38 protein-coding genes and 2 tRNA genes (1 of these 40 only partly in view) are annotated in these 52,214 nt (G+C 48.7%); 20 read left to right on the forward strand and 20 right to left on the reverse strand.

The features are described from left to right. On the reverse strand, window positions 1-556 hold the start of the coding sequence (locus tag ACKWCC_RS11900) for a glycoside hydrolase family 3 N-terminal domain-containing protein (protein WP_413996164.1). It extends 1,595 nt beyond the left edge of the window; 556 of the gene's 2,151 nt are visible here — the first part of the coding sequence; it begins with the start codon at window positions 554-556; the stop codon falls past the left edge of the window. Window positions 557-643: 87 nt separating this feature from the next. Between ACKWCC_RS11900 and ACKWCC_RS11905 the strand changes: the two genes are divergently transcribed. Next, entirely contained in the window at window positions 644-841 is a 198-nt protein-coding gene (locus ACKWCC_RS11905; protein ID WP_413996165.1) for a hypothetical protein, read from the forward strand. Between the two features lie 232 nt (window positions 842-1,073). On the opposite strand, the gene ACKWCC_RS11910 is transcribed toward ACKWCC_RS11905, so the two are convergent. From ACKWCC_RS11910 to ACKWCC_RS11930, 5 genes are all read right to left on the reverse strand, one after another. Continuing rightward, complete coding sequence (locus ACKWCC_RS11910) at window positions 1,074-2,645, reverse strand: RagB/SusD family nutrient uptake outer membrane protein (RefSeq protein WP_413996166.1); 1,572 nt, start codon at window positions 2,643-2,645, stop codon at window positions 1,074-1,076. Between the two features lie 15 nt (window positions 2,646-2,660). Next, on the reverse strand, window positions 2,661-5,708 hold the full coding sequence (locus ACKWCC_RS11915) for a SusC/RagA family TonB-linked outer membrane protein (protein WP_413996167.1): 3,048 nt from the start codon (window positions 5,706-5,708) through the stop codon (window positions 2,661-2,663). A gap of 411 nt (window positions 5,709-6,119) precedes the next feature. Continuing rightward, the gene (locus ACKWCC_RS11920) at window positions 6,120-7,634 is read right to left on the reverse strand and encodes a sulfatase (RefSeq protein ID WP_413996168.1); all 1,515 of its coding nucleotides are present in this window, start codon (window positions 7,632-7,634) and stop codon (window positions 6,120-6,122) included. Window positions 7,635-7,644: 10 nt separating this feature from the next. Beyond that, window positions 7,645-8,982, reverse strand: a complete 1,338-nt coding sequence (locus ACKWCC_RS11925; RefSeq protein WP_413996169.1) for a sulfatase-like hydrolase/transferase — start codon at window positions 8,980-8,982, stop codon at window positions 7,645-7,647. Between the two features lie 206 nt (window positions 8,983-9,188). Then, a complete protein-coding gene (locus ACKWCC_RS11930; protein ID WP_413996170.1) occupies window positions 9,189-11,957 on the reverse strand; it encodes an alpha-L-rhamnosidase in 2,769 nt (922 codons plus the stop codon). A gap of 414 nt (window positions 11,958-12,371) precedes the next feature. Between ACKWCC_RS11930 and ACKWCC_RS11935 the strand changes: the two genes are divergently transcribed. Both ACKWCC_RS11935 and ACKWCC_RS11940 read left to right on the forward strand, forming a co-directional pair. After that, window positions 12,372-13,754: a DUF1800 domain-containing protein gene (locus ACKWCC_RS11935; protein WP_413996171.1), complete on the forward strand. Its 1,383-nt coding sequence runs from the start codon at window positions 12,372-12,374 to the stop codon at window positions 13,752-13,754. 10 nt (window positions 13,755-13,764) lie between these two features. Continuing rightward, window positions 13,765-14,955 (forward strand): DUF1501 domain-containing protein, encoded by a 1,191-nt coding sequence (locus ACKWCC_RS11940; RefSeq protein WP_413996172.1) that lies wholly within the window; start codon window positions 13,765-13,767, stop codon window positions 14,953-14,955. A 54-nt stretch (window positions 14,956-15,009) separates the two neighbouring features. Here ACKWCC_RS11940 and ACKWCC_RS11945 read toward each other — a convergent pair whose 3' ends face one another. From ACKWCC_RS11945 to thrA, 8 genes are all read right to left on the reverse strand, one after another. Then, the gene (locus ACKWCC_RS11945; protein ID WP_413996173.1) at window positions 15,010-15,720 is read right to left on the reverse strand and encodes a YebC/PmpR family DNA-binding transcriptional regulator; all 711 of its coding nucleotides are present in this window, start codon (window positions 15,718-15,720) and stop codon (window positions 15,010-15,012) included. An 89-nt stretch (window positions 15,721-15,809) separates the two neighbouring features. Further along, window positions 15,810-16,106: a 4a-hydroxytetrahydrobiopterin dehydratase gene (locus tag ACKWCC_RS11950; protein ID WP_413996174.1), complete on the reverse strand. Its 297-nt coding sequence runs from the start codon at window positions 16,104-16,106 to the stop codon at window positions 15,810-15,812. Window positions 16,107-16,131: 25 nt separating this feature from the next. Further along, a complete protein-coding gene (locus ACKWCC_RS11955; RefSeq protein WP_413996199.1) occupies window positions 16,132-16,959 on the reverse strand; it encodes a sugar nucleotide-binding protein in 828 nt (275 codons plus the stop codon). 19 nt (window positions 16,960-16,978) lie between these two features. Beyond that, entirely contained in the window at window positions 16,979-18,064 is a 1,086-nt protein-coding gene (gene gcvT, locus ACKWCC_RS11960; protein ID WP_413996175.1) for a glycine cleavage system aminomethyltransferase GcvT, read from the reverse strand. Between the two features lie 256 nt (window positions 18,065-18,320). Continuing rightward, window positions 18,321-19,619, reverse strand: coding sequence for a threonine synthase (thrC, locus tag ACKWCC_RS11965; protein WP_413996176.1), 1,299 nt, complete (start codon window positions 19,617-19,619; stop codon window positions 18,321-18,323). Window positions 19,620-19,667: 48 nt separating this feature from the next. Then, window positions 19,668-20,123: a hypothetical protein gene (locus tag ACKWCC_RS11970; protein ID WP_413996177.1), complete on the reverse strand. Its 456-nt coding sequence runs from the start codon at window positions 20,121-20,123 to the stop codon at window positions 19,668-19,670. Further along, window positions 20,120-21,049, reverse strand: a complete 930-nt coding sequence (locus ACKWCC_RS11975; protein ID WP_413996200.1) for a homoserine kinase — start codon at window positions 21,047-21,049, stop codon at window positions 20,120-20,122. The genes ACKWCC_RS11970 and ACKWCC_RS11975 overlap by 4 nt, the downstream gene beginning before the upstream one ends. Before the next feature lie 2 nt (window positions 21,050-21,051). Beyond that, a complete protein-coding gene (thrA, locus tag ACKWCC_RS11980) occupies window positions 21,052-23,493 on the reverse strand; it encodes a bifunctional aspartate kinase/homoserine dehydrogenase I (protein WP_413996178.1) in 2,442 nt (813 codons plus the stop codon). A gap of 311 nt (window positions 23,494-23,804) precedes the next feature. Between thrA and ACKWCC_RS11985 the strand changes: the two genes are divergently transcribed. Next, the gene (locus ACKWCC_RS11985; protein WP_413996179.1) at window positions 23,805-25,346 is read left to right on the forward strand and encodes an NAD(P)H-hydrate dehydratase; all 1,542 of its coding nucleotides are present in this window, start codon (window positions 23,805-23,807) and stop codon (window positions 25,344-25,346) included. Between the two features lie 4 nt (window positions 25,347-25,350). Here ACKWCC_RS11985 and ACKWCC_RS11990 read toward each other — a convergent pair whose 3' ends face one another. Continuing rightward, window positions 25,351-25,755, reverse strand: coding sequence for an STAS/SEC14 domain-containing protein (locus ACKWCC_RS11990; RefSeq protein WP_413996180.1), 405 nt, complete (start codon window positions 25,753-25,755; stop codon window positions 25,351-25,353). Window positions 25,756-25,960: 205 nt separating this feature from the next. Continuing rightward, window positions 25,961-28,513, reverse strand: a complete 2,553-nt coding sequence (locus ACKWCC_RS11995; RefSeq protein WP_413996181.1) for an ATP-dependent Clp protease ATP-binding subunit — start codon at window positions 28,511-28,513, stop codon at window positions 25,961-25,963. 258 nt (window positions 28,514-28,771) lie between these two features. Between ACKWCC_RS11995 and gyrA the strand changes: the two genes are divergently transcribed. Together gyrA and ACKWCC_RS12005 are read left to right on the forward strand one after the other, a co-directional pair. Beyond that, entirely contained in the window at window positions 28,772-31,333 is a 2,562-nt protein-coding gene (gene gyrA / locus ACKWCC_RS12000; RefSeq protein ID WP_413996182.1) for a DNA gyrase subunit A, read from the forward strand. Window positions 31,334-31,364: 31 nt separating this feature from the next. Next, entirely contained in the window at window positions 31,365-32,627 is a 1,263-nt protein-coding gene (locus ACKWCC_RS12005; protein WP_413996183.1) for a tetratricopeptide repeat protein, read from the forward strand. A 233-nt stretch (window positions 32,628-32,860) separates the two neighbouring features. Here the strand turns inward: ACKWCC_RS12005 and ACKWCC_RS12010 are convergent, their stop codons facing one another. Continuing rightward, complete coding sequence (locus ACKWCC_RS12010) at window positions 32,861-33,616, reverse strand: C40 family peptidase (protein WP_413996184.1); 756 nt, start codon at window positions 33,614-33,616, stop codon at window positions 32,861-32,863. A gap of 19 nt (window positions 33,617-33,635) precedes the next feature. Continuing rightward, window positions 33,636-34,811 (reverse strand): acetyl-CoA C-acyltransferase, encoded by a 1,176-nt coding sequence (locus ACKWCC_RS12015; protein WP_413996185.1) that lies wholly within the window; start codon window positions 34,809-34,811, stop codon window positions 33,636-33,638. 81 nt (window positions 34,812-34,892) lie between these two features. Here ACKWCC_RS12015 and ACKWCC_RS12020 point away from each other — a divergent pair, with 81 nt between their 5' ends. The 4 genes from ACKWCC_RS12020 to ACKWCC_RS12035 all read left to right on the forward strand — a co-directional run bounded on the left by ACKWCC_RS12020 (window position 34,893) and on the right by ACKWCC_RS12035 (window position 38,762). After that, on the forward strand, window positions 34,893-36,980 hold the full coding sequence (locus ACKWCC_RS12020; protein WP_413996186.1) for an HD family phosphohydrolase: 2,088 nt from the start codon (window positions 34,893-34,895) through the stop codon (window positions 36,978-36,980). Window positions 36,981-37,090: 110 nt separating this feature from the next. Further along, window positions 37,091-37,174 (forward strand) — tRNA-Ser (locus ACKWCC_RS12025). Window positions 37,175-37,213: 39 nt separating this feature from the next. After that, window positions 37,214-37,288 (forward strand) — tRNA-Pro (locus tag ACKWCC_RS12030). Between the two features lie 223 nt (window positions 37,289-37,511). Further along, window positions 37,512-38,762: a site-specific integrase gene (locus ACKWCC_RS12035; RefSeq protein ID WP_413996187.1), complete on the forward strand. Its 1,251-nt coding sequence runs from the start codon at window positions 37,512-37,514 to the stop codon at window positions 38,760-38,762. 497 nt (window positions 38,763-39,259) lie between these two features. Here the strand turns inward: ACKWCC_RS12035 and ACKWCC_RS12040 are convergent, their stop codons facing one another. Then, complete coding sequence (locus ACKWCC_RS12040) at window positions 39,260-40,078, reverse strand: glucose 1-dehydrogenase (protein ID WP_413996188.1); 819 nt, start codon at window positions 40,076-40,078, stop codon at window positions 39,260-39,262. Between the two features lie 244 nt (window positions 40,079-40,322). On the opposite strand from ACKWCC_RS12040, the gene ACKWCC_RS12045 reads away from it, so the two are divergent. Both ACKWCC_RS12045 and ACKWCC_RS12050 read left to right on the forward strand, forming a co-directional pair. After that, a complete protein-coding gene (locus ACKWCC_RS12045) occupies window positions 40,323-40,538 on the forward strand; it encodes a hypervirulence associated TUDOR domain-containing protein (protein ID WP_413996189.1) in 216 nt (71 codons plus the stop codon). Window positions 40,539-40,583: 45 nt separating this feature from the next. Further along, window positions 40,584-41,666, forward strand: coding sequence for an endonuclease/exonuclease/phosphatase family protein (locus tag ACKWCC_RS12050; RefSeq protein ID WP_413996190.1), 1,083 nt, complete (start codon window positions 40,584-40,586; stop codon window positions 41,664-41,666). Between the two features lie 489 nt (window positions 41,667-42,155). Here the strand turns inward: ACKWCC_RS12050 and ACKWCC_RS12055 are convergent, their stop codons facing one another. Then, the gene (locus ACKWCC_RS12055) at window positions 42,156-42,605 is read right to left on the reverse strand and encodes a ferritin-like domain-containing protein (protein WP_413996191.1); all 450 of its coding nucleotides are present in this window, start codon (window positions 42,603-42,605) and stop codon (window positions 42,156-42,158) included. A gap of 239 nt (window positions 42,606-42,844) precedes the next feature. On the opposite strand from ACKWCC_RS12055, the gene ACKWCC_RS12060 reads away from it, so the two are divergent. From ACKWCC_RS12060 to ACKWCC_RS12095, 8 genes are all read left to right on the forward strand, one after another. Next, on the forward strand, window positions 42,845-43,885 hold the full coding sequence (locus ACKWCC_RS12060; protein ID WP_413996192.1) for a DNA topoisomerase IB: 1,041 nt from the start codon (window positions 42,845-42,847) through the stop codon (window positions 43,883-43,885). A 193-nt stretch (window positions 43,886-44,078) separates the two neighbouring features. Then, the gene (locus ACKWCC_RS12065; RefSeq protein WP_413996193.1) at window positions 44,079-45,911 is read left to right on the forward strand and encodes a glycoside hydrolase family 15 protein; all 1,833 of its coding nucleotides are present in this window, start codon (window positions 44,079-44,081) and stop codon (window positions 45,909-45,911) included. Between the two features lie 167 nt (window positions 45,912-46,078). Next, the gene (locus tag ACKWCC_RS12070; RefSeq protein ID WP_413996194.1) at window positions 46,079-46,417 is read left to right on the forward strand and encodes a hypothetical protein; all 339 of its coding nucleotides are present in this window, start codon (window positions 46,079-46,081) and stop codon (window positions 46,415-46,417) included. Window positions 46,418-46,445: 28 nt separating this feature from the next. Then, window positions 46,446-46,685, forward strand: coding sequence for a DUF7218 family protein (locus ACKWCC_RS12075; RefSeq protein ID WP_413996195.1), 240 nt, complete (start codon window positions 46,446-46,448; stop codon window positions 46,683-46,685). 1,159 nt (window positions 46,686-47,844) lie between these two features. After that, window positions 47,845-48,144 (forward strand): helix-turn-helix domain-containing protein, encoded by a 300-nt coding sequence (locus ACKWCC_RS12080; protein WP_413996196.1) that lies wholly within the window; start codon window positions 47,845-47,847, stop codon window positions 48,142-48,144. Continuing rightward, window positions 48,141-50,114: a DNA adenine methylase gene (locus ACKWCC_RS12085; protein ID WP_413996197.1), complete on the forward strand. Its 1,974-nt coding sequence runs from the start codon at window positions 48,141-48,143 to the stop codon at window positions 50,112-50,114. Before ACKWCC_RS12080 ends, ACKWCC_RS12085 begins: the two co-directional genes overlap by 4 nt. After that, window positions 50,092-51,207 (forward strand): HNH endonuclease signature motif containing protein, encoded by a 1,116-nt coding sequence (locus ACKWCC_RS12090; protein WP_158531220.1) that lies wholly within the window; start codon window positions 50,092-50,094, stop codon window positions 51,205-51,207. The genes ACKWCC_RS12085 and ACKWCC_RS12090 overlap by 23 nt, the downstream gene beginning before the upstream one ends. 397 nt (window positions 51,208-51,604) lie before the next feature. Continuing rightward, window positions 51,605-51,829 carry a hypothetical protein gene (locus tag ACKWCC_RS12095; RefSeq protein WP_413996198.1) on the forward strand — a complete coding sequence of 75 codons (225 nt, stop codon included), beginning with the start codon at window positions 51,605-51,607 and terminating at the stop codon, window positions 51,827-51,829. Window positions 51,830-52,214 lie beyond the last annotated feature (385 nt).

Below are 52,214 nucleotides of genomic sequence, written 5' to 3' on the forward strand. Positions count from 1 at the left end.
CCCGCCTGTTTTCAGGGTAGCCCACAAAGTGCTTCGCTGTTGCCATTACGTGGTTTTCATCAAACTGCTCCTGTCCCATTCCCTGGGCGCCCTGTACAAAGGCCACGCCCATTCTGGAAACCAGATAGGGATCTTCCCCGTAAGATTCTTCCACCCGGCCATAACGGGCGTCCCCGGAAATTACATCCAGATTTGGAGAATACAAATGGGTAATGTTCAGTGCCCGTGCCTCCTTCGCGGTTTGCTCTGCCATTTTTTTTACCATTTCGGGGTCCCAAGTGCTGGCCACGGCAATGGCCTGGGGATAAACGGTGACCCCATCGTACCAGAGCCCGTGCAGCCCCTCGCCAAACTTCATGAACGGTATGCCCAATCTTTCATTGGCGGGAGCGTCTTGCGTAAGTTCGTTTATTTTTTCCTCAAGGGTCATTTGGGAGAGCAGTTGGGCTATCTTGGCCTCCATCTCCCCCTGGCCTTCCGTTACTTTTCCATCTTTATCATTTTGGCAGCCCATAATAACGGCCACCAACAAATACAGGAAAACTGTTTTTTTCATCGTAGTATGGGTTTCCATTGCGTTTCTGAATATATTGGGAATACTATTGGGGAGTGGGTCCCCTTTTCTTCAATGACATTTTTCTCTATGATGCTCCACGCTTGTCCCTTCCTGTCCCTGAAGCAATTTGGCTTTTGGGACATTGGGCACTTAATGTTCATTTCTTGGTGCCCAAGGGCAGATCGGCAAGGTGCTGTCCTGGGCAGCTTGGCCCTGTCCCGAGCGCCGTGCTGGGGCAGGGAACGGTCTTGCCACTTCCTTGCCCACGGCATTGTCTTCCAATAACCTATCTTGGTGGCAAGGTAAGGGCGGGCATCCATTTTGTTATCCCGTGGCGTCCTGTACCAGGGCAGACAAGACGCCCCCGTGGATTTAAGCCGATAATTTCTTCGGTTCCGCACCGTGGCCAATGGAACGTAAAAAAGGGGCGAACCAATGGTCCGCCCCAATTAAAAACTAAACTCAACAACTCAAAATGTCTTGGTCGGTGCCCCGCCCTAAGCGTGCTCCAAGGTGATCACTGCCTATATCCGTTATTGGTGGGGTCCGATTCCAATAGATTGGGGTTTCTTTCCAATTCTTGCAACGGGATGGGCAGGAGTACGTGCCACGGCCTAATATTGTTGTTTGGCTCCCAAAAACGATATTCCAGGTTCTGCACCACATCCAAAAGTATTCCCCAACGGATCAGGTCGTATCTTCGGTGGGCTTCCGCAGCAAGCTCCCATTTGCGCTCGTCATAAATGGCTTCCCGGAAACCTTGTTGGTCCAGCCCGGTGAGATCCCATTCTGCCTGGGTCTCATATGCGCGTTGGCGAATGGGATTCAGGTACTGAAAGGCCCCTGCGGGACCGTTGAGCTCATTCTCGCACTCGGCGGCCATTAAATAAACGTCGGCCAATCGAAATACCATACGATTGTCTTCATGATTAAAGCGTGGTGATGTGGCGAGGTCTAAATTCCAGAATTTTGCCATATAGGGAAAATTCAAGTCAAAGCCCAAATAATTGTCCACAATGTTCAATTCCCTTCTCAGGTCGTTCAATGGAAATTTTTCAGCGAAATCCTTGGAGGCCACTTGCAGGCCTGTTCCATTGAATGCTTCACCTCTTGCGCTGAGCGCATCTGCCAAAGCACTCCTTTCATCCGAATTGGCAGGTTCATCCCTTAAACGTGGATTGAACATACTGGGTCTCCAGCTATTATTTCCTGCAAATGACCTGCCCGGGAATGCGGGGTCAAAGATACCCTCAATGTCCCTGGCGAAATCCAACGACCATATTATTTCTGCATTGTACTCGTTGGCCGGATCAAAAACCTCTGCGTAGGTGGGCAATAATACATGGGGAGATTCATTGATGATTTCCAAACACTTGGTTAGACCGGCCTGCCAGTTGCGTTGTTTCATGTAAATCTTGGCCTCAATGATGGCAGCCGCCCACTTGCTGGCACGGCCATTTTGGTCTGCGGGGTAGACAGAGGGCAAAATGGACTGGGCAAACTGTAGATCCTCCAAAACGCCGCTGATAATGGTGGCCTCATCGGTTCTTGGCAAGGAACCAACCTCTTCCAAGGTCAGGACCTCCGTGTAGTAAGGGGCATCACTCCAAAGATTGGTAATATGCCAATAGGCCAATGCACGTAAAAATCTAGATTCTGCGATAACCTCTGTACGTACATCTTCTGTTATAGCTTCATTGTCCGTTACCCGTTCAATTATGAAATTTGAATTGAACACAACTCTATACAGGTCTTTCCAAGTATCTGAAACGCTCATTTTTTGAACAGATACATCAGCTAGTGCCTCATCCAATGTGTAATTACCAATAGGCTGCACAAAATTTGCGGAGCGATTAGGTTCGATAATATCGGCACCATTGTCATAAAAATGGTCAAGGCCTACCTGACCGTAAATGGAGTTGTTCTTTAATATGGCGTACGTGCCTTGTATGGCCTGCCTTGCATCATTATCGGATGCAAAAAATGTTTCCGGGGCAATAACTGCTCTCGGGTCCTCTTCCAAAAACTTCTCACAACTTACCATTGTAAAAAGTATGAAGACGAATAAATAAATGTTCTTTGTTTTCATATCTAATTCTTTTTGTTAGAAAGTTACATTAAGACCAAGTGTAATAATCCGAGGATTAGGATAATTCGCATCTAAAAAACCCAGTGCTATATTGCCAAATTGGTTATTACCTTCATTGAAGTTATTGGCTTCAGGCTCGATCAAACGAGTTTTGGAGAACAATAGCAAATTACTGCCGTTTACGTAAATAGTTGCATTTTTCACTCCATTCAAGCCCATTTTGTCGGTAGGGAAATTATAGGCCAAACGTACCGCTTTAAGACGTACGTGCGAACCATCCTCTACATATTCTGAATTGATAGGGGTGTTGGTTACAGAATCACTTCCTGCCCTGGGAATGTCAGAAGTAGGGTTATCCGGCGTCCAACGGTTTCGTAAATCTCCAAATTTTACCGTTTCGCCGCGATTGAAAAAGTGATTTCTCATTCTTAAGTTAAATACCTCGTTGCCCGTAGTACCTTGAAAGAAAAAGGAAAAATCAACATTCTTGTACGAAAATGAGTTTTGGATTCCGAAAATCAAATCCGGAAAAGGACTTCCCAAAACAACATTGTCTTCCGTCGAGATAATACCATCGCCATTCAAATCTTCAAATCGGGATCCTCCGACAACTTGAGCGGTAAGCCCCGAAGCATCTATTTCTTCTTGACTTTTCCATGTTCCCAAATAATTTACCCCTGTGAAAACAGGGACCGATTCCCCCACGATTAATCGTGTATTACCAGAACCTATGATGGGATCTACGACTAGATCAATGAATTCTTGACCCCCAAGGTCCAATATTTCATTCTTGTTTGATGCTAGGGTCAGCGTAGTGTTCCAACTAAAGTCGTTGTTGGTTATATTGGTAGAATTAACCAATAGTTCCCACCCTTTGTTTTCAAGTGAACCCACGTTTTGTAATTGACTTGTAAAACCCGTTTGTCTAGGTATGGTTACATCCAATAACAAGTCATTGGTTTCCTTTTGGTAGTAGTTGAATTCTGTAAATAGACGACCACCAAAAAATGAAGCTTCCAAAGCAATATCGAATGATGAGGTAGTTTCCCATTGCAAATTTGGATTTGACGGTCTGCCTAAAGTTAGTCCCGGCACCTCAGATCCATTAAGCGTAGTGTTGGCTTCCGTGAGAACCCCTAATGTCCTGTAGGGGCCAATTGCTTGATTACCAGAACGCCCCCAGCTTGCTCTTAACTTTAAATCGGAGAATACGTCTTGGTCTTGCATAAAGGCTTCTTCGCTGATTTTCCAAGCTCCTGCAACTGAAGGATAGAATTCATACTTGTTTCCAGGCGCGAAAACAGAACTACCATCTGTTCTTCCTACCAGTGTTAAAAGGTACTTATTTTTGTAGTCATAGTTTATCCTTCCGAAAAACGAAGCGATCTGGAATGCGGTATAGTTACTGCTCACAATTGATCTAATTGGATCGGAATTGTTTAGGTTGTTAAAACCCGTGGCATCACTGGTAATGCCCAATGCCTGTGCCTCCGTAGTTTCAGTTTCCACTTTCTGAAAAGAAGCACCGCCAAGAACGGTTAAACTGTGATTTTCGCCCAATTTAGTATTGTACTGTATGGTGTTTTCATTGTTCCAGCCCACACTGGCTACCGTTCTAACGCTTGCATTGCCGCCATCTGTTATGCCTACGGCAAGGTTGCCCGGTAATTGACTGGAATTAAATCTGTTTCGTTTAATATTATTGAATTCTGGACTAAAAGTAGAACGAATGATCCAACCGGGTGCTGGTTTATATTCCAAGTACGCTGTGGCCAACAAGTTATTGGTAAATGTCTGATTTGTGTTCAACTCAAAATTTGCAAGCGGGTTGTTGAATGGCGAACCAACGACATCATCAAATCCGTTGAAAGAGCCGTCTTCATTAAAGGCCGGCTGGGTACGCAGAGTTCCGAACAAATTCCCACCAAAAGAGGTAAGGCCGTTGTCATTTTTAATTCTGGAATAATTGATACGAAAACCTGTTTTCAATTTATCACTTAGATTGATATCTAAATTAGATCTAAAAATGAATTTTTCGATACCCGTACTCTTTACAATACCTTCTTGATTAAAATAGTTAAAGGAGTTAAAGTAGTTCACATTTTCTGAAGACCCTGAAATGGATACGTCCGCATTATAGATTGGAGCGGGCCCCGTTGTTAAATCAACCCAATCGTTATTAGGGTAGGTAGAGGGATCATCTGGAAATGGTATCGCCACTTCTCTAAAAGTATTGTGCTCATTGGTAAAGGCAATTTGTTCTTCCCGAGTCAATACATCAGGCAATTCAGGCATCATTTGCATACTGGTGAATATATTTACGCTCACTTCAGGTTTACCGGCACCCTTGCCTAGACCACTTTTGGTCGTGACCAAGACCACACCGTTAGCACCCCTAGAGCCATAAATGGCAATGGAAGAGGCATCCTTGAGGATTTCAAGGGACTGGATATCGCTGGGGTTGATATTGTTCAAGTTAAAATTGGTTCCAACTACAATCCCATCAATAACGAAAAGAGGTTCGTTACTGCCAGTAATGGAGTTACCACCTCTTACCCGTATGGTCGTGCCCGCTCCGGGCGCACCACTTGCTTGGGTTACCTGAACACCCGCGGCCCTACCTTGTAGCACTTGGTCAACTCTTGAAGCAGGTACCTGGGTTATATCTTCCGAACTAACCGAGGCCACGGACCCCGTTAGGTCCGATTTTCTTTGGGTACCGTACCCAATGACCACCACTTCATCCAGTTTATTTCCAGATTCCAAAACCACGTTTATCTGTGTCTGATCGCCAACAACGATTTCCTGTGCAGTAAAGCCTATGTAGGAAATGATAAGGGTATCTTCCGGGTTGGCCTGGATACTAAAGTTTCCGTCAAAATCTGTGGACACCCCTTTTGTTGTCCCTTTTACCACCACGGAGGCACCGGCCAAGGGTCCCTCACTGTCCGATACTGTCCCGGAAACGGTCTGTTGCGCCCAAGAGCACAGTGAACCTAGGACAAACAGCATGAACAGGTACTTGCCCTTGGCGTTTTTGAAAATGAGCTTGGTTTTTTTCATAAGAGTATTTTATTCTGTTTAGGATTGAAAAGTAAAATGATGCCCACGGCTTACCATCCTGTGCTGTACTGTAGGGTATGTGGTGTAAAACGGTTGAATACCTGTCCTTAAAGGCCATTCACCCAAAAGAGGCATTGATGTTTTTTTAACATTTAAGATGGGGAATAGACTTTTAAAGACCAGGTTTTAAGCTTTTTTATTCGTTTTTAAGGACGGTTTTTAACCATATCGTAAACAATCGTAACAAGCTCATTTAAAGGAATGGTTACCTTAGAAAAGTGGTTTTCACCCAAAAGGGGAGCTGGGTTTTGGAAGGGGTGGGCCACGGCCATTGCTCAAAGAAACCAACGTACTTTTTAAAGACCAACGGGAATCGGTTTTTTATGGGTTTCATTTGGTATCAAGGTCTGCTCAGCGGTTTGCCTCTTTGGCTTCCTCGCTCATTTCCATCTCCGCTTCAGCACGCGCTTTTTGCGCCACAAAATAGTGTTGAAAATTGTAGCTGGAATGTACATTCCATGGGGCATTCACTTTTGGTAGCGCAGCTTTTAATTTGGCGATCTGGGTTTTGTATTCCTCGTTGTTTATTTCATTTTTAAACTCGTTGGGATCCTTGCCATGGTCATAGAGCTCCTCACCACCGTCTTCGTACCTTATGTACCGAAAACCCTTGGCGGCTACCCCATGGTTGTTTCTCCCAAAGGTGGTAATGGCCACCTGCTGCTGCGCCGTTTCGCCCAGCATCGCCGGAACCAGGCTGGCCCCTTCGTTTCTGGGGTAGTTGGGCAACCCACAGAGCTCAAGAAGGGTCGGATAGATGGAAAGCAGTTCGGCTGGGCTGGAGACGGTCTTGTTTTTTGGAACATTGGGACCGGCAAAGATAAGGGGCACTTTGGTGGCCGTGCTCCAGAGGGCGTGCTTGGCAAAGGTGCCTTTTTCTCCCAGACGGTAGCCGTGGTCGGACCAAAGAACGATCACGGTGTTTTCTGCATGCCCGCTATGGTCCAGCGCATCCAGTAAACGGCCCAGTTCGTGGTCCACATAACTGATGCAGGCCAGGTATGCTTGGATGATCTTGCTCCATTCCCCGTTTTCAATGGCCCACTCCGTAGAGGGCATCATGGGCAGGTCGTTGAGCATTTTTGCCACCGGGGGCACATCTTCCAGGTCGTTTTTTAGATAGGGCATGGTCTCAATATCCTGCAAGGGATAAAGATCAAACCATTTCTGCGGAACATAGAGCGGAACGTGCACCCTTAGAAAACCGACACCCATAAAAAAGGGCTGGTCGTAACTCTTGTTCAGGCGGTCAATGGCCCAGTTCACGGAGCGGTGATCGGGCATAAGGGTGTCGGATTCCGGGAAGGCGCCCCAATCGGTACTGGTACGGCCATAGCGCTCCCTGTCCGCTGTTCCAAAGCCATCCCACACAAAACGCTCTTCGGGGTAGGGGCCAAACCCTTTTTCCCGCCCCCCGGACTCCTCAAAAAGATTCTCCGGGGCATGTATGTGGAAGAGTTTGCCAATGCCCATGGTGCGGTAACCGTTTTGTTTGAAGTACTCGGGAAGCAGAACAATATCTTGCGTGGCGGGGTTATCCGAAACGATTTTGTCATCGGGTACCATTCCGTAAATTCCAGTGGTGGAAGGCCTAAGGCCGGTCATTAAAGATGCCCTGGAGGGGCCGCACAAAGGGGCCTGGCAGTGGGCGTCCGTAAACTTTACCCCTCTGGCCGCCAACTTATCCATGTTTGGGGTTAGGGCGGGCCCACCATAAGCGCCCAGCATGGTGTTGAGGTCATCTATGGCAATGAACAGCACATTTGGAGGACGTTCTTGGGTCGGTACTTTTTTTGTTGCCTCTTCCTTGCACCCCGTGAAGAGCACAGGAAGCGACGCCATTAAAACAAAAAACGTATTACGCATATCGCTGGTTTTATTTTTTCCAGTTCAGCTCTATCTTTTGTCTGAGCTCTTCCACAATTTCCGGGTGCTCTGCGGCCAAATTACGTTGTTCGGTGGGGTCTTGGTAAATGTTAAAGAGCTCTATGTCCTCTTGGGGCTTGTTCTCGTTGTTGGGGAGGATCAATTTATAGGGATGGGTGATGGCCATTCTGTAAAAGAGCCCCTCCTCTACCGTATTGAAGTCATGCGCATAGATTTCGCCAAAAATGGCATCTCGCTCTTTTGCTTTATCCTTGTCCAGAACATTGATGCCATCCAAATGTTCGGGAGCTTCCATTCCCAAAAGGGCCAGAACGGTGGGCACCATGTCCAGACTGCTGGTCAGGGTAAGGCTGTCCCTTCGGGGTTGCAGCTTTCCCTTCCATCGGTACATAATGGGCGTGCGAAGCCCATAATCATAGGGTGAACGCTTGGATATTTCATTGTACTGGCCGTTGTCCACATTTTGCACCCAACCGTTGTCGCAAACATAGACGAACAGGGTGTTTGCGGTCTCCCCTTTGGCGTCTATGTAATCCATGAGCTCCCCACAGGTCTGATCGAACCATTCGCACATGGCCCAATATTTGGCCACATATTCAGAGGGCGCTTTGGGAAGGTATTTCTGCAACAGGCTATCTGGCGGATTATGGGGCGTATGGGGCAGAAAAGGAGCGTACCACATAAAGAAGGGTTTCTTTTTTTCCAGGGCCAAATCAATATAACTATAGAGCGTATCCATGCCATTGCGGCCAATTTCAAGGCCGTAGTCCCCGTGCCTCCCCCCTCGGTTCGGGTCCCCGTGGGTCATGCCACCGTCAAAACCGCCATTTTCATAATTACCGATCCACCATTTTCCGGTTTGGAAAGAGAGATAGTCTTTTTCTTTTAACAATTTTGGCAATGTGCTCAAGGATTTAAACTGCTGTATTATGGTGTCATAGTTCTCTTTTCGCCAAGTGCTTCGCCAGTTTCCGGCCTTGTCCCGTGTATTTCCGGGCAGCACCCGGTCATTTCCAATTACCCCGTGGTCACGGGGATATACACCCGTGATGATAGATGCCAATGAGGGTGCGCAAAGCGAAGTTGGGACGTACCCTCTTTCAAAAGTTACGCTTTCTGCGGCCAATTGATCCAGGCGCGGGGTCTCTATGATATCGTGCCCCATAAATCCATAATCTGTCCAGGCCTGGTCATCGGAAAGGATGAACACGATGTTGGGCGGCCGTTCCTGGGTTTCTTCCTTTTGGGGCAGGACTGTTTTTTCTTTGCAGGAAACTACACCCAATAGCACTATGGTGCTCATAGTAAACAGAATAAGATGTCTCATTTGTTTTCTTACTTTAATTTCTTGTTTCATAAGTGGTTCTTTTGTTCTGGCCAATCCTAGCCCTATTATTTTCTTTGCCTTCCAATGTAGGTTGTGCGTTTTATGCTGGTAAACCGGCACAATGGGAATTAGCCTTCATGACATGATCTTAGCTCGCCATTCTCTGACCAAAGCTCCGCTCTATGGTTCTTTTGCCCACTATTGGCCTAGCGAATTGCCCTGCTAAAAGTATGGGAACCGGGCGGCACCTCTAAAACCAGGGTGTCTTCCCCGGGACCGCTAAGTTGTTTTATTTTAGGGTTGTCCTTTAAGGTTTGATCGTTCACGCGGATTTCGCCCACTGTTGCATTTGGCATGTGCACCACGGCAATGGTATTTGGCGGAATCTCGGTCTCCAACGTAAATTCCTTCTCGGTCAGCGTCCAACCACTGGATGCCTTTCCGTAAGGGGTCTCCACCCTGGCTGATGCGCTGTTCAGATAACTGGCATTGGGCAGTGGGGCTATTTTAATACGTTTATAACCCGCCTCCAAAGGGGCTATTCCGGCAATGCGTTCATAGAGCCATTCCCCAATGGCCCCGTAGGCGTAATGGTTTAGGCTGTTCATGCTTTTTGGGTTGAAACCCGCTTCCTTGCTGTAGCTGTTCCATCTTTCCCAAATGGTGGTGGCCCCTTGGTTTATGGAATAGAACCAGGAAGGATAGGTTTCGTTGAACAGGAGTTGGTACATCAGGTCTGTTTCTCCCATATCATCCAATACCTTTGAAAGCAAGGGTGTTCCCAAGAAGCCCGTGCGCAAATGATTGTCTGCGTCCTTGATCTTTTGCAACAGACGCATCTGGGCGTTTTTGCGCTTTTCCTGCGGAAGTAGGTCAAAAGCCAGGGCAAGGAGATAGGAGGTTTGGGTTTCGGGACCTTCCTTCAAGGTGCCCGCTTCGTCAAAAAAGGCATTGTCAAAGGCGGCCGCCACCGTTTTGTACAGGGCATTGTATTTGGCCGCTTCCTCCAATTTTCCCAAAACCTTCGCCGTCTTGGCCGTCAATTGTGCACTGCGGGCATAAAAGGCGGTGCCTATGAGATTCAAGGAAGTGTCTCCCCTGTTGTCGCCATTTTCAGGATAGGGCTGCAACCAATCTGAAAATGACATCATGTGGGAGATGTGGTCTTTTGACTTGATGCCGTGGTGCCTTACCCACTCTTTCATCATTTCGTAATTGGCCTCCAAAAGGTTGGTGTCTCCCGTGCGCATGTAAATTTTCCAAGGGATGATGGTCACCACATCCCCCCAACCGGAACTGGCCGTGTAGTTGCCGCGGGTATCGGGTACCGTCCAAGGTATGCCCCCATCTTCCCATTGCGATTCCCGAACGCTCTGGAGCCAGCTGGCCCAAAACTTGTGCACATGGGCGTTGAAGACGGACGTGGGCCCAAAGACTTGGGCATCCCCGGTCCAGCCCAGGCGCTCATCGCGCTGGGGACAGTCCGTGGGAATGTCAAAAAAATTGCCCCGTAGGCCCCAAACAATGTTGCTCTGTAATTGGTTCAATTTGTCATGGGAGGAGGTAAACGTGCCATTGTCCTCAAAATCTGAATACTGCACCAACCCCGTTACCCAGTCTTTTATTGGGGCGGCTTCCTGGTCATACCCGCTCAGTTGCACGTACCGGAAGCCGTAAAAGGTGAATTTTGGGGTGTAGTCCACCGGTCCATCTTCTGCCGCCACATAATAATTGGTAGAGTGGGCAGAGCGGTAGTTCTTGGTGTGGAAAGATCCGTCTGCACCCAGCATTTCGGCAAACCTCATCACAAGGGTATCGCCTTTTTTCATGGGAACTTTTACCCTGGGCACCCCCACCATATTTTGTCCAAGGTCAAACACGGTGCTGTTTTCGTTGATCGCCACTTCCTTTGGGGTTAAGGTCAACTTTGTCTTCACCGTGGTATGCCGCTTGGGTTCCAGGGCAATGTGGCTGTCCAGGGGCGCGACTTCAACCGTATCCCAGTCTGCATCTTCAAAGAAGGGCCCTGACCAGTTGGGCATCTCTTTATTGGCATCATAGACCTCGCCATCATAGATCTCTGAAAAGGCAATGGGCCCTTTGGTAACGCCTTTCCAGCTTTCATCGGACAGAACCATCATGGTGCTACCGTCCCGTAACCTAATTTCAAGCTGGCAAAGGACTTTTGGTGATAGGGAATTGTCCCACTCTGTTTTGCCCCAGAGCAATCTTCCGGAATGCCAACCGGAGGCCAGTTCCACACCAATGGCGTTTTTTCCAGAAGCGATCAAGTCGGTAACGTCATAGGTCAGGGTCTCTATACGCTTGTTGTAGGGCGTCCATCCCGGGGGCATCACGTCATCGCTAACGTCATTTCCGTTGAGATGAACATCAAAAACGCCCTTGGCCGTGATGTACAGTCTGGCCTGGGCCACCTGGCCCGCAACGGAAAAGGTCTTGCGCAGGTATTGGGGCTTGTGGATCAATACATTGGATCTTCCCCGAATGCTGTCCTTGGCCGTGTCCAGCCCCACCCATTGCGCCTTCCAATCTTCATTGTCCAAAAGGCCCAGCTCAAAATGGTTGGTATCGCTCCAAGCAGAGGCCTTGTCATTTTCGTCCCAAAAACGTACCTGCCAATATACTTTTTGGCGCGATTGCAGTGCCTTGCCCCCGTAGGGAACCCAAGTAGAGGCCTGGGTGCTCTGCTTTTTGGAATCCCAGATATCCGCATTGTCGGGTAATTTTTCCGGACTGCTGGCCACAACGATGTGATGGGCAGATTGATGCTGCACGTTCCCTGACACCGGAAGCTGCCACGAAAAGGTGGGGGTGGCATCATAAAAACCCAAAGGATTGTTAAAGCCTTCCGATACCACCAAAGAGGTCGGCGCACTTTGTTTGGTAGGGGCTGTACAGGCCCATGCCCCCATCAATAAAAGACAGATGGCTGTGAGGTTAATGGTGTTTTTCATTTTTTGTTTGTTGGAAATGGGTCATCTGTATCGCAATATGGATGGCTAAGGCTTCCCCTGGCACCCGTGCCCACCCAAAGGAATTGAGGTGCAATGGAAATTGTGGAACCAGTTCTCTGGACTTCATCTAATAAGTAAGGGCCTGTTCCTACGGGGCCTCTGATTTTTTTGTCCGCAAACGCATAAACCGTCCGGGCTTGCACCTGAACCAGAAACAAGTATATTATGGTTTCCAACAAATGGCATCCTGTGGTGTGCTGTAGGCCGTACCGGTGGGAAATTGTTCCAAGAAGATGCGCCGACCGGGCCGCCCGGGAATGCCGCCCCTTTTGGACACCAAAGATAAGACGGTGATTTGATTTTAAACCTTTTATGACCTACCTTGTCCTAAGGATAACAATGGGATCTATTCTTATGGAAAGAAAGCACATACAGCACATCTTCAATAGAATGGGATTTGGTGCATTGCCCAGCGAACTGGATGCCAGGGCCGGGTTAAACAAGAAAACAGTGGTGGGCAACCTGCTGGCAGCATCCAAAAGGGTGGAGCCACTGGTTATGGAGCTGTCCGAGCTCAAAGCGATGTCCTCTCCCCAAAATCTGCGCAATGCCAGTGAGGAAAAGAAACGCGAGCTTAGAAAGCTGAGCAGGGAAAAGATAAAGGGGTACAACCAATTGTGGTTGCAACGGCTACTGACCTCCGGCCAAACGGTGCGGGAGAAAATGACGCTGTTCTGGGCAAATGTCTTTGTTTGCCGGGACAACCACATATTCCACGTGCAGCAATACAACAATCTGCTGCGAACACATGCTTTGGGAAATCTCAAGGAGTTTGTCAAGGCCGTGGCCAGGGAACCGGCCATGAGCAAATACCTGAACAACCGGCAGAACGTGAAACAAAACCCAAATGAGAACTTTGCCAGGGAGCTTATGGAACTCTTTACCCTGGGCAACGGCCATTATGGGGAAGACGATATCAAAGAAGCGGCCCGAGCCTTTACCGGTTGGTCTTTTAAGCCCAACGGGGAGTTCTTTTTGAGACAAAAACAGCATGATGCCGGACAAAAGACGTTTTTTGGGCAAACCGGTAACTTCAATGGCGATGACATCATCGACATTATTTTTCAACAACGGCAGTGCGCCCGCTTTATCTGCGAAAAAATATACCGGTACTTTGTTCACCCCGAGGTGGATGTGGCCCGCCTAGATGAAATGGTGTCCGTTTTTTACGGGAACTACGACATAGGGAAGTTAATGCGGTACATTTTGTTGTCCGATTGGTTTTATGACGAAAAGAACATTGGCGCAAAGATCAAGTCGCCCGTGGAATTGCTCATGGGCATTCAGCGAATTGTTCCCTTGACTTTTGAAAAAGGGAAGCACCTTATGGACCTCCAGAAAATGATGGGTCAGGTATTGCTTTATCCGCCAAACGTAGCGGGATGGAAGCAGGACAGGTATTGGATAGACAGCAACACCCTTTTGTTCCGATTGAAATTGGCTTCGGTGCTGTTAAACGATGCCGTGATCAACGTGGACCGCAAGGGAGAGTTTGAAGATTCTTTTGAAGCATACTATCGTAGGACCCGGAACGCCCGGCGCAACATAAAAATAGAGCGGGATTGGACCCTTTTCGAGCGGGAGTTTGCCGCTTTGGGAGACGATGTCCTTGAAAAGACCCTTCTGGTGGGTACCATTGATCAAGACACCAGGGTGTTTTTAAACGGTCTTTCCAGTAAGGACAAAAAGGACTATCTGGTACAGTTGATGTCCTTGCCCGAATACCAACTTTGTTAATCGCGCAATTATGGAGAGAAGGAGATTTTTACAGCAGAGTGCTTTGGCAAGTGGAACGTTCTTGGTGCCCAGTTTTGTCAAGGCATCAGAAGGGCTTTTTCACCAAAGGGAAGGGTTTAGGCGTTTGGTGGTCATTCAATTGTCCGGTGGCAACGACGGCCTCAATACCATTGTGCCCCATACCAACGACATCTACTATGGAAGCAGGCCCAAAATAGCGATTAAACCCAATGAACTCATCAAGGTAAACGATGTTTTGGGCTTTCACCCCAGCCTTGAACCGCTGGTAAAGCTATATGACCGCGGTCATTTATGCGTTTTGAACAGTGTGGGGTACCCCAATCCGGACCGTTCCCATTTCAGGTCCACGGATATCTGGCACACGGCCAGCGATAGCGATCAGTACCTGACTTCCGGTTGGGTGGGCCGCTATATGGAGGCGCAGGGAAAAAAGCCCCACGGTGCCATAGAAATAGATGACAGTCTGTCCCTGATGCTAAAGGGAGAAAAATTGAACGGTATAGCCACCACCAACCCCAAGCTGTTGTACCGCAACATGAACACCCCTTTTTTTAAGCAGGTGCTGCGGCAACAGACCGATGAACATTTGAGCGAGCATAACCTGGGCTATCTGTACAGGACCATGATAGATGCCAAGTCATCTGCCAAGTACATCCACGAGACCACCAAGACCGTGACCTCGAAAAAGGACTATCCCAACAATCCTTTTGGCAAACAATTGAAGACCACGGCAGAGTTCATCAATTCTGGTTTGGACACCAAGGTGTACTACGTGTCCATGGGCGGTTTTGACACCCACGCAAACCAGATCAACTCCCAGTCCAGATTATTGGCCATATATGCCGAGGCCATGGCCAGTTTTGTCTCGGATCTAGAGGCGAACAACACCTTTGGCGATACCCTGATCATGACCTTTTCTGAATTTGGCAGACGGGTCAGGGAGAATGCATCCTGGGGAACGGACCATGGGGCGGCCAACAATGTCTTTGTCATTGGCAAGGACTTGAAAAAACCTGGATTCTACAACCAGGCTCCCGATCTCACGGATTTGGACGCCAACAAGGACATAAAGCACAGGTTGGATTTTAGGGAGGTCTATGCCACCATATTGGATAACTGGCTGGGCGTGCCCCACGGCAACATCATAGGGGCCAAATTTGATGGACTTGGATTTGTGTAGGGCTTAAGGAGAGGTTCGTTTCCCGGTCACCTTGTTATGCCGTGAAGGTGCCAATCACTCCCGCATGGTGTGGTACACGTTCTGCACATCGTCATCTTCCTCTATCTTTTCCAAGAGTTTCTCCACATCGGCGGTCTGCTCTTGGTTGAGCTCTTTGGTCACTTGCGGAATGCGCTCAAAACCTGAGGACAGAATGTCAATGTTACGGGACTCCAGTTCCTTTTGGATGGCCCCAAAGCTTTCAAAGGGCGCGTAGATGAGGATGCCATCGTCATCCACAAACACTTCCTCCGCCCCAAAATCGATCATTTCCAGTTCCAGCTCCTCCGGATCGATCCCCTCTGCCGGGATCCTGAAATTGCAGGTATGGTCAAACATAAATTCCACCGAACCTGAGGTTCCCAGGCTGCCATTGTGCTTGTTGAAGTAACTGCGAATGTTGGCCACCGTGCGGGTGTTGTTATCGGTGGCGGTCTCAATGAGCACGGCAATGCCGTGCGGGGCATACCCCTCGAACAGCACTTCTTTGTAGTCGCCAAGGCTCTTGTCGCTGGCCCGTTTTATGGCCCGCTCCACATTGTCCTTGGGCATGTTCACGGATTTTGCGTTCTGTATCACCGCCCTGAGCCTGGCATTGGAGTCCGGATCGGGACCTCCTTCCTTTACGGCCATGACAATGTCCTTTCCAATTCTGGTAAAGGCCTTGGACATGGCAGACCATCGTTTCATCTTCCTCGCTTTTCTAAACTCAAAAGCTCTTCCCATGGATATTGATTTTAATAGGCTGTAAATATAAAAAAAGTGGACATAGTGGCCTGTGCCACCTGTTTGTAACCAGATCGCGGTGCTTTCCCCTAATTTTCGGAATCACTGTCAATGATGTCCTCAATGGCCCGTGCCAAGGCAAAATCCTTTTCGGTGATGCCGTTGGCATCATGGGTGTTGAGCCTTATGTTCAGGGTCTTGTACACGTTGCTCCAATCTGGGTGGTGGCCCTGCGCCTCACATTCAAATGCAATGCGGGTCATGACCGAAAAGGCTTCCTTGAAATCCTTGAACTCAAAAGTGGTCTCAATGGCGCCATCCACATACTCCCAGCCATCAAACTGGCTCAGGTAATCTTGGATCTGTGCTTCTGTAAACTTTTCCATATCCTTGTTTTTTTAGGGTTTCCATTCATTTTATGACGTGCTGCTCCAATACGTCTTGGTAGCCGAACTGGAGGTTTGCGGGCAGTAGGTTCGTTTTGGGCAGCACGGCCAGATAACGATCATTGTTGGTGGTATATACCCGTTTTAAAATGGGGTTGAAACTCCCCACACGCTCCAACAGCTCCTTGACGAAATCTTCATGGTGCACCAAATCTTTGCTTCCCAAATGGTACACCCCCGTTTTGTTTCTGTTGATAATATAATGAATTTGTTGCGTTAACCTATCATCATTGGTCACGTTCAGGATCAGGTTGGGAAACACTTCCACCGGTTCATTGGCCAAGATCTGATCTTTCATCTCCTTTACCCTTGGCGATGCATTGCCAAAGACCATGGGTACCCTGAGGATGCCCATTTTATGGCTTGGCAAGCGCAGCAGCATGTTCTCGATCTTGATCTTTAGCCGGCCGTAAATGCTCTCGGACAAGGTTTTGTCGTCTTCATAGGAGGGGAATTTGCTGTACGCATCGAACACATTGGCCGATGAGATGAAATAGAGCCGCACCTGCTCCTCCCGAACATATTCCACCAGGTGTTGGTGCGCAATGATCTGCGCGGTAAAACTTCCCCTGAGGGCAGAGACGATGACGTGGGGGCGAACGGCGTTGAGCACATCAAAGATGTCATCTTCTTCCAAGCGGTACTCAAAAAACTGCTTGTTGTCCCCAAATCCCTTGCCATTGTTGCAGTAGGTGCCATAGGTGTCAAAATAATTGCAGAGTTCCCGGTAGAGGGAATTCCCCACAAAACCGCTGCCGCCCAGGATCAATATTTTTTTTCGGTCGCTGTCCAACACGTGTACTGCCTGGGGTTTAGCCTTTGTAAAAGGGAGGTTTCACCACCGTGGCCGGTATGGCTTTTTTCCGAATCTGTATCTGTATCCCAGTTCCAATGGTGGCGAGTGCGGTGGGCACATAGCCCAGCCCAATGCCCTTGCCCAGGGAGGGCGCCATTGTTCCGGAGGTCACTGAGCCCACTTCGGTGCCCGCTTCATTGAGTATGGCGTATCCCTGTCTGGGAATGCCACGTTCGTTGAGCTCAAAACCAATGAGCTTTCTCTTGGGCCCATGGGCCTTTTCTTGCGCCAGGGCATCACTGTTCACAAACTCCTTGTTGAATTTTGTGATCCACCCCAGGCCGGCCTCAAAGGGGGAGGTGGTGTCATCAATATCATTGCCATAGAGGCAATAGCCCATTTCCAAGCGCAAGGTGTCCCTGGCGGCCAGGCCAATGGGCTTTATCCCAAAGTTTTCCCCGGCTTCGAAGACCGCTTTCCAGATGGCCTCCACTTCCTCGTTCTTACAATAGATCTCAAAACCGCCCGAACCGGTGTAGCCGGTGGCAGAGATGATCACAGGCTCCATACCCGCAAAATCCGCCACTTCAAAATGATAAAATTTTATGGCGGCCAAATCTACGGAAGTCAGTGATTGCATGGCTTCCACCGCTTTTGGCCCCTGAATGGCCAAAAGGGAATATTGGTCTGAAATGTCCTTCATCTGGGCATTGAACTCCTCGTTGTACCTGGAGATGTGGTTCCAGTCCTTTTCAATGTTGCTGGCGTTAACCACCAGGAGGTACTGTTCTTCCTTTATCTTATAAATGATGAGGTCGTCCACAATGCCCCCGTTCTCATTGGGCAGGCAACTGTACTGTGCCCTGCCCACGGTTAATTTAGAGGCATCATTGGAAGATACTTTTTGAATGAGGTCCAGCGCCTTGGGCCCGCTGATGAGAAACTCCCCCATATGGGACACATCAAAAACCCCCACACCGTGGCGCACCGTTTCGTGTTCTAGATTCACCCCCTCATAAGAGACGGGCATGTTGTAACCTGCAAAAGGAACGATCTTTGCTCCCAGGGCCTCGTGTACGTGGGTAAGCGCGGTATTTTTCATCTGTTGCTATTTATTTGTTTTTTAAGGTCAGACCTGCCCGTTCCGGTTCCGGCGGGTGTTATTTGCCAATCAACACTTCGTTTGGTATCCCGTATGGTCATGGCTCATTTAAAACGAACCTTTTCAGTGGCGCAAATTTATGGAATATATGGGGATTCAAGGATTTCTTGAACGTATGTTTTACCGCTGTCCTCTTCCATCTCCCCCATCCCTCGCAAAACTTGTTTGCCCGTGGGTAGCTTTTGTGCCTTTTTGGCTAGTGTTCCAATAAAAAGGCTTTTAGGGCTTGGTAACCCTCTATGTGCAGCGATTGTTTGTCCTTGCCCATAACTTTTTGAATCTGTGGTGGCAAGGGGAGCTGTATGCCCAAGGTGCTTTCCACAGTGTCCAAAAATTTTACCGGATGGGCGGTCTCCAAGAAAATGCCGTAACGGTCCGGATGGGCCTCCAAATATTTTTTAAGGCCCAAATACCCCACGGCACCGTGCGGATCGGCAACGTAGCCCGTACTGCCATAAATGTCCTTTATGGCCTGTTTGGTCTCTTGGTCCGTAAAGGAATGGGCCGAGAAATCTTTGGCCAACCGATCGTTCCGGTTCTGGAAAAGTTGGCGTATGCGCACAAAATTGCTGGGGTCTCCCACGTCCATGGCGTTGGAAATGGTGGCCGTGGAGGGCTTTGGCGCATACTGCCCCGTGGCCATAAACCTGGGCACGGTGTCATTGCAGTTGGTGGCGGCCACAAAATGTGCCACGGGCATTCCCATTTTTTGGGCCACCAGGCCGGCACAGATGTTGCCAAAATTTCCACTGGGCACCGAGAACACCAGGTTTTTGTCCAGTGCCTTCGCTTCTTTGTAGGCAAAAAGAAAGTACAATGATTGCGGCAACCAGCGCGCCACATTGATGCTGTTGGCAGAGGTGAGCTGCATGTTTTCTTTGAGGTCGGCATCCAAAAACGCGGTTTTTACCATTCGCTGGCAGTCATCAAAGGTGCCGTCCACTTCCAGTGCCGTAATGTTCCGGCCCAGGGTGGTGAGCTGTCTCTCTTGGATATCGCTGACCTTGCCACTGGGGTACAGAATGACCACCTTGACCCCGGCAACCCCCAAAAATCCGTTGGCCACAGCACCTCCCGTGTCCCCGGAGGTGGCCACCAGCACGGTAACCTCCCCGGCCGCTTCCTGTTGGCTAAAATAACCCAGGCATAGGGCCATAAAACGTGCGCCCACATCCTTGAAGGCCATGGTGGGCCCATGGAAAAGCTCCAGGGCAGCAATGTTCTCCGTAAGGGGCACCAGCGGAAAATCAAAGTCCAGCACCTTTTTTAAAATATCTTTCAGGACCTTGTCCGGGAGGTCTTCCTTTACAAACGGGCGCATTGCCGCAAAGGCAATTTCCTCCATGTCCAGTTCATGGATGCCCTCAAAGAACAATGTGCCCAATGCCGGCATCTCCGTGGGGAAGTACAACCCTTTGTCCGGGGCAATGCCCTTTATTACCGCTTCCCTGAAGGAGACCAAGGGAGCTTGTTGGTTTAGGCTATGGAATTTCATGCGTACTGGGGTTAGGGTGAATCTCAATGATTAAAAAGTGCCTTGTCATCAACAATCATCGTGCATGTCAATGGCCAGCATCTCCTTGTGGTATGGCCCAAAATCGGTGACGGTGGTCTTTCTTTCCAATTTCAGTGGTTCTTGGTCCCCTTCCGAAGCCTTGAGAAAGCCGGTGAGCACCGGGCCTTTTTGTTCCAAATAGATGTAATGTTGAAAACGGCCCACGTTCCAATGGTCATCAACCAAAAGAAAACCATTGGCGTCATTGGCAAAAATGTTGAACTTTCGCCATACCGCTTCGGTGGTGTCATCGCTCTTAAAACGCACCATGCCCAGGTAATATGGTGCGTTGGTACAGTCCTGTTGGTGGGTTTGGATGTACAGCTCCGCCACATGGCCCCTGAATGCTCCGGCAAACAGGCTTTCCTTTAACGGTGCTTGGGCAAATGCCATGCCCACATTGCAGACCAGTGCGAATAGATGGAATACCATTTTTTGTTTCATAAGGTGCTTATTTTTTTAACGCCCGTAGGGTTTATTTTGGATACGTGCACTTCAAAGTCCAAGGCAATGGGCTCGTACACAGCCGTCATTGCCTTTGCGATGTTTAGGGCGGCTTCCTGTCCTTTTGCAAAGGCGAACAGGGAAGGCCCCGAGCCCGATATGCCACAGCCCAGGGCACCGGCTTGCATGGCTGCGCTTTTTACCTCGCCGTATCCGGGAATGAGGATGGAGCGTATGGGCTCTACAATGTGGTCTTCCAGAGAGCGGCCAATGAGGGCGTAGTCTTCCATGAACAGTCCGGCCACCAGCCCCCCCAAATTGCCCCATTGTTTGATCGCTGTGGTCAAGGTAACGGAGGTGCGCAATATTTTGCGGGAATCCGAGGTCTTGACCTCTATCTGCGGGTGCACCACCACGGCATGGAGTTCTTTGGGAACAGGAATTTGAACCATGTCCAAGGGGTCATAACTGCGCACCAGGACAAAGCCGCCCAAGAGGGCAGGGGCCACATTGTCTGCGTGGGCCACTTCGCTGGCCAGTTTTTCGCCCAACATGGCAAAGGGAACCAATTGTTTGGGGGCAAAGGGCCTTCCCAACAATTCGTTCATGGCCCAGACCGCTCCGGCAGAGCTGGCGGCACTGCTCCCAATGCCACTCCCCGCTTTTATGCTTTTGTAGATTTCAATGTCAAAGCCACCTTGGTGCCCACTGGCCTCCAGAAAGGCCAGACCGGCCACTCCCGCCACGTTCCTTTCGGTTTCCAGCGGTAGGTCCTGCCCCTCCAACCTCGTAATGCGTATGCCTTTTTTTTTGGTTTTTCTTATGACCATTTCATCTCCCACATTGTCCAGGGCCACGCCCAGTACATCAAAGCCGCAGGAGATGTTGGCGATGGTGGCAGGGCAAAAAACGCGTATTTCTTCCATGGTCAAAAATTACCTATTCTAATGATGTCCGCAAAGATACCCGAAGCGGTGACATCTGCACCGGCCCCGGCGCCCTTTATGATCATGGGCTGCTGCGGATAGCGTTCGGTGAAGAAGAGCACAATGTTGTCACTGCCCTCCAGGGCATAAAAATCATGTCCCTTGGAGATCTCTTGGAGTCCCACACTGGCCTTGCCATCCTTAAAACGGGCCACATACTTTAATTTGCAGCCGTTCTCCTTGGCTTTGGAGAACAGGGACTGAAAGTGTGCTTCATTTTTTTTGAGCGATGCAAAAAACGCCTCATTGTCCGTGGTGTCCAGACTCTCTTGGGGCAGGAACGGATGGGTTTCAATATCTTCCAGTTCCAATGCGTGTCCGCTCTCGCGCGCCAAGATCAATATTTTGCGCATCACGTCCAGCCCGCTCAGGTCTATTTTTGGATCGGGTTCCGTATAGCCCTCTGCCTGTGCCCGTTGTATGACTTCGTTGAAAGTGGTTTGGTCATTAAAGGTATTGAAGACAAAGTTGAGGCTCCCGGAGAGTACGGCCTGTATTTCGTGAACGGTGTCCCCGGAAACGATGAGGTGGCGCAGGGTGTCCAAAATGGGCAGGCCGGCACCCACATTGGTCTCAAAGAGAAAGGGCGCGCCGTATTCCCGGGCCAGCCGCTTCAGCTGGGCGTAATGGTCATACGGTCCGGAGCAGGCGATTTTGTTGCAGGTGACCACAGAAATGCTCTCTTGCAAATAACTGCCATAGGTCCCAGCTATGTCCCCGCTTGCGGTGTTGTCCACAAAGATGCTGTTCCTAAGGTTCAGCCCCTTGGCGCGTTCCATAAAGGCGGTTTGGTCCGCTGCCGGGCCCTTGGCCAAAAAGGTTTCCCAATGTTGCAGGTCTATCCCGGATTCATCGAAGGCCATGGTGCGGGAGTTGCTCAGGCCAATGACCCTGAGGTTCAGCTTCAGGTTTGTTTTAAGGTAACTCCGCTGTTGTGCGATCTGGGCCAAGAACTTGGCGCCCACGTTGCCCACCCCCATGACAAAGAGGTTGAGCTGTTTGGTCTGCTCCTCAAAAAAGGCTTCATGAAGGGCATTGAGCGCCTTTTTTACATCCTTCTCGTCAATGACACAGGAAATGTTCCGTTCCGATGCGCCCTGGGCAATGGCCCTGATGTTCACGTTGTTCTTTCCCAAGGTACTGAACATTTTGCCACTGAGGCCTTGATGGCTTTTCATCCGGTCCCCCACAAGGGCCACAATGGCCAATTTGTGCTCTGCCCGTACGCGCTTTATCTTTCCCCGTTCTATCTCAAAGGCGAAATTTTCGTTTACCACGGCCGTAGCCCTTTCCATGTCACGGGCAGGTATGCCAATGCAAATGGAATGTTCGGAAGATGCTTGTGTAATGAGCACTACGCTAATGCCATCTTGGGAAAGGACTTCAAAAAAGCGTTTGGAGATGCCCGGTATGCCCACCATTCCCGGACCTTCCAGCGAAAGCAGTGAGATTTGGCCTATGTGGCTAATGCCCCGTACCGTTTTTCCCTGCTCGTTTCTACCTTGGGTAATGAGGGTTCCCGGGTCCTCCGGGGCAAAGGTGTTCTTGATCACAATGGAGATGCCCTTGGCCAGCACGGGCTGTATGGTGGGCGGATAGAGCACTTTTGCCCCAAAATGGGAAAGCTCCATGGCCTCTTCGTAAGAAATATGGGGTATGGCCTTGGCCTGTTTCACCATTTTGGGATTGGCCGTGTACATACCGCTCACATCCGTCCATATCTCCAATCTTTCTGCCCCCAATGCCGCGGCGTAAATGGCCGCACTGTAGTCCGATCCGCCCCTGCCCAAGGTGGTGGCCTCCCCTTGATGCGACGAAGCAATAAAACCGGGCAGCACCGTTACATGGTGTTTGCTTGCATCAAAATTTGTCTTACAGCGCGCATTGGTGCTTTCAAAATCCACCACGGTCCTGCCGTTCAGTACCTGTGTCTTGATCAGGTCCCGACTATCCTGAAAGTTGGCGTCCAGTTTTTCGGCCTTGAAATATTCACTGATGATGTAGGAGGAAAGGAGTTCGCCGTAGCCCATGATCTTGTCCGAAAGTTTGGGGGTGATCTCACCGATCAGAAAGGCCCCTTCCAATAGGGTCTCCAAAACGTTGAGTTCTTCCTTTACCTTGCTCAGCGCCTTGCTCTGTTGGGTAAGGGGCAGCAATTCCTTTATGGCCCGTAGATGCCGCTGCTCTAGGTGGGCCAGGTGTTCGTGGTAGGTGCTGTCCTGGTCCGCGGCCAGGTCTCCCGCCAAGAGCAGGCTGTCCGTGACGCCGCCAAAAGCGGAGACCACCACCCATATGGGGTCTTGGTAGCGGCCAACAATGTCTTTGATCAGGGTGATGTTTTCAGGGCTGGCCACGGAGGTGCCGCCAAATTTGAGTACTTTCATTTGTGCAATTTATATATGGCAAACGTGCGGGCACGATAATGCTGTTTTGTTTCGTGGGTGTTAGGGTTGCCCTGGGGCAAAAACGCCCTATGACGGGCTGTTGAAGTCGGAAGGAAAAAGAGCGCTACCCCCAGGGGGTGCACCCCCTGGGCAAGGTGCGGTTGCCGGCAAGGGAGAAATCTGGTGCTTGTAAGGACATTTTGTTGGTCTTGGCATTCATACGCGCCCACCAAAAGTAGTACATTTGAAAACCCGAACAAACCTTTGTCCCTATTTTTACGAAATCGTCATTTTTTGATAAAAAAATCACAATGAAACTCTTTTCCGCCCAACAAATATATGCCGCAGACCAACATACCATAGCGCAGCAGAAGATAGACAGTGACATGCTGATGGAGCGTGCCGCCGTACAATTGTTCAATTGGATGCACCTGCGCATGCAGGGCGCGCCCGTTAAGATCCACCTGTTCTGTGGCATAGGCAACAATGGGGGTGATGGCATTGCCCTGGCCAGGCACCTACAGGAACACGGCTACAACATTGGAGTGTATGTGGTGAACTATAGCGATAAGCGCAGTGACGATTTTTTGGTGAACCTGGGCAGGTTAAAGGAAAAGAAGGTATGGCCCACCTATTTGGACTCCCCGGAAAATTTCCCTGAAATAGGGGCCGATGACATTATAGTGGATGCCGTTTTTGGCATTGGCCTTAACAGAACGCCAGATGATTGGGTGCTGCAGCTCTTTGCCCATCTCAAGGCATCCAAGGCCTTTGTGCTTTCGGTGGACATCCCATCGGGGCTGTTCACGGATCGGGCCCCCGAAAACCCGGAGGCGGTGCTGCCCTCCAACTATGTGCTGAGTTTTCAGGCCCCCAAACTGGTGTTCTTCCTGCCAGAGACCGGAAGTTTTATGGAGCAGTGGGAGGTGCTGGACATTGGGTTGGACCAAGCTTTCTTGCAGCAACAGCAAACAGATTTTGAGCTCTTTGGCAAGCAGGAGGTGCTTCCTTTTTATGTGCCCAGGACCAAGTTCTCCCACAAGGGCACCTATGGCCATGCCCTGGTTGTGGGTGGTAGCCATGGAAAAATGGGGGCGGTGCAATTGGCGGGCAGGGCCGCCCTCACCGCCGGCGCCGGGCTGGTAAGCTGTTATGTGCCGGAATGTGGTCTTATACCTTTGCAAAGTGCTTTCCCGGAAGGGATGGTGATCACCAACGGGGAACGCCATCTGGACAACATAGCCCCGGAAGTGGTGCCCCAGGCCGTGGGACTTGGGGTTGGTATGGGCATGGAGTCCAAAACGGCCAAGGCCCTAAAGGCCTATTTGGGCGGGCACAAAGGTGCGTTGGTGCTGGACGCCGATGCCCTCAATATCATCGCAAAGGACAAGGCGCTATTGCAGCTCTTGCCAAAACAAGCGGTGCTCACGCCCCACCCCAAAGAACTGGAACGTCTGGTGGGCCCTTGGAAAGACGATTTTGAAAAGCTGCAAAAAGCGAGAAAATTTTCAGAAAAATACCATTGTGTCCTGGTGGTAAAGGGGGCGCACACCATCATCTTCCATAAAGGCAAGGGCTACATCAATACCACGGGAAATCCCGGGATGGCCACCGCCGGTAGCGGGGATGTGCTCACCGGTATCATTACCGGTATGCTGGCCCAGGGATATCCAACACTGGAGGCCACTTTGTTCGCCGTGTACCTTCACGGTAGGGCAGGGGATTTGGTCTTGGAGAGCACCGGATATCAGGCCCTGTTGGCCAGTGATATCATTTCGGGCTTGGGAAGGGCATTTATGGACCTGTTCCAAGCGCCGGAACCACCGCAGGAACAAGGGGAGGAAGCTTCGTGATTTCTTAAGGGGCCGTGCGTATTCTGCGCTTCACCCATTTTAGGGCATTGTTGTATTCTATAAAAAACTTCATGGGCTTCTTGTAGAACATCTTCTCTATCTTAAAGTTGTGCATATCGATCTCCTTGACGGAGACAATGGCAAAGGCCTTTAGATTGTCCAACTCCTTCAGGTAGCTATAAATGGTGGGGTCAATGGCGTAGGAGTTCTTTCTAAGACTTATGAAACCAAAGTTCTTTTCCCTAAAATGTATTTCGGATATGCCAATGATCTGGTAGGCCTTTTCCAAAGTGAGGGTTACGCCCTCATCAAAGACGGAGACCATATAATCATCATAAACCTGTATCGTTCCCATTTCCAGTTGGTACTCCCTCACTATAATTTTCTTCTTGGTCGGTCCCACGCTCATTGCTGTCATATTAAGTGTCTGGGACGAAAGTAGGGGTAAGGCGTACTTTTTGATAAAAAAATAGATTAACGGCTCAAATATCGTGCATAGTGTAAAACACAGGGACGGGCCGTGTTTTATTTCTTACGTTCCGTGTTTGCAAATCATAAAAAAGGAGTCCGTAACGGGACTCCTTTTTTTTGTCATTGTCGGCCTTGTCCGTACGTTATTCCGTCTCCGGCGATTTGGCCGCTTTTTCTATGGAAATGGTAAGTTTGTCTTCCTTTTTGTCCAGGTCCATAAAGATACGGTCTCCCTCTTCCAGCTTGGAGTTTACGATTTCCTCGGCCAGGGCATCCTCTATGTATTTTTGGATGGCCCTTTTCAAGGGACGCGCACCGTACTGTTTGTCAAACCCTTTATCGGCAATGTAATCCTTGGCCTTTTCGCTAAGTTCCAGGTCGTAGCCTATGTCCTTGATGCGCTTAAAGAGCTTGTCCAGTTCAATGTCTATGATTTGGTGTATGTGCTCGCGCTCCAGGGCGTTGAACACGATCACATCGTCTATCCTGTTCAGGAATTCCGGTGCAAAGGCTTTTTTCAGGGCATTTTCTATCACCCCTTTTTGGTAGCTGTCTTCCTGGGATTTCTTTGCTGCGGTACCAAAGCCCACTCCTTGACCAAAATCCTTGAGCTGTCTGGCCCCGATATTGGAGGTCATGATGATGATGGTGTTCCTGAAGTCTATCTTTCGGCCCAGGCTATCGGTCAAATAGCCATCATCCAGAACCTGCAGCAGCATGTTGAACACGTCCGGGTGGGCTTTTTCCACCTCGTCCAATAGAATCACCGAATAGGGCTTTCTTCTCACCTTTTCGGTCAACTGCCCCCCTTCTTCGTAGCCCACGTAACCAGGGGGCGCGCCCACCAGGCGGGAGATGGCGAATTTTTCCATGTATTCGCTCATGTCTATGCGGATCAGGGCGTCTTCTGAATCAAAGAGCTCTTTGGCCATTACTTTTGCCAGCTGGGTCTTGCCCACACCGGTCTGGCCCAGGAATATAAAGGATCCAATGGGCTTGTTCGGGTCTTTGAGCCCGGCCCGGTTGCGCTGTATGGCCTTGGCCACTTTGGCCACGGCCTCATCTTGCCCAATGACATTGGCCTTGATCAGGTTGGGCAGTTCTGCCAACTTGTTGCTCTCTGTCTGGGCAATGCGGTTCACGGGGATGCCGCTCATCATGGAGACCACATCGGCCACATTGTCCTCGGTAACCGTTTCCTTGTTGAGCTTGCTTTCCTCTTCCCATTGCTGCTGGGCGTTATGGAGCTCTTTTTCAATGTTCTTCTCGTCATCGCGAAGTTTGGCGGCCTCCTCGTATTTTTGGCTTTTCACCACCTTGTTCTTCAACTCGCGCACCTCTTCCAGTTTGTTTTCCAGTTCCAGGATCTGTTTGGGCACGTCCATATTTACAATGTGCACGCGGGATCCCGCCTCGTCAAGGGCGTCTATGGCCTTGTCCGGCAAAAAGCGATCGGTCATGTACCGGTTGGTGAGCTTAACGCAGGCCTCAATGGCTTCGTCCGTATAGCTCACGTTGTGGTGGTCTTCGTATTTTCCCTTAATGTTCTGTAGGATCTCAACCGTCTCTTCCACCGTGGTGGGTTCCACAATGACCTTTTGGAACCTTCGCTCCAGGGCACCGTCCTTTTCTATGTACTGCCTGTACTCGTCCAGGGTGGTGGCACCAATGCATTGGATCTCTCCCCGGGCCAGCGCGGGTTTGAACATGTTGCTGGCGTCCAGGCTGCCGGTGGCGCCGCCTGCCCCAACAATGGTGTGTATTTCGTCTATGAACAAAATAACGTCGTCATTTTTTTCCAGTTCGTTCATCACCGCCTTCATCCGCTCCTCAAACTGGCCACGGTACTTGGTGCCCGCCACCAGGGAGGCCAGGTCCAAGGTCACCACGCGTTTGTTGTAAAGAATGCGGGACACCTTTTTGTTCACAATGCGCAGGGCCAAGCCTTCTGCAATGGCGCTCTTGCCCACGCCGGGTTCCCCAATGAGCAGGGGGTTGTTCTTTTTTCTGCGGCTCAGTATCTGGGAGACGCGCTCAATTTCCTTTTCCCGTCCCACCACGGGATCCAGTTTGTTCTCTTCTGCCATGGCGGTGAGGTCCCGGCCAAAATTGTCCAGCACGGGGGTCTTGGATTTTGCGTTGCCCTTTTTCTGGGCACCGCCCCTGTACTCACCTTCCTTGCCTTCCGGGGCATCTTCAGAGCTTCCTTGGTAAGATTCGGCGCTGGGGGCGTCCACAATATCATCGTCGCTGGTGATCATCAGTTTAAACTGCTCCTTTACCCCGTCATAGTCCACCTTGAGCTTGTGCAGCAGTTTGGTGGTGGGGTCGTTTTCGTTTCTCAGTATGCAGAGCAAGAGATGTGCGGTGTTTATGGAGGCGCTCTGGAAGAGCTTAGCCTCCAGGAAGGTGGTCTTTAGCGCCCTTTCTGCCTGGCGGGTAAGGTGCAGGTTCTTTTTGTCCTTTTGCACCCCGGTGGCATTGGGGTTGGAGGGACTCAGGATCTCCACCTTTCTTCTCAGGTGGTCCAGATCAACGTTCAGGGCGTCCAAGATGCTAATGGCCTTGCCATTGCCATCGCGCAGCAGCCCCAGCATCAAGTGCTCGGTACCTATGAAGTCGTGGCCCAAACGCAATGCCTCTTCCTTGCTGTAAGCAATAACATCTTTTACTCTTGGTGAAAAATTATCATCCATACAATTCAATATCTGCTATAAAATTACTAAATCTCACGGTACAAAGGGCAAATACCGTACCTATAATCGTTAAAGTTAGTTTAAATGGGGCATAATGTGAACTGATCGGGCCTTTTTGAACGTATAAATTAAAGGATGGGCGGCCGTGGGAATCTGTTGATAAAATATGATAGAATTAAAACCCCAAACCTGTGCAAGGGTTCTATTTTGCGTATATTGGCGTACTTTTTATTAATATGAAAACAATACGAATTTAGTATGGCTGATGGAGAAAAGTTAATTCCTATCAATATTGAGGAAGAAATGAAATCTGCCTACATTGATTACTCAATGTCGGTCATTGTGTCACGTGCCCTGCCGGATGTCAGGGACGGACTGAAGCCGGTGCACAGGAGGGTGCTGTACGGCATGCACGAGCTGGGGGTTCGCAGCAACAGTGCGCACAAAAAATCTGCCCGTATCGTTGGAGAGGTGCTTGGAAAGTACCACCCGCACGGAGATACCTCGGTTTATGACACCATGGTGAGGATGGCCCAGGAATGGAGCCTCCGTTATATGCTGGTCGATGGCCAGGGCAACTTTGGCTCGGTCGATGGCGACAGTCCCGCCGCCATGCGATACACCGAAGCCCGGATGCGCAAGATCGCGGATGACATGTTGGCGGACATTGACAAGGACACGGTGGACCACCAACTCAATTTTGACGATTCCCTGGAGGAGCCCACCGTGCTCCCCACCCGGATTCCCAATCTTTTGGTGAACGGTGCCTCGGGCATCGCCGTGGGGATGGCCACCAACATGCCGCCGCACAACCTGTCCGAGGTGGTGGACGGGACAGTGGCCTTCATAGACAATCCCGACATTGATGTTGATGAGCTCATAACCCACATCAAGGCGCCAGATTTCCCCACAGGGGGCATCATCTACGGTTACGACGGGGTAAAGGAAGCTTTCAAGACAGGCCGCGGGCGCGTGGTCATGCGCGCAAAGGCCGTTATAGAAGAGGTCCAGGGAAGGGAATGCATCGTGGTCTCCGAAATTCCCTATCAGGTGAACAAGGCCGATATGATCAAGAAAACGGCAGACCTGGTCAATGAAAAGAAGATAGAGGGCATTGCCAGCCTCAGGGACGAGTCCGATCGCAAGGGCATGCGCATTGTTTACGTTCTAAAGCGGGATGCCGTGCCCAATATTGTGCTGAACACCCTCTACAAATACACGGCGCTCCAATCTTCCTTTAGCGTGAACAACATTGCCCTGGTAGAGGGCAGGCCGCAGCTGCTCAACGTAAAGGAGATGATCCATTATTTTGTGGAGCACCGTCATGAAGTGGTGGTAAGGCGCACCAAATTTGAGTTGAAAAAGGCCGAAGATCGCGCCCATATCCTGGAAGGCCTCATCATAGCATCGGACAACATAGACGAGGTCATTGCCATTATCAGGGCATCCTCCAATGCCGATCAGGCGCGGGAAAACCTTATGGAGCGCTTTAAGCTCACCGAGATACAGGCCAAGGCCATCGTAGAGATGCGCCTGCGGCAGTTAACGGGGCTGGAGCAGGACAAGTTGCGCTCTGAATATGATGAGATCGTGAAGACCATTGCAGACCTAAAGGACATCTTGGCCAAGAAAGAACGCCGGATGGATATCATCAAGGAAGAGCTGCTCGAGGTCAAGGAAAAGTATGGGGACCCCAGGCGATCTGAGATCAACTTTGCCGGGGGCGACCTGAGCATGGAAGATATGATCCCGGACGAACAGGTGGTGATCACCATCTCCAGGGCGGGCTACATCAAAAGAACCCCGCTTACGGAATACAAGACCCAGAACAGGGGAGGTGTGGGCCAAAAGGCCTCATCTACCCGGAACGAGGACTTTTTGGAGCACCTCTTCGTGGGCACCAACCACCAGTACATGCTGTTCTTTACCCAAAAGGGAAAATGTTACTGGATGCGTGTCTTTGAAATTCCCGAAGGAAGCCGAACAAGCAAGGGGCGGGCCATACAGAACCTGATCAACATAGAACAGGGAGACTTGGTCAAGGCCTTTATCTGCACACAGGACCTAAAGGATGAGGAGTATGTGAACAGCCACTACGTTATCATGGCCACCAAAAAAGGGGTGGTCAAGAAAACCTCCCTGGAGCAATATTCAAGGCCAAGGCAAAACGGGATCAACGCCATTACCATTAGGGAGGGCGATGAACTCTTGGAAGCCAAGCTCACCACGGGCACCAGCCAAATCTTCCTGGGGCTAAAAAGTGGCAAGGCCATTCGCTTTGAAGAGAGCAAAACCAGGCCCATGGGCAGGAATGCCAGCGGTGTTCGCGGCATTACCTTGGCCCATGAGGAAGATGAGGTCATAGGAATGGTGTCCGTGCACAACTTTGAGGACGAACTGCTGGTGGTCTCTGAAAATGGGTACGGAAAGCGCTCCAGTATAGAAGACTACCGTATTACCAATAGAGGTGGTAAAGGCGTAAAAACCATCAGCATTACCGAAAAGACCGGAGGTCTTGTGGCCATCAAGAACGTCACGGACTCCGATGACCTCATGATCATAAACAAATCTGGCATTGCCATACGGATGAGCGTGGAAGACCTGAGGGTCATGGGGCGTGCCACCCAAGGCGTAAAGCTCATCAACATAAAAGGAAACGACTCCATTGCCGCCGTGGCAAAAGTGATGAAGGAAGAGGAAAACCTTGAAGACACCGATGTGCTGGACATGGATGTGAACCTGGACGAAGGCCAAGAAAATGGGAGCACAGGAAAGGATGGCACGGCAATTGATACCCAAGATGACGATACCAAAGAATAATTACAAACACTAAATATTAATTGAACAAACGATGAAACGAAGACTTTTAATCATAGCGGGACTTGCCTTCACAATGGTGGGCTTCGCTCAGAAGAACGAGATCAAAGCAGCGGAGAAAGCCCTGAAGGGCGGTGACGCCGCCAGCGCAAAGAACACCTTGGAAGCGGCCTCGGGGCTCATTTCCGGTGCCGATGAAAAGTTGCAGGCACAATACCACTTTACCCTGGGCAAGGCGTACATGGACCTGGCCAAGAAAGGGGATGCCACCGCCTTTGAGCCGGCCGCAAACGCCTTTAAGGAGGTCTTGGCCGTGGAAGAACGCAGTGGCAAGGCCAAGTACAGCAATGAGTCCAGGCAATACATGGGCTCCCTGACCGGAGATTTGGTAAACTCGGCCATTAAGGACAACGGCGAGGAGAAATTCAAGGAAGCGGCAGAGAAGCTCTATCTGGGCTACACCCTATCCCCAATGGACACCACCTATCTTTATTACGCCGCCAGCAGTGCCGTGAACGGTGGGCACTACGAAGATGCGCTAAAGTACTATGAAGAGCTCCAGCAAATTGGTTATGACGGTGGGGGCATTGTTTACAAGGCCACCAATGCCGCCACGGGCGAAGAAGAGGTGATGGACAAGGTACAGCGTGACCTGATGGTAAAATCCGGCACCTACACGGACCCCAAGGACGAGAAGACCCCTTCCAAAAAATCGGAAATTGTAAAGAACATTGCCCTCATCTACACCCAGTTGGGGCAAGATGACAAGGCCATGGAAGCCTATAAGACCGCCAGGGCAGATGACCCCAATGATGTTAACCTAATCCTGAATGAAGCCAACCTCTACTTTAAAGCGGGCGATAAGGAAAAGTTCAAGGAACTGATGGCCGAGGCCATTGCCCTTGCCCCGGACAACCCCGACTTGCACTACAATGTGGGGGTGATCAACATGGAGCAGGGCAACCTGGAAGACGCCCGTTCTGCCTACAAAAAGGCCATTGAGCTCAACCCGGGCTTTACCAATGCCTACCTTAACCTATCCACCACCTACGTGAACGAGGGCAACGGCTTGATCGATGAGCTAAACTCCTTGGGAAATTCCCGGGAAGATATAGCCAAATACGAAAAGCTGAAAGAGGATAAGAACAATTTGTTCATGGAAGGGGCCACCGTTCTGGAGGCCGCGCTCAAAACCAATCCGGACAACCAGAGCATTTTGGCGCAGTTGCAGAACATTTACGGGGCCATGGGAGATAATGAGAACTACATGCGCATAAAGAAGTTGTTGGGAGAGTAAAGCGCCAACATTATTGCATTCAATCCAGAAAGGGTTTTCCGTAAGGGAAGCCCTTTTTTTGTGCAGTGCCCACAACTGGTTGTGCCACCAGTGGCAAAGCCCCACCGTACGTAGAGGTCTTTGGTGCTTGGCCTATATCGGCGCAATGGGCATTACCTTGGGGTGCAAGGGTGCCATCGTTCAGTTGCCCCTTGGAACCAAAAGGCCCCGTGCTAATTTTTCCGAAAACTTGGTCAGGGAATGATTTTTTTAATGACACGCAATTGATGGGTGTACCGGCGGTCTTCATTGTTGAAAATTCCCGTATGGTCCAGACGGTCCACCCGGACCTTGCCGTGAACGTGAACAATGTAATTGTTCTCCATGATCAGGCCCACGTGATCTATGTTTCCCTGTGCATCATCAAAAAATGCCAGATCGCCGGGCGCGCTTTCCTCCACAAAGCTCAGGGCCGTGCCTTGGGCGGCCTGTTGCGCCACGCTGCGCTGCAGGTAATGGCCGTTTATGCGATATACCATCTGCGCCAGGCCTGCGGCATCCAGCCCAAAGGGCGTCTTGCCGCCCATCAGTTCCGGCGCGTTGAGGTAGAGCAGGGCGGTACTGACCAAAGCGTTGCGGTCCTGTTTTCCACCGCTCAGGCTGCCCTCGTGCTGCACGGAGAGCACTGCCGCCCCATCCATACAGGAACCCAAGAGAATGGGAGTGAGCCCTCCTTTTTTCCCGCTCACATAAGAGATCAGGTCTGCCGTATATTTTTTCTCCCCGATATGTTCCAGGAACTCATAAGTCTCTTTGTCAATTTGGTGGTATTGGAGTTTGGGAATCCACCCTTCGTCCCCGTCATAGCTGTTTCTGATCCTGGACCAGTGCTTTCTGTTTTCAAGAACCTTAAAAAACTCACCGAACAACAGTTGGTTGGTCATTGGGGATTCTTTGTTCGCCTCTTGGCGAACGGGAACGAGGTTCAGGGAGCAGATGCCGTATTCCATTCTTCAAGTTTGAAAATGGCTAGAGACGCTCCAACACAAGGGCAGAGGCACCGCCGCCTCCATTGCAGATGGCCGCTGCACCGATCTTTGCCCCGCGTTGTTCCAGAATGTGCAACAGGGTCACCACGATACGGGCTCCGGAGCATCCCAAGGGATGGCCCAGGGAAACCGCCCCACCGTTCACGTTTACATTCTTGTCCGTGAGGCCCAGGAGTTTCATATTTGCCAATCCCACCACGGAAAAGGCCTCGTTCAATTCAAGGAAATCGACCTCGGAAAGTGCCACGCCCGCTTTGGCCAAGGCCTTGGGAAGCGCTTTCGCCGGGGCCGTGGTAAACCATTTTGGTTCGTGGGCAGCATCTGCATATCCCCTGATACGGGCCAAGGGCTTTAGGTGGAGCGCCTCGGCCTTTTCCCGGCTCATCAAGATCAGGGCAGCGGCCCCATCGTTAATGGTAGAGGCATTGGCCGCGGTCACGGTGCCTTCCTTGGTAAAGGCCGGCCGTAACTTGGGCACTTTTTCAAAATTAACGTTGGTATATTCCTCATCTTCCGTTACCAGGATATCCTCACCACGTCTCTGGGGCACGGGTACGGGCACCACCTCTTCCTTAAAATGGCCCTGGGACCAGGCGGCTGCCGATCGCTTGTAGGATGTAATGGCATAGGCATCTTGGGAGGCACGGTCAAAACCGTGCTCCACGGCACAGGCATCTGCACTCACGCCCATGGCATTTTGGTCATAGGCATCGACCAGGCCATCTTTTTGCATCCCGTCGGTGAGGGTGCCGGGCCCAAACTTGGTGCCTGTGCGCATTGGTACGTAGTGGGGTATGAGGCTCATGTTCTCCATGCCACCGGCCACAATGACCTCTGCATCGCCCAGGGCAATGGCCTGGGCCGCCTGCATGATGGTTTTCATTCCACTGGCACAGACCTTGTTTACCGTGGTGCAGGGCACCGTGTCCGGTATGCCCGCATACAGGGCCGCCTGTCTGGCGGGCGCTTGGCCCGTGCCGGCCTGTACTACGTTGCCCATGAGCACCTCATCCACCGCCGTGGGCGAGAGGCCTATTTTTTCAAGGGCTCCGGAAATGGCCACAGCGCCCAGCTTGGGCGCGGGTACGGTGCTCAAGGCGCCCAAAAAACTTCCTATGGGCGTTCGCACGGCGGAAACAATGACAACCTCTCTCATAAAAATGGTTTTTGCTAAAAGCGAAATTACTAAATTTCACGGCAAACCGGGGCTATTGTTTTCAATTCAGTAGCAGTACCAATGTATTTTTCTACTTTTGGGGCATACATCTCAAAAAAGAACCTTTTGGACCAACTTTACAAAAAACAGGCGCTCATCTATAAGTACGTTCTGTACGTGGCCGCTGTTTTTTTGATCGTGTTCTTTTTTCCCAGAGGTGGCAAGTTCAAGTACGAGTACCAAAAGGGCGTGCCCTGGCAATATGAGGATTTGCGCGCCCCGTTCGACTTTCCCATAAAAAAGGCACCGGAACAACTAAATGCCGAAAGGCGCGCCATTGCAGCGGGGCAGGAACTATATTTCAACTATGACAGTGCCGTGGTAAAAAAGGCCTTCTCGCGCCTCAATGAACTACTGGATGCACCCTTTACAGAAGGGGCGACCCCAGTGGCGCCCTCACAAACGGAACGGGCAAAAGCACTGGCCCGGGAAGTGCTGGACCAATGGTATGCCACCGGGGTGGTAAAGGACACGGCCGCGCTGCGGGGCAGGGCCTACGTGTACCTCATAAGGGAGGGCATTGCCAAGCGGACAAGGGCCAATGCGTTCCAAACTTTGGGAAATTTGGAGCCTTATCTCCAAACGAAATTGCAAGCCGAGGGGCTGTTGGGCGCCAAAGATGAGTTAGAGGTCCTGTTGTCCGATGTTGTGGAGCCCAATGTTTTTTTCAACGAAACATTGACCGATAAGGTGAAGGCGGAGGCACTTTCCCAATTATCGCTCACCAGGGGAAGCGTAACCGAGGGCACCCTGATCATAGCCAAGGGCGAAGTGGTGCAAGACAGCCACCTGAGGTTGCTGGAGTCCCTGCGCACGGAATACCAAATGGAGGAGCGAGGCCCCACCGACAAGTATTTTGTCCTGGGAGGTTACACGGTGCTGGTGGCGCTGGTCTTGATGATGTTGCTGCTTTTCTTAAAGAAATACCGACCACAGGTGTTCACCAACAATACCAAGGTCACCTTTATCTTCTTCAACATCGTTTTTTTGGTCTTGGTCACGGCCACCGTGGTAAATTATGATGACAGTCTGGTCTTTGTGGTGCCCCTCTGTGTGCTGCCCCTGGTGCTCAAAACTTTTTTTGATGCGCGTTTGGGGCTCTTTGTGCACGTGCTCACGGTGCTCATCCTGGGCTTTGTGGTGCCCAATAGCTTTGAGTACCTTTTTTTGCAGATCATTGCCGGCATCGTTACCATTCTCACCGTTTCCGAACTGCACAAAAGAACCAACCTCTTTGTTTCCGTGGGCCAGATCACCCTGATCTATATCGTGGCGTATTTGGCCTTTCACAGCATCCACGAAGGAAATCTCAACAACATTGCTTGGTTTACCCTGGGGCTGTTTTTGCTCAATGGGATGATCACTTTGTTTGTACAGCCCTTGATCTACGTGTACGAAAAAGTGTTTGGGCTTGTATCGGATGTATCGTTATTGGAGCTATCGGACACCAACAGTGCCCTGCTCAAAGCCTTGAGCAACAAGGCGCCCGGGACGTTTCACCACTCCCTGCAAGTGGCCAATCTCGCGGAGGCCGCTGCCAACAAGGTGGGGGCAAATGCCATGTTGGTCCGGGTGGGGGCGCTCTACCATGACATTGGCAAAATGGAGAACCCCACGTACTTCACCGAAAACCAGATCACCAATGTAAACCCACATCATGAGCTCGGTGCCCAGGAAAGCGCACAGATCATCATAGACCATGTGATCAAGGGCATAGAGTTGGCCAGAAAGAACAACATCCCCGATCGGGTGGTGGATTTTATCCGCAGTCACCACGGTACCACCCTGGTGTATTACTTTTTCAAAAAGCAGCAAGAGCTGGATCCAGGGGTTGCGGAGGACAATTTTAGGTACCCAGGGCCACTGCCATTCTCCAAGGAGACCGCCATTTTGATGATGGCAGATTCCGTGGAAGCGGCCTCAAAGAGCCTCAAGAACCCCACTTATCTCATGATTGATGCCTTTGTGGACAAGATCATAGCCGGACAGATGAAAGCCGGCCAGTTTGTAAACGCCAACATCACCTTCAAGGAAATAGAGGTCATCAAGAAAATTTTCAAGCAGAAGCTCACCAATATCTACCATTTGCGGGTGGAGTATCCGGAGTGATGGCCATCCTCTGGAGCTGCCGAAAAAAAAGAGTGAAATAGTTGCGTGCCATTACGGTAAAAAGTACATTTGCAAGCGCAAAATGAGCGCAGGTTCCCCAGGGGAATTTGGGAGAGGTGCCGGAGTGGTAACGGAGCAGATTGCTAATCTGTCGACGCGCAAGTGTCGCCCGGGTTCGAGTCCCGGTCTCTCCGCAAAACAGTTCTTTTTTTATAAAGAAAGATAACCCATATCGGGGTGTAGCGTAGCCCGGTTATCGCGCCTGCTTTGGGAGCAGGAGGTCGCAGGTTCGAATCCTGCCACCCCGACTAAAGAGGTGTTTTTAAACATCTTTTTTTAACTAATCAAATGTAAACCAAGGGATTATATTTTCCTTGGTTTCATTTGAATGGTTTTAACATCAAATGAAAGGTTACCTATTCGGTTACCTACATTGGAAACTCTTTTCTTAGATAGTAGTCATATAGCGTTTGACTTTCGCTTCGATTTGGCTTTCACCACAAATCGATTATTCATTAAAAGCGAACGTCTATGAACACTTCACGAACATTCAGAATTCATTTTTGGCTCAATCTCTCAAAGAAAAAAGGGGATAAGGCCCCAATCTATGCCCGTATTACGGTTGACGGTAAGCGCTCAGAAATCAGTTTACAACGACAGACCTCGGTAAGCTCTTGGAAAACAAGGTCCAAGAGATGCAAATCAAGGACACCGGAGGGCAGGACCCTGAACATATATTTGGACCAAGTTTATGCCAAGTTATTGGATTGCCATAAACAACTTATGGCAGATGGTAATCTGATCAATTCAAAATCGATCAAGGCAAGATTCTTGGGACGGGATGAGCACCATAAATCGCTATTGGAGTTGGTTGCCTATCACAATGGGAATATGCTGGGTGTCCTTAAGCCGGGAACGTTAAAGAATTACTTCACCACCGAGAAGTACCTCAAGCGATTTCTGATCGAAAAGAAGAAAACCGGCGACATCTTTCTAAAGCGGATTTCCTTTAGCTTTATCATAGATTTTGAGCAGTATTTAAGAAACGGGCCTGCATTGCAAAACTCCAACCCGTTGACAAATAACGGGGTAATGAAACATTTGGAACGTCTTCGCAAAATGATGAACCTAGCCTTAGATTTGGAATGGTTGGACAAAAATCCCTTTGAACGGTACAAGCTGAAATTCCATAAATTCAAAAAAGAGTACCTCTCCCAAGATGAACTCAGATTGTTCAGTGCCCACGAACTGGCAGAGAGGCGATTGCAAGTGGTGAGGGACGTGTTTGTTTTTGCCTGTTATACCGGTTTGTCCTATTCGGATGTCAGGGTACTGAAAAGGGAACATATTGTTCGTGGGCTGGATGGGGACTTTTGGATCTTTACGCAACGTGAAAAAAACGACCAACCTGTCAAAGTTCCCCTGCTTAAAAATGCACTGATGATTTTGAAAAAATATAGGGACTACCCTGAAAGCAATGATGGAAAGTTACTACCTGTCCATTCCAACCAAAAGTTAAATTCTTATTTGAAAGAAATAGCAATACATACTAAAATCGGTAAAAAGTTAACGTTCCATTCAGCCAGACATACATTCGCCACCACGGTGACCTTGTCCAATGGTGTGCCCATTGAAACGGTCTCCAAAATGTTGGGACATACCAAGCTCTCCACGACACAGGTCTATGCCCGGGTTCTTGAGCAAAAAATCAGCTCGGATATGAAAAATTTAAGGATGCGGTTAAGCCATATTGAAACGAAATCATTAAAAAAAGAGTTTTAGCTTCAAATAGAAATGGTTGTTACTTCATCTTTGAGAGACTGAATATAGGGAGGCAATCGTCTATCTGACAGCGATTGAATGTAACGCTTTGAATTAATGGGAAGGGATGCTTTGCCATTATTCAGGATAACTTTTGGGGATTCGTGTTTGTTTTTGACGTTTGTTGAAGAATGGGGGTTTTTTGGGTCAATGGTTTTTAAACATAGGGCATATCTCATTGGAGAAGCCTTAAAGCTGATTGGCTCGTTGCACCTCAATTCAATTTCAAACAAAGATGGTCAGGAGCTGTATTCTATCAATCGTTAATTGGGATGGCATTTAATCCGAAATGATCAGTGGTACTAATTTGTTGAAAAACCGGTGGTTATTCCAAAACTAAAGTTTAAGACCGCAATACTTTTGCCTAAGACATTCGGTGATGCCTTCTGGTATCGTTCAGGGGAAGTTCAACTGCTTTGGTGGTGTCACTTGGTTTAATTCCCGCTCCCACAGCCCAATTAACCCCCGTTGGCGAAACCGGGATAACAGTTCATGCCGCCGTCCACATAAATGGTGGTGCCGTTGATGTATTCTGCCTGGTCGGAGGCCAACCAACTGGCCACTTGGCCAATATCTTCCGGTATGCCAATGCGTTTGTAGGGAATGAGCTTCAACATTTGTTCCCTGCCCTCCTCGTTGCTCCAAACATCTTTGTTGATCTCCGTTTTTACTGCACCTGGGGCAATACTGTTGCATCGTATTTTTTCCGGGCCGTATTCCTGGCAGATGCTTTCCATCAGCATGAGCAATCCGCCCTTGCTGGCAGCATAGTTGGCGTGTCCTGCCCAGGGAATGATTTCATGCACCGAGCTCATATGGATTATTTTTCCCAGGGATTTTGAAACGTCCTCGCGCATACCGCGCCGTTTAAATTCCAAGATGGCCGCCTTGGCGCAGAGGAACTGGCCGGTAAGGTTCACTCGTAGTACCTGTTCCCAGTCTTCCAAGGGCATTTTGTGCAACGGATGGTCCAACTGCATGCCGGCATTGGCCACACAAATGTCCACCGTGCCAAAATGGGAAATGGTTTGTTTAAAAATGGTGTTTACATCGTTTTCTTGGCCCACATCGCCCTGAACCACAATGGCGGTGCCGGCATCACTGTCGGTATTTATCTCGTGAGCAGCTTCCTCGGCCGCCTCTTGGGAGCTTCGGTAATTTAGGGTCACATTGGCCCCGGCCTTGGCCAATGTCTTGGCCACCGCCTTCCCAATCCCCGCGCTGGAACCAGTGACAATGGCAGTTTGTCCATATAGTGGTGTTTTGTAATGCGTCATCCGTGATATCCTTTAGGGTTAATTCCTAAAATACGGAGGTTGGTCATGGCATGCTGCCGCCATCCCTTAAATTACGTGCCCAATTGAAGTATGGTGAAACGGTTGTGAACAGCCTGCTGGTGCATCCAAGCCATAGGTTATCAGCCTGGGCAGAAGAGGTATTTGCACTAAAAATAAAATGGAATGGGGATGTGAAAAGCCCGTTTATTATGGAATTTGGGCATCAACTTAAAAAATGAACGATATGATCAAGGAAGGAAGCAAGGTAACATGGAAATGGGGCAACGGAACCGCCACCGGCCAGGTCAAGGAGACCTATGTCAAAGAGGTCACCAAGACCATTAAAGGAAGCGAAGTGACGCGCAAGGGCGAAGAGGGAAACAAAGCACTCTTTATTGTCCAAGAAGATGGCGACCACGTTTTAAAAAGTGAAAGCGAGGTGAGCCGTATGGACGATTAATGCCGCACATTGCCTGTCTTTAAAAGGAGATAAAGCCACAATGAAATGGATGTCATTGCCCCACTTGTCGTAATGTGCAATATCTTGGTATGCCTACCGAGCGTGGCTTCGTACACCAGAATGGACATTTGGTGGATCCGGGGTTTTGATTTTCCCAGAATACAGATATCGGTTTTGATCGCCATAAATTTGGTGCTGGCGCTCTTGGTCTATCCTTTTGATGCTGCCCATCACTTTATTCTTTTTGGGGCCATGCTCTTTGCATTGGGGTATCAGGTACATCTCATTTATCCCTATACCCCGTTGAGCAAGAAACAGGTGGTGCAGTACACTGGTAATTCTGGCGGAGATATGCTCTCCATCCTCATAAGCAATGTGCTCACGCCCAACGATCAGTACCAAAAGCTACTTGCCATTATCAGGGACAAGTGTCCCGATGTAGTGCTCACTTTGGAGTCAGACAAGAAGTGGGAGCGAGCCTTGGCGCCTTTGGAACGGGATTATGGACATACCGTGAAGATTCCGCAAGACAATCTCTACGGGATGCACCTTTATTCCAAATTACCATTAAAGGATGTGTCCGTCCGGTTTTTGGTGGTAGATGACATTCCCTCCATCCACGCTAAGATGGAGCTGCCCAACGGCAAGGTAGCCACCATACACTGTGTGCATCCCCGGCCTCCCAGCCCCTCGGAGAGCAAGACGTCCACCAATCGCGATGCCGAACTGCTGTTGGTGGGAAAACAAATTCCTGACGATCCCAAACTGACCTTGGTGTTTGGCGATCTGAACGATGTTGCCTGGTCCCGTACCACCAAGCTGTTTCAAAAAATAAGTAAGCTGATGGATCCGCGTCGTGGGCGTGGTTTTTTCAATACCTACCATGCCAATCATAAATTGATGCGCTGGCCCTTGGACCACGTCTTTCACAGTAACGATTTTGCCTTGGTGTCCATGAGCCGGGAACCTTATATGGGATCCGACCATTTTCCCATTTACATTAAGTTGAACTACACCCCAAGGGTGCAATGGCAACAAGAGGTGCTGCAGGCCAATGCGGAGGAGAAGGAGTGGGCGCAAAAAAAAATTAGAAAGACCGATGCCGCCGGAACGACCATAAAATCCTGATCATCTCGGCATTTTGGTGCGTCCTCAAACCAAGGTTTTCCTTACGATACTCTGGTTTTTTAGGTGGATGTTGGATGCGCCAAAATACATCTGCCTAAGATTTTTAGCATGGGTATGATGGTTGCCAATTGGGGTGTGGCCAATAGCCCACACACAAGCATACACTGATAAACGGGTGATGCCTTTGCCCATCGGGGTCATCCACCAAGACTCAGTTGATTGGATGTGGATATTTTATACCCCTTCTCTCATAGAAATTGGCCAAAAATGCCAGGTGGAGCGCCTGGAAATGTTGCGACGGTTTTTGGCCCTAAGGCCAAAATGAAACCGGCCAAATACCACTAGGGCTTGCCCGCCCGTGACGAAAAAGAAGCTTCGGTTGGGCTTTGGGTATGGTTGGCTTAAAGCAGTGTTTATAGGAAGAAACAAAAAATGCCGGCACTTTGTGCCGGCATTTTTGGGTGTACAAATACCTACAGTCATCATACCCTAGGCAAGGTCCTCCATGGACTTCACCTTGTTCAGGTCCGTTTGTATTTTATTGCGCTGTTCTCGAATGATGCTGCCAATGGCCGCGGGCAAGTTGGTATCTTCCAATACTTCGTCATATTCCTCAACGGCCGCCTTATCGCCCCTTATGGCCTCTTCGAGCATGGATTCATCATCATCGCCGGAAAAGAAGGCTTTTACGTCCATCCAGGCCCTGTGGATGCTGCCGGTAAAGCTACTGTCGTCATCCACATCATCGTAATTGGCCACCATGGCACTTTTCAGTTCCCGGTTAAATTCGCTCCGCTCCCGTCCCTTGCGCTCAAAAAAAGCCCTCAAGCTGGGACTTTCCGCATTTTCGGCCGCTTTTCCGTATCCCTTTTCAGCGTCCCGGTTCTTTTCCAGAATTTCTTCCAACTGGTCTACCAAGGTTTCATATTTTGTTTCCATATCGTTATTATGTTTTATTGATTAAACTTGGTACAATGATACGCTGCCGCCCCCGGTCCGGCATGCTGCAAAGCAACAATTCCTAACGCTAAACCTCTGCTGGTTCTCCGTCCCTGTGTTCAAGGCTCGATCAATTTGTTTGAAAAGTGGCAAGGCCGTTTCAATTGGGTTTCATAAATTCTCTTTTGAGCTAAGGGCATCCCGCCGTTACACGTACTTTCCGTGAAAAAAAAGGCGAGATGACAAACAATCATATGGCCCCAACGGTACAAGAGGTAGATGATTCCGCGATGGGCATTACCCGCCAAAAATACGGCAAGGGCTATGCCTACTATGCTGAGGACGGTACCAAGATCACCGACAAGGCCACGCTGAAACGGTTGCGAAAGCTGGTGGTTCCGCCGATGTGGAGCGATGTCCTCATCTGCAAATTCCCGGACGGGCACATCCAGGCGGTGGGCAGGGATGCCAAGGGCCGCAAACAGTACATTTACCATCCTGTTTACGAAAAGCAAAGACAACAGCAAAAATTTAAAAAACTGTTGGCCTTTGTCGGTTTTCTCCCCCAGTTGCGACAACGGGCCCATGCGCATTTAAACCGTTCCGGTTGGCCCAAGCGCAAGGTCTTGGCCCTTATTTTGCTGCTGCTGGACGAGTACGGCGTTCGCATTGGCAATAGGGAATACCGCCGCCGAAACGGCAGCTACGGCCTAACCACCCTGCGCAGGAAGCATCTGGACGTATTGGACCATGAGCTACGCTTCACCTTTACCGGCAAGAGCCATAAACCACAGGAGGTGCACATAGACAACGAAGAATTGGTGCCCTTCATAAAAAAGGCGGCCGACCTCCCCGGCTATGAAATATTTAGGTACCGCAATGAAAAAGGGCAGTGGGAATCGGTGGACAGTGAGGAGGTGAACGCCTACATCTTGGAGGTGACCGGGGCAGGATTTTCAAGCAAATATTTTAGGACCTGGGCCGCCAATAAGCTGGCTGTGGAGGTGTATCCGCTGGCCTTGGAAGACCAAAGAAATGGTTCCAGAAAGAAATTCAGCAATATTGTCCTCAAGATGGTGGCCTCTGAATTGGGCAATACGCCCACCGTGTGCAAGGAGTACTATGTGCACCCCCATCTATTCAGGGCCATAGATGGGCAGTCCGTATCCCAGCCCAATCCCTTCCAAGACGCGGCAGAACCCTTTGGGCTGGACGCCAACGAGCGGTTGGCCCAAGAACACATAAGAGAGGGCTACGGGCAAGCGCAATGGGCAGTGTAACACTGGTTTTTAGCTGGCCCACCCATCTACCGCTTGTGACCATTCTCCGGCAGCCGGACAATCGGAGCAGCATTTTACGGGAATGCGGCAAGCCAATTTAAAGGACTGGTCTATTTTGGGAGTGAGCATCGGACCTGGGGCAACCTTGGGAGGTTTCGCTTTCTGCATCGACCATCAAAAAAAATAGCGATCAATGGAAAAAGAAAACTATGCCCCCATAGGCGACTACGGGATTGTGGGGAATTGCCAGACCGTGGCACTGGTGCACCGCTTGGGTTCGGTAGATTTTATGTGTTTCCCAAATTTTGATTCACCCACCGTTTTTGCCGCCCTCTTGGATAAGGACAAGGGGGGCAGCTTTCATACCCGGCCACAGATGGAACCCACTAAAACCACCCAACAGTACCTCTTGGACACCAATGTGCTGCTTACCCGCTACTTCTCGGACGCCCAGACGGTAGATATCATTGATTTTATGCCCATAAGCGATGAAAAATTGGAAAAAAACCAATTCATGCGCTTGATAAGAGCGGTTCGGGGCAACGGCTCTTTCCAATTGCACCTGAACCCCAGGCCGGATTATGGACAGACCAAGGCCCAGCTCCAAAAAGTGGACACACAATTCCTTCGATGCCCCCTGGGCGATGAGGGCACCCTGGACCTGTGCGCCAGCGTACCGCTGTTTTCGGAAGGGGATGCTTTGAAAACGTCCTTTGAGCTCAAGGAGGGGGAGCGGGCGGTATTTGTTCTCGGCGATGCGCCACAAGAGGTCAAAAATTTGGAAGACTTCGCAGAGGCAAGGTTACGGGAAACCCTGGCCTATTGGCGTAAATGGCTGTCGCAATGCCAATATGAGGGCGATTTCTCCGATGCCGTAAAACGTTCCGCCCTGACCCTAAAACTGCTTACCAGCGGCCAGTATGGAAGCACGGTGGCGGCCGCCACCTTTTCCCTGCCGGAGCAGCTCGGCGGAGACCGCAACTACGACTACCGCTTCACCTGGATACGGGATGCCGCCTTTACCATGTACGCCTTTATGCGCATGGGCCTTTTTTCCGAGGCCAAGGATTTCATGGCGTGGATCTTGGCCTGCATCAAGGACGATATCAACGGAGGGGTAAAACTGCAGATCATGTACCGCCTGGACGGCACCAAGGACCTGGAGGAGCGCGAGCTCAATTTGGAGGGATACAGGGGCTCCCGACCCGTGCGCATTGGCAATGCCGCCACCCAGCAGATCCAATTGGACATCTTTGGCGAGCTGTTGGACACCATTTATATCTATGACAAATACGGGGAACCCATAACCTATTCCTTTTGGCAGCACATAGAGCAGTTGCTGGAGTTTGTGTGCAAGAATTGGAACACTGCCGATCACGGCATTTGGGAGGTGCGGGAAACCAAGCGCCATTACCTCTATACCCGGGTCATGTGCTGGGTGGCCCTGGAGCGCGCCATTACCTTGGTGCGCAAGCGTGCCTTTCCCACCGACCTGGAGCGCTGGATAAAAAACCGAAATCTCATCCACCAGGACATCTACGATCATTTTTGGAACGGGGAGCTGCAGTCCTTTGTACATTTTAAGGGCGCCAACACGGTAGATTCCTCCCTGCTCATCATGCCGCTGGTGCATTTCATAAGCCCGTATGACGATAAGTGGAAAAAGACCTTGAAGGCCATAGAGCAGCAATTGGTGCAAGATGTGCTGGTGTACCGCAATATGGAAGACAGCGCTCCCCTGCGATCAGAAAAGAAAGAGGGCAGCTTCTTGGTGGGCGCTTTCTGGTACGTGGAATGCCTGGCGCGCGGCGGCGAGCTGGAAAAGGCCACCCACTATTTTCAGAAACTGCTGGGGCACGGCAACCATTTGGGGCTCTTTGCCGAGGAGATGGACCCCGCCGGCCGGCAGCTGGGCAACTTTCCGCAGGCCTTTACCCACTTGGGCCTCATCAGTGCCGCCTTTAACCTGCACCGGCAAAAGCACAAGGCCAACTATATTATAGACCAGCCCTTTTCACCATTCTAGGGCAGTGCCAAGAGGTTTCGCATCCGTTTCTTTCGCAAATGGGTCAAGGGGAACACAGCCCATTTTTTAACTTCTTGCTATAGGGTTGCAAAGACAATAAAATCCATTTTTTAGATGCCTTTCCTAAGTTCAACCCCAGAATGGGAACATTAAAAGAACAACATATTGTGAACAAGAGCAGAGAAAAAGATCAGCAGACCCAGGAACAAGCCAATAAAAAGCCCGCCCAGGGCTATGATGCCAACATAAAACAGGCCGATGTGGATGCCCTGGGCAAAAAAGGATTGGCCATGGACACCGGGGACGATACCTTGTTGCAGTCCCGAAAACAGCGGTTGGACTTTACCGGAAAAGACCTGGACGTGCCCACGGGAACAGCCCATAATGCCACAACCCAGCCCACCGATGAGGAAAACACCCTCTACGGGCAAGGGGGCGATCGCAAACAAAACCTGGAAGCCCCCCAAGGTGCCAATGCCAACAAGCGCAACGGCGACAGCAAATGAACAAGGCAACCTCTAAAAAAACAAAAAGATGCCAAACAGCAGTATAAAGAACGAAGCACAGTATGAAGCCCTGCGGGACAAGGGATACAGCAAAGAAAAAGCGGCCCGCATTGCCAACACCCCAGACGCCGGGAAAAAGGGCGGCGAGGCCAAGCCCTATGAAGAATGGACCAAGGATGAACTTTACAATCAGGCCCAGAATGTGGGCATTTCTGGTCGATCCAAAATGGACAAGTCCCAATTGATAGATGCTTTGCGCAACCATTGACCCCTAAGGCAAAGCGCTATGACCGCTTTAGAAAAGAACCCTTAAACCTCCCCAGGGCATGCACTTTGGGGAGGTTTGGTCTTTACCCTAGTGACGTGGGCAAAATTGGCGTTCCGCGGCCCTAGGAGGGGTAATACCCGTCCGGACGCCCATAAGATTTTAAGACAAAGGTTGGGGGAGGGCGTTCCCTGCGGGCCGGGCTATACGTTGCAAGTCCTCGCTGGCCCCCGATCCCGATCGGGGGCGCTATGGGCTTTTTGCTCCTATCCCTAACGCGGGCCTATTAACTGGTAAAAGGCTTATGATCCTTGTTAGAACAAACTTTAGGGCCAACTATCTGTCTTTGCGAGGAAACGGAAAAGGAGCCCATTACCCATAGTTCCAGGAAGCTTCCCCACCTTATATCCTATCCCTGCTTCACTGATGTAAACCATGAACCATCTGGTGGCGGGTGGCGAACTGCCATTCCATAAGAGGTCTGGAAAACCACCCTGCCAAGGGCACATCCAGGTTGTTTCGCAATGCCCGTGAAACAACACTCACCCTCCGTTTGTCCATTGGGTATTTTGGATATGGGCATCAGCGCATCCCCGTCAAAATTTGATGTGGGAAATAAATAGGTCGGTGATAGACCAGCGGTTTATAAATTACTTCCTAATGGCGATCCGAGAAACATAAAGTGTATGGACCATATAAGGCACCTATTTTTAAAACACAGAGGCGACCGGTGTAACCAAGACTGTAGAACGGGCCCGAACAAATCAGGAGGTTGGTCCCAAAATCCTGCCCTGAAGTTTAGTGCACCAGGGACAGGCTTTTAGGTTGGGCCTGAGGCAGCCACTGTTGCCTTCAAGGCACGTGTACAACAAAAGCACCGAAAATTACATCCATAGGGCCGTACTCTATCTCCTTAGTAAAAATAATCTCCTATCTTAGTGATATACGAAAAAGATATATAGATTATATGATCTATATCCTACCGTTACCTGCAAGCTAAAAAAGCCACCGCACGCTCAAGCACATTTCATTTTGCTCGTACCTCACAAAACAAAAAGAGCTTTCACTTCCCCACCGCCACCCAAAAAAATCAGTAATAATTGAATGAATGCAAAAATATTTTCTATATTTGACAAATATTGTCTAAACAAAATATAGATAGATGTTATTTGGCAACAAACTAAGAGAGCTTAGAGAACAAAATGGACTTGTTCTTAGAAAAGTGGCAGCGGTTCTTGACATTGATACCGCTACACTATCAAAAATCGAACTAGGCGACAGACAAGCTAAAAGAGAATATTTACCTATACTCTCAGAACTTTATGGAATAAATCTCAAAGAGCTAGAAAAGCTATGGTTAACAGATAAAGTTTATGACATTATCGAAGAAGAAGAGCAAGGTTTGAATGTTTTAAAAGAAGCGGCCATCTTTTATAAAAAATCACAAAAAGTGCATCAATGAGATTTATTGGAAATAAAGAATTAATTACTACTGCAATTATTGACCTTTTGGAAGAAAAGGGACTTGTTTGCATACAACGAAATTTATTCAATCAAGATAAAAAGGTCGAAAATAATTTAACTTTTTTTGATGCCTTCTGTGGAACAGGTGCAGTTGCAGACTCAGTAAAAAGTAAATTCAATTTAGTTGTAAACGACATGATTAAATGGTCTGTTATTTACACAAACGGCAGATTAGTATCGCCAGATTGTACTTTTGAAAAACTAGGATTCGACCCATTCGAGTTTTTTAACAGCAACTCCGAAACAAGGCAATACTTTTTCTATAAAAACTATTCTCCAGGTGGCTCTGAACGTATGTACTTCTCACCCGAAAATGCAGGAAGAATTGACTATTTCAGGGAAACAATAGAACAATGGAAGAATCAAGAATTAATCAATAATTCTGAATATTGTTTTTTACTCGCTAGTCTTATAGAATCTATTTCATTTGTTTCAAATACAGCAGGAGTTTATGGAGCTTTCTTAAAGCATTGGGACCCAAGAGCGAAAAAACAAATCATATTTCAAAGAGTAGAATCAAATAATTCTAAACATTTAGGTATAACCACTCTAAATGGTAAAATTGAAGATTTAATTGAAAATGTTGAATGTGATATATTGTATTTAGACCCACCATATACTCAAAACCAATATGGTACTCAATATCATATTTTACAAACATTGGTGTTGGATGATTCTCCATCAATTAGTCCAATAACAGGTTCAAGACCGACAACACCAATGCGCTCAGATTGGTCTAAGGATTATAAATCACACATACTATTTGACAAAATAATTGCTAAAACAAAAGCTAAACATATCATATTTAGCTATAGTGTTGATGGATTTTTATCTAAGAGTTTCATTGAAGCTAGTTTGAAAAGATATGGTAAAGTTGAAACATATAAGTGCAAGAAAATTTCATATAGCAAATACACGAATTTTAAATCAAGGAGAGGTAAAGAGCATTTTGAATATTTATTCTATGTAGAAAAGAAAGAAGAGCTTGAGGTTAAATATGAATCTCCGCTTAATTACATTGGAAGCAAGGCAAAGATGATTGAAGAAATAAAATGCTACTTCCCAAAAAGATATTCAAACTTTGTTGATGCGTTTGGTGGAGGGTTTAACGTTGGAATAAATTCTAAATCAAGTCATATCGTTTACAATGAATTCAATCACTTTGTAAAAGACTTAGTGGAGTCTTTTAGAATAAATGACACCTATCAATATCTTCTTTATATGAGAAGAATTATAAAAAAATATGACCTGAAAAAACAAGATTCTGATAGTTATATAAAAGCTCGTAACTATTACAATTCCCTTCCTTTCGAAAAAAGAGACCCTAAATTACTCTATACAATAATTTTATATGGCTTTAACCAGCAAATAAGGTTTAATGGAGACCATGGTTTCAATAACCCAGTAGGTATGAGGTGGTTTAATGATAAAGTCCTTGAAAAAATGATTAGCTTTTCAAGAATAGTTAAGGAAAAAAATATTGAATTTAAAAATTCAGACTATTCGGAACTAAATGATGTAATCAATAATAACAGTTTTGTCTATTTAGACCCACCATACCGCCTAACAACAGGCGCATACAATGATGGAAAAAGAGGATTTAATGGTTGGGGAATTGAAGAAGAAAGAAGGTTATTTGAGTTTGTTGATTCATTAAATGATAAGTCCATTTGTTTTATGATTTCATATGTAATGGAACATAAAGGAAAAACAAATAATGAATTAAAAAAGTGGATTGAAACAAAAGGATACCGCTTAATAAAAGTAAATGATGTTCCAGGCATCCAACGAAAAGAAGTACTGATTGTAAATTATGATAATAATGGAAATACCTCACTTTACAATAAAGAACAGGTTTCAAAAGGGAGGACTGTACCAAGACCTCTTGAGACCAGCTATATTGGCTGATGTTTGTCAAAAAGTTACAGGTCAAAATGAATATACTGTAGACTTTGACAACGATGGTTATAATATTGGAAGACTAGCAACCCTTGAATATCAAGGCAGAAAGACATTTATATCCTTCTCTGAGGTTGAAATAAGAAGTAGAAACTCTAGCTTCCAAAGTTTTCCGAGCGCATTATCACGATACATATTAGATGAGAATCAGAACAAGGAAATCTGCTTCTATTTTCATCCAGATACAACAGGGAATTGGGAAACTCCATATTTCATATTTATGTATCGTTTGATGAGAACTGCAAATGTCAATTTCTTAAATGCTAATGAATATTTAAGAAGTCCAATTACCTCTTTCACTTCACCCGAGGATATTATTTTGCATAAAGACCAGATGCGAAGTAGGAATCCAGGAAATAGGTCAACATATTTAACTCGTGGTCCACAAAACCAACTTCAAATATTTGGTAAAACTTATGGCGCAAATAAATATGAAACGACTATACTTTGTTTAGCAATTTCAGAAATTGCCAATACAGATGTTGAATTGTATGAAATTGAAGAAGGCGGTTTAACTAAACTTCCTCAAACATCAAAAGATGCAATTGAATCATTAGGTGTAGTTCATATTTTCACATCAAATCGAACTATTGAGAGAATCGATTTTGAAGAAAATGATAGTTTACGTTCAGTACAATACATTTATAATTTACTAGAAAAACTAGGAGATAAGAAATGTGCACTTTGCGAATGTGATATACCTCAAATTATTCAAGGAGCTCATATTTGGCCAGTTGCAGATATAAAAAGGGAAAATCATTTGACACAAGATGAAAAATTAAATCTTGCATTAGACGGGGATAATGGTCTGTGGCTTTGCAACAACCATCATAAATTACTTGATTCACATATCATAAAGCTTTTTGAAGATAATACTGTGAAGTATAAAAGTTCACTAAATGAAAGTCAAAGCAACTATTTAAGCGAGATTACGACAAATAACCGCTTACCTGAAAATATTGTTAATGAAAGTATGTCTGAATACATTGTGAAAAGAAACCGAAACATACCTGTTGAAGAATATGCAGATTTTATCAATTAACCCAACGCTTTGTTCAAGCACATTGCAATCCTCGTTCCTGCGGTCGCAAAGAGCTTTCACTCCAACGCTAACGAACGAACGAGAAAAAAGCCAGCAGGTAACAATGTGTATAAGCAATAGCGGTTTAAGTGCTATTTTGAAACGTAAAATTATAAATCAAAGGTCGTTGCTATCTGACAGTTTAGTGGTTTGAAATCCACTACTGCTCATACACGAGACCGTTGTGCTTCATTATGCCCAGAAAGAAAACTCTCTTGCATATGTCCTTGTCTTTCGAAATTCTCCCGATAAAGGCTTAAAGCCCGGCTGTTTTTGAGTTACTGACCGTAGTAGCACCCACCCAAACGCAACCAAGTAGGAAAATCAACATTTTATAGCGGACGTTGAAGACCAAAAAATGCAAAAGATAATCCACTCTGGGTGTATCATCATTGCCCTGCTCTTGCTTTGCAATTGTTCCGATGATGTTGATGATGCCAGTCCAATAGCATTGGGCATCTGGATTTCCTCCGATAAAACGGACACCTTGGATTTTATATCACAAAATAACTTCCAAAAATCCAACGCATTTATGCGAAAAGACCATTTTGATTATGCCCTCTTGCCGAACGACTCCATATAGATTGGCTACAGGGGAAAGCAGTTGGTCTATGTTCAGCCCACAAATCATTATTATTCGGTGCAGGACACTATCCTGATGATTGATTTTACCAACCGATCATGTTATGGTTTTGAAGACAAGAAAATGATCTATATCAAGGAATAAAAGCTTGCTGCCCACAAAGGAAAAAACATTCCCTGCCACAAGGACGTTCCAGCATTGCTGACCCTAAAGGGATTAAAGGCCCTGTTGTCGCCGAATGGTAAATGGTCTTGGGTGCAGCTGAAAGCTACCCCAAAATCCGGAGTGCTCTAAAATGGGAAAATGAGTAACTTTAAATTTTGGGACAATGAAAAAAAGCAAGTTTACAGAGAGCCAGATCATCGGGATGATCCGGCAGTACGAG

Source organism: Maribacter aquimarinus, from assembly GCF_047345505.1.
Classification (GTDB): Bacteria; Bacteroidota; Bacteroidia; order Flavobacteriales; family Flavobacteriaceae; genus Maribacter.

What these genes read in the sequence shown, in the direction of transcription:
- ACKWCC_RS12005 (WP_413996183.1), top strand. Translation starts at nt 31,365, where the DNA reads ATGAAACGAAGACTTTTAATCATAGCGGGACTTGCCTTCACAATGGTG.
- ACKWCC_RS11985 (WP_413996179.1), top strand. Translation starts at nt 23,805, where the DNA reads ATGAAACTCTTTTCCGCCCAACAAATATATGCCGCAGACCAACATACC.
- ACKWCC_RS12020 (WP_413996186.1), top strand. Translation starts at nt 34,893, where the DNA reads ATGTATTTTTCTACTTTTGGGGCATACATCTCAAAAAAGAACCTTTTG.
- ACKWCC_RS12045 (WP_413996189.1), top strand. Translation starts at nt 40,323, where the DNA reads ATGATCAAGGAAGGAAGCAAGGTAACATGGAAATGGGGCAACGGAACC.
- ACKWCC_RS11945 (WP_413996173.1), bottom strand. Translation starts at nt 15,720, where the DNA reads ATGGGAAGAGCTTTTGAGTTTAGAAAAGCGAGGAAGATGAAACGATGG.
- ACKWCC_RS11975 (WP_413996200.1), bottom strand. Translation starts at nt 21,049, where the DNA reads ATGGAAGAAATACGCGTTTTTTGCCCTGCCACCATCGCCAACATCTCC.
- ACKWCC_RS12075 (WP_413996195.1), top strand. Translation starts at nt 46,446, where the DNA reads ATGCCAAACAGCAGTATAAAGAACGAAGCACAGTATGAAGCCCTGCGG.
- ACKWCC_RS11920 (WP_413996168.1), bottom strand. Translation starts at nt 7,634, where the DNA reads ATGCGTAATACGTTTTTTGTTTTAATGGCGTCGCTTCCTGTGCTCTTC.
- ACKWCC_RS12095 (WP_413996198.1), top strand. Translation starts at nt 51,605, where the DNA reads ATGCAAAAGATAATCCACTCTGGGTGTATCATCATTGCCCTGCTCTTG.
- ACKWCC_RS11915 (WP_413996167.1), bottom strand. Translation starts at nt 5,708, where the DNA reads ATGAAAAAAACCAAGCTCATTTTCAAAAACGCCAAGGGCAAGTACCTG.
- gyrA (WP_413996182.1), top strand. Translation starts at nt 28,772, where the DNA reads ATGGCTGATGGAGAAAAGTTAATTCCTATCAATATTGAGGAAGAAATG.
- ACKWCC_RS11995 (WP_413996181.1), bottom strand. Translation starts at nt 28,513, where the DNA reads ATGGATGATAATTTTTCACCAAGAGTAAAAGATGTTATTGCTTACAGC.
- ACKWCC_RS11925 (WP_413996169.1), bottom strand. Translation starts at nt 8,982, where the DNA reads ATGAGACATCTTATTCTGTTTACTATGAGCACCATAGTGCTATTGGGT.
- ACKWCC_RS11930 (WP_413996170.1), bottom strand. Translation starts at nt 11,957, where the DNA reads ATGAAAAACACCATTAACCTCACAGCCATCTGTCTTTTATTGATGGGG.
- ACKWCC_RS11990 (WP_413996180.1), bottom strand. Translation starts at nt 25,755, where the DNA reads ATGAGCGTGGGACCGACCAAGAAGAAAATTATAGTGAGGGAGTACCAA.
- ACKWCC_RS12065 (WP_413996193.1), top strand. Translation starts at nt 44,079, where the DNA reads ATGGAAAAAGAAAACTATGCCCCCATAGGCGACTACGGGATTGTGGGG.
- ACKWCC_RS12040 (WP_413996188.1), bottom strand. Translation starts at nt 40,078, where the DNA reads ATGACGCATTACAAAACACCACTATATGGACAAACTGCCATTGTCACT.
- thrC (WP_413996176.1), bottom strand. Translation starts at nt 19,619, where the DNA reads ATGAAATTCCATAGCCTAAACCAACAAGCTCCCTTGGTCTCCTTCAGG.
- ACKWCC_RS12035 (WP_413996187.1), top strand. Translation starts at nt 37,512, where the DNA reads ATGAACACTTCACGAACATTCAGAATTCATTTTTGGCTCAATCTCTCA.
- ACKWCC_RS11935 (WP_413996171.1), top strand. Translation starts at nt 12,372, where the DNA reads ATGGAAAGAAAGCACATACAGCACATCTTCAATAGAATGGGATTTGGT.
- ACKWCC_RS11910 (WP_413996166.1), bottom strand. Translation starts at nt 2,645, where the DNA reads ATGAAAACAAAGAACATTTATTTATTCGTCTTCATACTTTTTACAATG.
- thrA (WP_413996178.1), bottom strand. Translation starts at nt 23,493, where the DNA reads ATGAAAGTACTCAAATTTGGCGGCACCTCCGTGGCCAGCCCTGAAAAC.
- ACKWCC_RS12015 (WP_413996185.1), bottom strand. Translation starts at nt 34,811, where the DNA reads ATGAGAGAGGTTGTCATTGTTTCCGCCGTGCGAACGCCCATAGGAAGT.
- ACKWCC_RS11905 (WP_413996165.1), top strand. Translation starts at nt 644, where the DNA reads ATGATGCTCCACGCTTGTCCCTTCCTGTCCCTGAAGCAATTTGGCTTT.
- ACKWCC_RS12060 (WP_413996192.1), top strand. Translation starts at nt 42,845, where the DNA reads ATGACAAACAATCATATGGCCCCAACGGTACAAGAGGTAGATGATTCC.
- ACKWCC_RS11940 (WP_413996172.1), top strand. Translation starts at nt 13,765, where the DNA reads ATGGAGAGAAGGAGATTTTTACAGCAGAGTGCTTTGGCAAGTGGAACG.
- ACKWCC_RS11970 (WP_413996177.1), bottom strand. Translation starts at nt 20,123, where the DNA reads ATGAAACAAAAAATGGTATTCCATCTATTCGCACTGGTCTGCAATGTG.
- ACKWCC_RS12080 (WP_413996196.1), top strand. Translation starts at nt 47,845, where the DNA reads ATGTTATTTGGCAACAAACTAAGAGAGCTTAGAGAACAAAATGGACTT.
- ACKWCC_RS11950 (WP_413996174.1), bottom strand. Translation starts at nt 16,106, where the DNA reads ATGGAAAAGTTTACAGAAGCACAGATCCAAGATTACCTGAGCCAGTTT.
- ACKWCC_RS12010 (WP_413996184.1), bottom strand. Translation starts at nt 33,616, where the DNA reads ATGGAATACGGCATCTGCTCCCTGAACCTCGTTCCCGTTCGCCAAGAG.
- ACKWCC_RS12055 (WP_413996191.1), bottom strand. Translation starts at nt 42,605, where the DNA reads ATGGAAACAAAATATGAAACCTTGGTAGACCAGTTGGAAGAAATTCTG.
- ACKWCC_RS12085 (WP_413996197.1), top strand. Translation starts at nt 48,141, where the DNA reads ATGAGATTTATTGGAAATAAAGAATTAATTACTACTGCAATTATTGAC.
- ACKWCC_RS12050 (WP_413996190.1), top strand. Translation starts at nt 40,584, where the DNA reads ATGGATGTCATTGCCCCACTTGTCGTAATGTGCAATATCTTGGTATGC.
- gcvT (WP_413996175.1), bottom strand. Translation starts at nt 18,064, where the DNA reads ATGAAAAATACCGCGCTTACCCACGTACACGAGGCCCTGGGAGCAAAG.